48 protein-coding genes and 5 pseudogenes (1 of these 53 only partly in view) are annotated in these 57,671 nt (G+C 71.0%); 14 read left to right on the forward strand and 39 right to left on the reverse strand.

Annotated elements, in window-relative coordinates:
- A partial coding sequence (locus tag ACZ4SF_RS36655; protein ID WP_468393137.1) for an ice-binding family protein occupies positions 1–848 on the reverse strand: 848 nt, incomplete at its 3' end.
- A gap of 429 nt (positions 849–1,277) precedes the next feature.
- On the opposite strand from ACZ4SF_RS36655, the pseudogene ACZ4SF_RS36660 reads away from it, so the two are divergent.
- A pseudogene (locus tag ACZ4SF_RS36660) lies at positions 1,278–1,587 on the forward strand (transposase family protein); the annotation flags it as partial.
- A gap of 130 nt (positions 1,588–1,717) precedes the next feature.
- Positions 1,718–2,837, forward strand: a pseudogene (locus ACZ4SF_RS36665) (IS630 family transposase).
- A 4-nt stretch (positions 2,838–2,841) separates the two neighbouring features.
- Here ACZ4SF_RS36665 and ACZ4SF_RS36670 read toward each other — a convergent pair.
- The 7 genes and pseudogenes from ACZ4SF_RS36670 to ACZ4SF_RS36700 all read right to left on the reverse strand — a co-directional run bounded on the left by ACZ4SF_RS36670 (position 2,842) and on the right by ACZ4SF_RS36700 (position 11,127).
- Positions 2,842–3,309, reverse strand: a complete 468-nt coding sequence (locus tag ACZ4SF_RS36670) for a hypothetical protein (RefSeq protein WP_468393139.1) — start codon at positions 3,307–3,309, stop codon at positions 2,842–2,844.
- A gap of 84 nt (positions 3,310–3,393) precedes the next feature.
- Positions 3,394–4,498, reverse strand: a pseudogene (locus ACZ4SF_RS36675) (IS256 family transposase); the annotation flags it as partial.
- Between the two features lie 676 nt (positions 4,499–5,174).
- Positions 5,175–5,645, reverse strand: a complete 471-nt coding sequence (locus tag ACZ4SF_RS36680; protein ID WP_468393141.1) for a hypothetical protein — start codon at positions 5,643–5,645, stop codon at positions 5,175–5,177.
- Between the two features lie 109 nt (positions 5,646–5,754).
- Entirely contained in the window at positions 5,755–6,444 is a 690-nt protein-coding gene (locus ACZ4SF_RS36685) for a hypothetical protein (RefSeq protein ID WP_468393143.1), read from the reverse strand.
- Complete coding sequence (locus ACZ4SF_RS36690) at positions 6,441–8,093, reverse strand: polyprenyl synthetase family protein (RefSeq protein ID WP_468393251.1); 1,653 nt, start codon at positions 8,091–8,093, stop codon at positions 6,441–6,443. Before ACZ4SF_RS36690 ends, ACZ4SF_RS36685 begins: the two co-directional genes overlap by 4 nt.
- Complete coding sequence (locus ACZ4SF_RS36695; protein WP_468393145.1) at positions 8,086–9,171, reverse strand: hypothetical protein; 1,086 nt, start codon at positions 9,169–9,171, stop codon at positions 8,086–8,088. The genes ACZ4SF_RS36690 and ACZ4SF_RS36695 overlap by 8 nt, the downstream gene beginning before the upstream one ends.
- A 219-nt stretch (positions 9,172–9,390) precedes the next feature.
- Positions 9,391–11,127 carry an NHL domain-containing protein gene (locus ACZ4SF_RS36700; protein ID WP_468393146.1) on the reverse strand — a complete coding sequence of 579 codons (1,737 nt, stop codon included), beginning with the start codon at positions 11,125–11,127 and terminating at the stop codon, positions 9,391–9,393.
- 554 nt (positions 11,128–11,681) lie between these two features.
- Here ACZ4SF_RS36700 and ACZ4SF_RS36705 point away from each other — a divergent pair.
- Together ACZ4SF_RS36705 and ACZ4SF_RS36710 are read left to right on the forward strand one after the other, a co-directional pair.
- Positions 11,682–12,293 (forward strand): hypothetical protein, encoded by a 612-nt coding sequence (locus ACZ4SF_RS36705; protein ID WP_468393148.1) that lies wholly within the window; start codon positions 11,682–11,684, stop codon positions 12,291–12,293.
- A 19-nt stretch (positions 12,294–12,312) separates the two neighbouring features.
- On the forward strand, positions 12,313–13,179 hold the full coding sequence (locus tag ACZ4SF_RS36710) for a choice-of-anchor K domain-containing protein (RefSeq protein WP_468393149.1): 867 nt from the start codon (positions 12,313–12,315) through the stop codon (positions 13,177–13,179).
- A gap of 383 nt (positions 13,180–13,562) precedes the next feature.
- On the opposite strand, the pseudogene ACZ4SF_RS36715 reads toward ACZ4SF_RS36710, so the two are convergent.
- From ACZ4SF_RS36715 to kdpF, 6 genes and pseudogenes are all read right to left on the reverse strand, one after another.
- Positions 13,563–13,832, reverse strand: a pseudogene (locus ACZ4SF_RS36715) (diaminopimelate decarboxylase); the annotation flags it as partial.
- Between the two features lie 14 nt (positions 13,833–13,846).
- Positions 13,847–14,185: an SAV_915 family protein gene (locus ACZ4SF_RS36720; protein WP_468393151.1), complete on the reverse strand. Its 339-nt coding sequence runs from the start codon at positions 14,183–14,185 to the stop codon at positions 13,847–13,849.
- Positions 14,186–14,375: 190 nt separating this feature from the next.
- Positions 14,376–15,083: a potassium-transporting ATPase subunit C gene (locus ACZ4SF_RS36725; RefSeq protein WP_468393153.1), complete on the reverse strand. Its 708-nt coding sequence runs from the start codon at positions 15,081–15,083 to the stop codon at positions 14,376–14,378.
- Positions 15,084–15,088: 5 nt separating this feature from the next.
- Positions 15,089–17,218 (reverse strand): potassium-transporting ATPase subunit KdpB, encoded by a 2,130-nt coding sequence (gene kdpB / locus ACZ4SF_RS36730; protein ID WP_468393155.1) that lies wholly within the window; start codon positions 17,216–17,218, stop codon positions 15,089–15,091.
- The gene (gene kdpA, locus ACZ4SF_RS36735; protein ID WP_468393157.1) at positions 17,218–18,879 is read right to left on the reverse strand and encodes a potassium-transporting ATPase subunit KdpA; all 1,662 of its coding nucleotides are present in this window, start codon (positions 18,877–18,879) and stop codon (positions 17,218–17,220) included. Before kdpA ends, kdpB begins: the two co-directional genes overlap by 1 nt.
- Positions 18,880–18,887: 8 nt before the next feature.
- Positions 18,888–18,977 (reverse strand): K(+)-transporting ATPase subunit F, encoded by a 90-nt coding sequence (gene kdpF, locus ACZ4SF_RS36740; protein WP_016434100.1) that lies wholly within the window; start codon positions 18,975–18,977, stop codon positions 18,888–18,890.
- A gap of 344 nt (positions 18,978–19,321) precedes the next feature.
- Here kdpF and ACZ4SF_RS36745 point away from each other — a divergent pair, with 344 nt between their 5' ends.
- Positions 19,322–21,388 carry an NAD(+) synthase gene (locus ACZ4SF_RS36745; protein WP_468393159.1) on the forward strand — a complete coding sequence of 689 codons (2,067 nt, stop codon included), beginning with the start codon at positions 19,322–19,324 and terminating at the stop codon, positions 21,386–21,388.
- A gap of 135 nt (positions 21,389–21,523) precedes the next feature.
- Here the strand turns inward: ACZ4SF_RS36745 and ACZ4SF_RS36750 are convergent, their stop codons facing one another.
- Together ACZ4SF_RS36750 and ACZ4SF_RS36755 are read right to left on the reverse strand one after the other, a co-directional pair.
- Positions 21,524–22,237: a TIGR03943 family putative permease subunit gene (locus ACZ4SF_RS36750; RefSeq protein ID WP_468393161.1), complete on the reverse strand. Its 714-nt coding sequence runs from the start codon at positions 22,235–22,237 to the stop codon at positions 21,524–21,526.
- Positions 22,234–23,253: a permease gene (locus ACZ4SF_RS36755; RefSeq protein WP_468393163.1), complete on the reverse strand. Its 1,020-nt coding sequence runs from the start codon at positions 23,251–23,253 to the stop codon at positions 22,234–22,236. Before ACZ4SF_RS36755 ends, ACZ4SF_RS36750 begins: the two co-directional genes overlap by 4 nt.
- A gap of 159 nt (positions 23,254–23,412) precedes the next feature.
- On the opposite strand from ACZ4SF_RS36755, the gene ACZ4SF_RS36760 reads away from it, so the two are divergent.
- Positions 23,413–25,227, forward strand: a complete 1,815-nt coding sequence (locus ACZ4SF_RS36760) for an NAD-binding protein (protein ID WP_468393253.1) — start codon at positions 23,413–23,415, stop codon at positions 25,225–25,227.
- Positions 25,228–25,456: 229 nt separating this feature from the next.
- Here the strand turns inward: ACZ4SF_RS36760 and ACZ4SF_RS36765 are convergent, their stop codons facing one another.
- Positions 25,457–27,271, reverse strand: a complete 1,815-nt coding sequence (locus ACZ4SF_RS36765) for a S9 family peptidase (RefSeq protein WP_468393255.1) — start codon at positions 27,269–27,271, stop codon at positions 25,457–25,459.
- Between the two features lie 83 nt (positions 27,272–27,354).
- Here ACZ4SF_RS36765 and ACZ4SF_RS36770 point away from each other — a divergent pair, with 83 nt between their 5' ends.
- A complete protein-coding gene (locus ACZ4SF_RS36770) occupies positions 27,355–28,194 on the forward strand; it encodes a class I SAM-dependent methyltransferase (protein ID WP_468393165.1) in 840 nt (279 codons plus the stop codon).
- A 43-nt stretch (positions 28,195–28,237) separates the two neighbouring features.
- Positions 28,238–29,029, forward strand: coding sequence for an SURF1 family protein (locus ACZ4SF_RS36775; RefSeq protein ID WP_468393167.1), 792 nt, complete (start codon positions 28,238–28,240; stop codon positions 29,027–29,029).
- Positions 29,030–29,418: 389 nt separating this feature from the next.
- Here the strand turns inward: ACZ4SF_RS36775 and ACZ4SF_RS36780 are convergent, their stop codons facing one another.
- The 7 genes from ACZ4SF_RS36780 to ACZ4SF_RS36810 form a co-directional block, all read right to left on the reverse strand.
- Positions 29,419–30,516, reverse strand: a complete 1,098-nt coding sequence (locus tag ACZ4SF_RS36780; RefSeq protein WP_468393169.1) for a hypothetical protein — start codon at positions 30,514–30,516, stop codon at positions 29,419–29,421.
- Positions 30,517–30,659: 143 nt separating this feature from the next.
- Positions 30,660–31,340 (reverse strand): SigE family RNA polymerase sigma factor, encoded by a 681-nt coding sequence (locus ACZ4SF_RS36785; protein WP_468393170.1) that lies wholly within the window; start codon positions 31,338–31,340, stop codon positions 30,660–30,662.
- Positions 31,341–31,652: 312 nt separating this feature from the next.
- On the reverse strand, positions 31,653–32,729 hold the full coding sequence (locus tag ACZ4SF_RS36790; RefSeq protein WP_468393171.1) for an aspartate-semialdehyde dehydrogenase: 1,077 nt from the start codon (positions 32,727–32,729) through the stop codon (positions 31,653–31,655).
- On the reverse strand, positions 32,726–33,997 hold the full coding sequence (locus tag ACZ4SF_RS36795; protein WP_468393173.1) for an aspartate kinase: 1,272 nt from the start codon (positions 33,995–33,997) through the stop codon (positions 32,726–32,728). The genes ACZ4SF_RS36790 and ACZ4SF_RS36795 overlap by 4 nt, the downstream gene beginning before the upstream one ends.
- 165 nt (positions 33,998–34,162) lie before the next feature.
- Positions 34,163–34,825: a DUF5063 domain-containing protein gene (locus tag ACZ4SF_RS36800; RefSeq protein WP_468393175.1), complete on the reverse strand. Its 663-nt coding sequence runs from the start codon at positions 34,823–34,825 to the stop codon at positions 34,163–34,165.
- Positions 34,818–35,417, reverse strand: a complete 600-nt coding sequence (gene recR, locus ACZ4SF_RS36805) for a recombination mediator RecR (RefSeq protein WP_201841170.1) — start codon at positions 35,415–35,417, stop codon at positions 34,818–34,820. The genes ACZ4SF_RS36800 and recR overlap by 8 nt, the downstream gene beginning before the upstream one ends.
- A gap of 72 nt (positions 35,418–35,489) precedes the next feature.
- Positions 35,490–35,831 (reverse strand): YbaB/EbfC family nucleoid-associated protein, encoded by a 342-nt coding sequence (locus ACZ4SF_RS36810; protein WP_468393177.1) that lies wholly within the window; start codon positions 35,829–35,831, stop codon positions 35,490–35,492.
- 275 nt (positions 35,832–36,106) lie between these two features.
- Between ACZ4SF_RS36810 and ACZ4SF_RS36815 the strand changes: the two genes are divergently transcribed.
- Positions 36,107–36,856 carry an SLATT domain-containing protein gene (locus ACZ4SF_RS36815; RefSeq protein ID WP_468393179.1) on the forward strand — a complete coding sequence of 250 codons (750 nt, stop codon included), beginning with the start codon at positions 36,107–36,109 and terminating at the stop codon, positions 36,854–36,856.
- 336 nt (positions 36,857–37,192) lie between these two features.
- On the opposite strand, the pseudogene ACZ4SF_RS36820 reads toward ACZ4SF_RS36815, so the two are convergent.
- Together ACZ4SF_RS36820 and ACZ4SF_RS36825 are read right to left on the reverse strand one after the other, a co-directional pair.
- Positions 37,193–37,897 (reverse strand): annotated as a pseudogene (locus tag ACZ4SF_RS36820) (substrate-binding domain-containing protein); the annotation flags it as partial.
- 219 nt (positions 37,898–38,116) lie between these two features.
- Positions 38,117–40,327: a serine/threonine-protein kinase gene (locus ACZ4SF_RS36825; RefSeq protein WP_468393181.1), complete on the reverse strand. Its 2,211-nt coding sequence runs from the start codon at positions 40,325–40,327 to the stop codon at positions 38,117–38,119.
- Positions 40,328–40,558: 231 nt separating this feature from the next.
- On the opposite strand from ACZ4SF_RS36825, the gene ACZ4SF_RS36830 reads away from it, so the two are divergent.
- From ACZ4SF_RS36830 to ACZ4SF_RS36840, 3 genes are all read left to right on the forward strand, one after another.
- Positions 40,559–41,914, forward strand: a complete 1,356-nt coding sequence (locus tag ACZ4SF_RS36830) for an aminotransferase class III-fold pyridoxal phosphate-dependent enzyme (protein ID WP_468393183.1) — start codon at positions 40,559–40,561, stop codon at positions 41,912–41,914.
- A gap of 114 nt (positions 41,915–42,028) precedes the next feature.
- A complete protein-coding gene (locus tag ACZ4SF_RS36835) occupies positions 42,029–42,724 on the forward strand; it encodes a GntR family transcriptional regulator (protein ID WP_468393185.1) in 696 nt (231 codons plus the stop codon).
- 110 nt (positions 42,725–42,834) lie between these two features.
- On the forward strand, positions 42,835–43,485 hold the full coding sequence (locus ACZ4SF_RS36840) for a hypothetical protein (protein ID WP_468393187.1): 651 nt from the start codon (positions 42,835–42,837) through the stop codon (positions 43,483–43,485).
- Between the two features lie 61 nt (positions 43,486–43,546).
- On the opposite strand, the gene ACZ4SF_RS36845 is transcribed toward ACZ4SF_RS36840, so the two are convergent.
- The 6 genes from ACZ4SF_RS36845 to ACZ4SF_RS36870 all read right to left on the reverse strand — a co-directional run bounded on the left by ACZ4SF_RS36845 (position 43,547) and on the right by ACZ4SF_RS36870 (position 47,803).
- Complete coding sequence (locus ACZ4SF_RS36845; protein ID WP_468393189.1) at positions 43,547–44,308, reverse strand: hypothetical protein; 762 nt, start codon at positions 44,306–44,308, stop codon at positions 43,547–43,549.
- 11 nt (positions 44,309–44,319) lie between these two features.
- A complete protein-coding gene (locus tag ACZ4SF_RS36850) occupies positions 44,320–44,514 on the reverse strand; it encodes a hypothetical protein (RefSeq protein ID WP_468393190.1) in 195 nt (64 codons plus the stop codon).
- 562 nt (positions 44,515–45,076) lie between these two features.
- Positions 45,077–45,532 carry a hypothetical protein gene (locus ACZ4SF_RS36855; protein WP_468393192.1) on the reverse strand — a complete coding sequence of 152 codons (456 nt, stop codon included), beginning with the start codon at positions 45,530–45,532 and terminating at the stop codon, positions 45,077–45,079.
- Positions 45,533–45,636: 104 nt separating this feature from the next.
- Positions 45,637–46,068 carry an ester cyclase gene (locus ACZ4SF_RS36860; protein ID WP_468393193.1) on the reverse strand — a complete coding sequence of 144 codons (432 nt, stop codon included), beginning with the start codon at positions 46,066–46,068 and terminating at the stop codon, positions 45,637–45,639.
- A 126-nt stretch (positions 46,069–46,194) separates the two neighbouring features.
- Positions 46,195–46,422, reverse strand: a complete 228-nt coding sequence (locus ACZ4SF_RS36865; protein ID WP_468393195.1) for a hypothetical protein — start codon at positions 46,420–46,422, stop codon at positions 46,195–46,197.
- 97 nt (positions 46,423–46,519) lie between these two features.
- Positions 46,520–47,803 carry an adenylosuccinate synthase gene (locus tag ACZ4SF_RS36870; protein WP_468393196.1) on the reverse strand — a complete coding sequence of 428 codons (1,284 nt, stop codon included), beginning with the start codon at positions 47,801–47,803 and terminating at the stop codon, positions 46,520–46,522.
- A 197-nt stretch (positions 47,804–48,000) separates the two neighbouring features.
- Between ACZ4SF_RS36870 and ACZ4SF_RS36875 the strand changes: the two genes are divergently transcribed.
- Together ACZ4SF_RS36875 and ACZ4SF_RS36880 are read left to right on the forward strand one after the other, a co-directional pair.
- Positions 48,001–48,843 (forward strand): diacylglycerol kinase family protein, encoded by an 843-nt coding sequence (locus ACZ4SF_RS36875; protein WP_468393198.1) that lies wholly within the window; start codon positions 48,001–48,003, stop codon positions 48,841–48,843.
- A 237-nt stretch (positions 48,844–49,080) separates the two neighbouring features.
- On the forward strand, positions 49,081–50,592 hold the full coding sequence (locus tag ACZ4SF_RS36880; RefSeq protein ID WP_468393200.1) for an APC family permease: 1,512 nt from the start codon (positions 49,081–49,083) through the stop codon (positions 50,590–50,592).
- A gap of 152 nt (positions 50,593–50,744) precedes the next feature.
- Here ACZ4SF_RS36880 and ACZ4SF_RS36885 read toward each other — a convergent pair whose 3' ends face one another.
- The 7 genes from ACZ4SF_RS36885 to ACZ4SF_RS36915 all read right to left on the reverse strand — a co-directional run.
- Positions 50,745–51,965 carry a cytochrome P450 gene (locus tag ACZ4SF_RS36885; protein ID WP_468393202.1) on the reverse strand — a complete coding sequence of 407 codons (1,221 nt, stop codon included), beginning with the start codon at positions 51,963–51,965 and terminating at the stop codon, positions 50,745–50,747.
- Between the two features lie 72 nt (positions 51,966–52,037).
- On the reverse strand, positions 52,038–52,703 hold the full coding sequence (locus ACZ4SF_RS36890) for a response regulator (protein ID WP_468393204.1): 666 nt from the start codon (positions 52,701–52,703) through the stop codon (positions 52,038–52,040).
- The gene (locus ACZ4SF_RS36895) at positions 52,700–54,043 is read right to left on the reverse strand and encodes a sensor histidine kinase (RefSeq protein WP_468393206.1); all 1,344 of its coding nucleotides are present in this window, start codon (positions 54,041–54,043) and stop codon (positions 52,700–52,702) included. The genes ACZ4SF_RS36890 and ACZ4SF_RS36895 overlap by 4 nt, the downstream gene beginning before the upstream one ends.
- Before the next feature lie 101 nt (positions 54,044–54,144).
- Positions 54,145–54,819: a response regulator gene (locus ACZ4SF_RS36900; RefSeq protein WP_468393208.1), complete on the reverse strand. Its 675-nt coding sequence runs from the start codon at positions 54,817–54,819 to the stop codon at positions 54,145–54,147.
- Positions 54,816–56,153, reverse strand: a complete 1,338-nt coding sequence (locus ACZ4SF_RS36905; RefSeq protein WP_468393257.1) for a sensor histidine kinase — start codon at positions 56,151–56,153, stop codon at positions 54,816–54,818. Before ACZ4SF_RS36905 ends, ACZ4SF_RS36900 begins: the two co-directional genes overlap by 4 nt.
- A 40-nt stretch (positions 56,154–56,193) precedes the next feature.
- Positions 56,194–57,453, reverse strand: coding sequence for an acyltransferase family protein (locus ACZ4SF_RS36910; RefSeq protein ID WP_468393210.1), 1,260 nt, complete (start codon positions 57,451–57,453; stop codon positions 56,194–56,196).
- On the reverse strand, positions 57,446–57,671 hold the 3' portion of the coding sequence (locus ACZ4SF_RS36915; RefSeq protein WP_468393212.1) for an alpha/beta hydrolase. 905 nt of this gene lie beyond the right edge of the window; only the last 226 of its 1,131 coding nucleotides appear in the window; its start codon lies off the right edge, out of view; it ends in the stop codon at positions 57,446–57,448. Before ACZ4SF_RS36915 ends, ACZ4SF_RS36910 begins: the two co-directional genes overlap by 8 nt.

Consider the following 57,671-nt stretch of genomic DNA (forward strand, 5'->3'; position numbering starts at 1 on the left):
CGTTCGTCACCCGTCGTGGTCGCAGCGGCGTCGTCACCCGTCGTGGTCGCAGCGGCGTCGTCACCCGTCGTGGTCGCAGCGGCGTCGTCACCCGTCGTGGTAGTGCCGCCCTCACACAGCGGTCGGGTGATCACGTTGCTGTCCAGCGTCACGGCGCCGTTGCGGGCCAACGCACGGCCCTCGATGCTCGTCCCCGTAGTGACACTGATAGAGGTCAAGGCCATGATGGTGCCCACGAAGTCGGAGTTGGTTCCGAGGGTGGCCGAGCTTCCGATCTGCCAGAACACATTGCACGGCGAGGCGCCATTGATGAGGGAAACCTGGCTGGCGGATGCCGTCGTCAGCGTCGAACCGACCTGGAACACCCAGACGGCGTCGGGGTCGCCCTCAGCATCCAGGGTGAGCGTGCCAGTAATAGCGGCACTGACAGGGGCTTTGTATACGCCTGGAGTCAGCGTCCGCCCACCGAGTTCCACCGGAGGATCGTCGGGGAACGTTACATCCGGTGCTTGCCCGGCCGCATCGTTGTACGCAGTGGTCAGGTCACTCTGCGCTTGAGCAGCCACAGCATCCGTGACATGCGTAGCCCCGTTGACAATTCCGGGAGGGAATCCGGTGACGGCCGACCCGGGACTCACTCCGAGATCTCCATTGATCACCGTGGGGCCGGTGTTGGTGACTGCGGAGCCGCCGAGTACAGCAAAGCTTTCCGCCGTCCCCAGTTCCACCGCCGTTGCAACGGCAGCTGCCCGTGTAGGTGTGACGGCCATAACGGCCAACGCAACCAGCAGGGTTAGTACCCCCGTGATCCAGGCCGTCATTGTGTTCCGATGCGACGCATCGGACATACTCAGTCTCATCGAGTGGTCAACTCCCGTGGGGTGGTGACATCCGGCGTTCCTCGTCAACGGAATCGCCTCTTCTGTGGGCAGATCTTACGCAGGCGTCCACCGCAAGCGATGATTCATCGGGTGATGTTGCCGGAGTTGTTCAATGCGAGTTAAGGAAGGTATGCAAACATTGGGCCGAATGGGTGTCTTTGCAGCGAGCCATTCCGGATTCGATTTCGCCTCCCGTCACTCCGGCAGCTGGCACTTGCCCTCACAGGAAGCAGCAGTCTTCCTCGCCCGGGAGGTACTTTCCATGAAATTGAAACAGATGGCAGCGCAATTCCCCCGGATGGCGGCTCGCCCACGCATCCGCACACTCGGCTCCGAATTCCGGCACACGGATAGAGGTGTCCCGTTACCGGTGTGGCGGTGAGTGCGTGGGCTGGTATCTCAGCGGATGATCCAGAGTGGATCGAACTCTTCTCCTGGCTGACCGAGGTACAGTTCGCCAGGCTGGTGGCGGCGCCGCGGCGGCGACATCCAGCGGCCATCCCTGGCGACGACTCCTGGCCGACCGTGTGTTGTCGGTAGCGACGTACTGGCGAACCGGTATCACGTTGCGACAGGTGGCACCGCTGTCGGGATCTCGAAGTCCGCGGCCGACCGCATCCTCGATCATCTGGCACCGCTGGTGGCCATCTCGCCGACCCTCCGGACACGCAAGGGCGCCGTCTACATTGCCGTCGGCGTATCAATTCGCTGAGCCGGTCCTCTAACGGGCTCGCTCACCTCCAGGACACCGCCTTTTTGCTAGTGCTGTGACCGGGAACGTTTGCCGGGTTGCTCGTTGTGCTGGTTGGACGTGAATCTCCAACCAAAGGGCGGGAATGGCACCACCGGTCAGGGTCCGCAGGCTGACTGAGCAGGAGGGGCAGAGGCTTCAGCAGATCGTGCGGAGGGGCAGCACGAGGTCGGTGCGCTTCAGGCGGGCGATGATGCTGCCGGCCTCGGCTGGCGGCAGCACCGTCCCGGTCATCGCCCGCCTGGTGCAGGCAGACGAGGACACTGTGAGGGATGTGAACCACCGCTTCAACGATCGGCCTCGCATGCCTCAACCCTCAGTGGGCGGGAGGCCGTCCCCGCCTACTCAACCGTGACGACGAGGACTTCGTCATCCAGACGGCCATCACGCTCCCCACCGCCCTCGGCAAGCCCTTCACGCGCTGGTCGATCCGCAAACTAGTCGATCACCTGCGCCGGAACGTCTCCCGGCCGATCACGATCGGCCGGGAGGCCCTGCGCTGCTTATTGGCCCGCCACGGCATCTCCTTCCAACGCACGAAAACGTGGAAGGAATCCCCGGACCCGGACTTCGACGCCAAGCTATCCCGGATCGAGTACGCCATCAACAAGCGACCGGACCGTACCTTCGCCTTTGACGAGTTCGGCCCACTCGGCATACGGCCGACCGCCGGCTCCTGCTGGGCAGAACGAGGCAAGCCGGAGCGGCTGCCGGCGACCTATCGCCGCACCCACGGCATTACCTACTTCCACGGCTGCTACTCGGTCGGCGACGACAAACTGTGGGGGATCAACCGGCGCCGCAAGGGCATCGACCACACCCGGGCCGCCTTGCGGTCCATCCGCGCCGCCCGCCCGGACGGCGCTCCGATCTACGTGATCCTCGACAACCTTTCCGCCCACCGGAACTGGCGAATCCGCAGGTGGGCAGACCGGAACAAGGTCGAGCTGTGCTTCACCCCAACCTACGCGTCCTGGGCCAACCCCATCGAGGCCCACTTCGGACCGCTGCGACAGTTCACGCTGGCCAACTCCAACCATCCCAACCACATCGTCCAGACCCGGGCCCTGCACGCCTACCTGCGCTGGCGCAACCAGAACCGCCGCCACCCCGACGTCCTCGCGAACCAGCAACGTGAACGCGCCCGCATCCGAAGTGAGAGACACGTCCGATGGGGCGGTCCGCCTGCTACGACTGCTGCTTGAGCAATTACACCCGCTCCTGAAACACCCTGATCTCGGTCGGCGTGAGCATTCTGACCGTCGTCCAAGCTGAAAGCCCGGTCAGCTCCCGGGCCCATCCTTCGAGATCATCACCAGCACCGTGGAAGAACCACGAGTCGAAGCTTCCCAGGGCTTCCAGGGCAGGTCCGGATCCGTATCGGACCTCGCAGTGGACCTGCACGTAATGGCCGTGATCACCATCGGCGTCGGAGATCTCGAACTGCCGTGTCAGGTCGACCGTGAACGTCGGAGAACCGTCGAACGAGTAGGTTCCGTACTGGAAAAGAAGGCCGTCACCATCAGGCGCTTCCGAGACGTCGAACAGCCGTCGGCCGAAGCGGAGGAAAGCCTGCCAGACGTCTTCCGTGCCAAGGTCGGCGAGCGCGCGCTGCCCCGCCCTCAGCTCGCCTTCAAGTAGCCCCACGGCTTCATCGACCGACGGCCTCCGTGCCACCCCCGCCCCTCTCATCGCAGCGGCTCAGCCTACTCAACCCGGCAAACGTTCCCGGTCACAGCACTAGCTCCCGCCGAGCGACGGCGCGGCCGGGCTGCCGGCGCCGCGGGTGACCTTGATGCGGAGCTTGACGGTGGAGAACGTCGACTCGATGGGGTTGGTGGTCCGCAGGTGGATCCAGTGCCCGGCCGGGAAGTCGTAGAACGCCAGCAGCTCCTCCCGGTCGTCGGTTATCTTCGCGACGGCCTTGGGGAACTTGGCGCCGTAGGTCTTCGCGTACGCCTCGATCGCCTTCTCGGCGTGCGCGCGGTCCTCGGCGTTGTAGATCTCCTGCATCGCCTTCATCGCGCCCGGCTGTGCGGACTTCGGCAGGGAGTTCGTGACATTCCGGGCCTTGTGGGCCCAGCACCGCTGGTGCCGGGCCGCCGGGAACACCTCGGCGAGCGCCTTCCACAGGCCCATCGCGCCGTCGCCGACGACCAGCTCGGGATCGCGCATGCCCCGCCTGCGGCAGTCAGCAGCAGGTCAGCCCACGACTCGGTCGACTCACGCAGCCCCTCGGCCAGCGCGATCAGCTCCTTGGTGCCGTCCAGGCGCACACCCATCAGCACCAGGACGCAGGAGTGCGCCTGCCCGAGCCGGACCTTGGGGTGCACCCCGTCCGCCCACACGTACACATAGTCGCTGTCGGCGAGGTCGCGCTGCTGGAAGGCGGCGTGGTCGTCCTGCCACTGCTTCGTCAGCCGGGTCACGGTGGCCGGCGACAGCCCGGCCGCCGAGCCGAGGAACTGCTCCGGCGCGCGCACGAAGTCCCCCGAGGACAATCCGTGCAGGTAGAGCAGCGGCAGCATCTCGCTGACCTTGGGCGACTTGCGGCACCACGGCGGAAGGATCTTCGAGGAGAACCGCCTCCGTTCTCCGGTGGAGGCATCCACCCGCTTGTCGTTCACGAGCGGGGCCGTTACCTCGACGGCGCCTGCGGCGGTGGTCACAGTGTGTGGCCGGTGATGGCCGTTGCGGACCACCAGGCGGCGCTCGCCCTCGTCGGTCTCGGCGGCAACTCGGCCATGTACTGTTCGACTTCAGCCCCCAGCGCGGCTGCGAGCATCCGCCGGGCGCCCTCGCAGACGATCTCGTCGATCAGGGAGCCGGACTCGGTGGAGCCGTCGGAGTTCACTACGCTGAGCACGGCATTGCTCCCTCAGGGCCACCCTTGGGGAGTGAACGGGGAGCGGATCAAGAAAATGAAGCCGCGCCGCACCCACGCCAACCAACGCACACCAAGGCTCTGACCTGGCCATATGCTCAATAGTCCTGGTCAGCGATCTTTCCGTACATTATTCGGCACGAAGAGGTCGTGGGTTCAAATCCCGCCACCCCCGACGCTGATCAGAGGGCCAATCGCGTGATCGTGAATGGGCCTCTGACGTGCCCGGGGGACCACACAGGGGGCCAGACGAAGTGGATCAGGGTCCCCAGTGTCGGGACTGCGGGCTCGTCCACATAGGGTCCTCATCCACTGGCCGCCCGAGCGTTCGGACTGAATCGCGCAGGCGAGGACTCGTCTGGAGGCGGACAGCATGGACCAGCGCGGCGCGGGCCCGGGCTGTTCCTGTGCTGCGGCAGCGCTTTCCGGCAACGACGCTCCCAGGAGCGTCGCCGCGACAAGCACCCCCAGCCCCCACGCTCCTCGTTCTCCCCGCCGCATTCGCCGAATCCGCCGAATCCGCCGCACCATCATGGCAGCGTCCTTGCCGCGGCCCGCTGCTTCGTACACGTTCCAGCCTTTCCCTGCTGTCCATACCGTCGGTGGCTCCGGGTGGAGTCGGCGGAACCACCGACGGCCGGTTCGTTTCTGGGGGGGGTCAGTCCTCGTCAGGGTCGAGGACGCGACCCTTGAGCTTGATCGGGTTGGCGGCTCCCACCTTGAGCTGGCCGTCGGTGTAGCGGCCCGGCGTCGCGCCGTCGACGGCGGTGACCTGGGCGCCGTAGCCGAGGCACTCCTGGTTGGTGGACAGGTACGGGTTGTGGGTGAACGTCAGGGTGCGGCCCCCGTCGCTGAGGGTGCCCTGGGTGGTTTCCAGGTTGCCTTTCGCCTGCAGCGTGTTGACGTCGTGGTAGGCCCAGGAGAGCCAGCCGGTGAACACGAAACCGGTGGGTGCCTTCAGGGCGAAGGTGATGTCTCCGGGGTTCACCGGGGTGGGGACGGTGCTGAGGATGCCGAAGCTGAGGTGGGCCGGGACTCCGCCCGGCGCGTCCTCGACGATGCCCTGCTGAAGGATGTAGAGCTTGTTCTCGGAACCCTGCTGGACGGGGGCCTGCGTCTGCGTGGCCATGGGTATCCCTTCTGTGGATGGGTGCGTCCGCGTGAGCGGATCCGCCGGTGGCGGGCTTGGGGACCGGGCCCGCTCATGGACCGTCGAGGGCGGTGCCCGGCGTCATGAGCTAGGCGGATGTCACGGAGTCGGCCGGTGCGTGGTCGGCCAGGAGCGGGCCGAGGACGGCCAGGAAGCCCAAGGCGATGTCCTCGTACAGGTAGAAGCCGGCTTCCAGGGGAGGCAGTTCGGCATCGGTGCCCTCCGGGCCGGATTCCGCCTCGGTTTCGTGTCCGGTGTCGTCGTCGGTACCGGCCCGGTGGGTGGGTGTGCCGAGCAGGTCGGTGAGGTCCTGCGCGGCGCCCAGGAGGGTGGTGCGGGCGGTGGAGGCCAGCAGGCGGAGTGGGAGGTCGAGGGCGGCGGCTGTGCGCTGGCCGGGAACCAGCCTCGTCGCCTCCGGTGCCTCCTCGGTGGCCGCGGCGAGCAGCCGCACGGGAAGCGTGCAGGCGGAGACGATCCGCGCGGTGGGCATCACGGGCGGGGGGTCGCCGTCGACCATGAGGTCCTCCCACTCCATCAGGTCGAAGAGGAACTGGCCGCCCTTGTAGAGGGGCCAGGGCCGGACGGTGTCGAGCAGGAGGCGGGCGCGTTCGGGGGCGTGGCGGCGCAGTGCCACGCCGTGCCTGGCCAGGGTGCACAGGCACTGGCGCAGACTGCTGTTGACGTGGCCGAGGAAGGCGAAGGCCCGGTGGTCGGTGGGGGTCAGCGGGCCCGTGGCGGTGGGATCGGCCGGTGGCGGGGGCGGGGGCGTGGTGGTCACAGTGGCCTCGAGGTGACGTAGTGGGCGATCTGCCGCAGGACGGCTTTGCCTTCGTTCTCGGGGATGAACCGCAGGTCTTCTTCGAAGCGGGCGATGCCTTCGGCGGCGAGCCGGTCGGCGAGGTCGGTGGCGTACTCGATGGAGCCGTGCCGCCGCATGGCGGCGAGGAGTTCCTCGGCGTGCTGCTGGGTCTTGTCGGTACGGCGCCTGTGCAGGACGTCGAGGAGTCGGGGGCGCTCGTAGGCGTGGGCGGTGCGGAAGAGGTGGATCAGCATCACCGTGCGCTTGCCTTCGAGGAGGTCGCCGAGGGGCTCCTTGCCGTAGAGGGCCTCCTCGCCGACCAGGTTCAGGATGTCGTCCTGGATCTGGAAGGCGATGCCGATCAGGCGGAACGCCTCGTCGAACCGGCTCAGCACCGACGGATCGGTGACGCCGGCGCAGACGGCGCCGATACGGCACGGGCTCATGCACGTGTACCAGCCCGTCTTCTTGGTGCTCATCGTGAAGTAGGCGTCGTCGGTCCCGGGGACGACCTCGTGGCGGATCCAGCCCAGCTCCATGGCCTGGCCCTCGATGGACTCCCGGCACATGTGCACCGCCTCGTGGATGAGGCCGAGGGTGCGGACCAGGCCGAGCGTTTCGAGGTTGGACAGGACGGCATCGACGGCGAGCAGGTTCAGCCCGTCGCCGACGTTGACGGCCAGGCCCAGGCCGTGCTCCTCGTGCATGGTCGGCAGGCCACGCCGGTGCGTGGACTCGTCGGCGATGTCGTCGTGGACGAGGAAGCCGTTGTGGAACAGTTCCAGTGCGGCGGCGGCGCGTACGGCGTCGTCGGGGCGTCCGCCGAAGGCGGCGCAGGCCGCGATGGTCAGGGTGGGCCGCAGGCCCTTGCCCTGGCGGGCGGGGTAGGAGCGCATGAGGTCGTACAACTCGGCACGCGGCTCCCGGTCCGGCAGCAGCCGTTCGATCTCCTCGTTGGTGCGAGCCCGGCACCGGCGCATGGTCTCCATCAGGTCCGCGTCATGGACGGTGTCCTCCAGCGACCAGTCGGTGCTGGCGCGGCCGTCCCACAGCAGGCGCGGCGCTGTGACGGTGGTGTCGCCGATCAGCGCGGGCGGCGCGGGCGCGTCCTCAGGGGAGCGACGGGCGAGAAAGTCCAGCGCGGTCCAGTCGACCGGGTCGGCGGCCGGTTCCCGAGCGGCGGGTGTCGCGCTGCCCCACAGCTGAGGGGCCTGTTCGCGGTAGGCCCCCCACAGTTCCTGCATGCTGCGCAGGCCCGCGGCGCGCTGGGACAGCAGGGTGAAGGCCCGCCACACGGCGAGGGAGTCGTCGCGGGAGCCGCGGACGTCGAGGCTGTCGGGCAGGACCTGGTCGACGGGCGGGCGCTGGAGGTCGAACAGCAGGTTCATGGCCCGGTTGTCGAAGGCGACCTCGACGTCCGGATCCGGGCAGCGGTCCCGGTCCACCACGAGACGGCTGTGCCGCGCGGTGAGCGTGGCATGACTGCCGTCGTTGAAGTGCAGGCCCAGCCGGATGCCACGCATCTGATCGGCCGCAGCGGCAAGGATCGCCGGCGCCCGGTCGGACAGTGCGGCAACGGTCTCGTCCAGCAGCCGGGCACCGGTGAACGCGGGCGGGGCCTCAGTCATGGGCACCGCCGGCGAACTCCACGATGCCGCCGGTGCGGAACCCGATACGACGTCCGCCGACCCGGCCCTCCACCGTGCACGGGCCAAGGGTCTCGTGCACGCTGAACGGGTGCAGGCTGGTCTCGGACGGGTTGGTGATCCGGCCCGCCGTGTGCGAGCGGAAGTCGAGGACGAGACGGTCGTCGCCGAGCCGGGCGGTGATCAGCAGCCGGCCGGGCACCGCGGCCATCGGCGGGGTACCCAGCACGTCCGCCAGCGGCGGCACCATCACCACCCGGTCACGGTCCAGGCTGCCGCTCACCGCCACCCGGAGATTGCGCCGCGGGAAGTGACGGACCATGCGCCCGTCGCGCCACAGCATCACCGAGCCGTTGGCCGCGTCCGCCGGATACGCGGGCTGGATCAGGGTGAAGACGACCGCCGCGGGCGGGGCCTGGTCGACGGGGCCTGAGGGGTCGTTGACGAATCCGAACACCCAGCCGCCGAGCGTGGGCCAGGACCACCGGCCGCGTACCCGCTCGTGGTAGCCGAGCAGATCCGTCTCCGTCTCCGTGCCGTCGCCGTGCCGCAGGGTTCCGGTGCCCAGGACACCGGGCTCCGACTGCCACCGCAGATGCTCGTCCTCGCCGAACGGCGCACACTGCGACGTGCACGGCCTGCTGGTCCGGGTCAGCCGTACGTCCGCCGCCGGCGCCGCCGACCGGGCCGCCACCCGGAACGCGCCGGGGGCGCCGTGCGGATGCGGCAACCGGAACGCCGACCACGGCAGTTCGGGCTGTTCGGCGTTGAACTGCGTCGCGCTCCAGCCGTGCCCCTCCCCGTAAAGGAGCAGGATCGCCATGTGCTGCCCCTCGGCCGCCGTGCCGGTGCCGCTGCGGCGCCCGGTGGCGGGGGCGCCCGGATCCGCGAAGACCGAGCCGACGGAGGAACCCAGGACGGACAGGTTCGCGATGAGTGCCTGCCGGCCGCAGCGAGACAGGAACGCGTAGTGCAGCCACTTGCGGTCGAGCGGATGGGCAAGCGGAGCATGCGGGAAGGGGCCCGGCGGGCCGAGCCTCGGAGAGGCGGGCGTGGACACGTTTCAAAAGCTAACTCTAAGTTACCGATCACCTGCAACTTGTCACCACCGTGCGGGTGAGCTGGGAGCACAGAAACGATTACCTCCGTGCTCTGGGTTTGAGAATGCAAAGAGCCGCCCATGGCGAGTGGTCCGCCACGGACGGCTTCGGATCTGGTGCCTACCTTCGTCGGTCCTCGTCGGTCCCCGTCGGCGCTCGTCAGTCCTCGTCAGTCCTCGTCAGTCCTCGTCGTCTTCGAGGACGCTCGCCTTGAGGCGCACTTCCGGCTGGCCCGCGATCACCGCCCGCCCGTCGGTGAACCGGCCCGGCTCGGCGTCGCTCAGAGCGCCGACGCCGAGCGTGTAGACCAAGGCCGCCGCCGGATGGCCGGGGGTGTTCAGGCGGGGCTCGTCCGTGACGGTCAGCGACCTGCGAGCGTCCCCTACCGTGCCCGTCGGCGCTCCACCAGGGAGCACCGTGCGATCCGCGCGGTAGTACGCGCAGGTCACCCGGCCGTCGAAGACGAAACCCGTCGGAGCCGTGAAGTGGTGCTGCACCCGTCCCGGGGCCCAGGGGTCGGCAGAGGAGATCCGTACGTGCAGCAGCTCGCTGGCGCCGCGCGGGATTTCGACACCGACCTCCTGACGGACCAGCAGCCGGGCGGTCGGCGCGGACGCGGCACCGCCGTCACCACCCTGCGCGTTGTCGCCTCCGCGGTCAGGTTCCGGTTTCCGCTCCGGCTCCGGCTCCGGTTCTGGCTCCGGCTCCGGTTCTGGCTCCGGTTCCGGCTCCGGTTCTGGCTCCGGCTTCTCGTCCCGCACCGGCTCGGTGTCCTCGGAGGGAGCGGTGGTGAGGGGCAAGACCGCGATCCGGTGGTGGAAGTTGTCCGCCACGAGCAAGCGCCCGGCCGGATCCACGGCGAGACCACACGGGTATCGCAGTGGGGTGTGGACGACGGCATCGGCCGTGTCACCGGGCTCGGTGGCCTCGCAGGCCGCGGGATCCGGCTGCCCCGCGACGACCCGGGCCGCTCCGTCGGCCAACCGCCACACGCGGTGTCCGGTCAGGTCGGCGACGTAGAGCGCGCCCTCACCGTCGACTGCCACGGCGCACGGTGCGCTCCAGTCGACCACCGTGGCGCCGGCGTCCCCGTCCGGTCCCGCCAGTACCCGGAGCGCTCCGTCCGAGCCGAGCAGCAGTACCCGCCGGCCCTCCGGGTCGGCGATGTACAGCCGGCCGGCCGCGTCGACCGCCAGGCCGGCGGGCAGGAACGCCTCGCCCGCGTCGGCCGCACCCGGGTCCTCGGACCGTCCGGATGCCGCGACGACCGTGCTGATGACACCCTCACCGTCGACCCTGCGTACTCGGGGAGTGCCCGCCTCCCCGACGTACAGCGATCCGGCGTCGTCGACGGCCACGGCGCACGGGGCGTCCAGCCGGGCGCGGTCGGCCGGACCGCCGTCGCCGTCACCGTCGCCTTCACCGCGCGAACCGTCTCCCGCGACGGTGCCGATGACACCTGAGGGGTCGATCCGGCGGATCCGGTGATTCATCTCGTCGGCGACGAACACGCCTCCGTCCGGGGCGACCGCGAGCGCGGACGGGAAGCCGAGGCGGGCACGTACAGCGTCGGCGCCGTCCCCGGCGAAACCCCGCAGCCCGTCCCCGGCGATCGTCGTCAGGGTGCCGGTGCCGTCGATCCGGCGGACCCGGTGGTTCGCATGGTCGGCGACGAAGACCGCGCCGCCGCCCACGGCCACATCTGCCGGGAAGGCCAGCTGCCCGTCCGGCGCGGGCCCGCCGTCCCCGGAGAACCCGGCCGTGCCGTCGCCCGCCATGGTGTCCGGTGGGCCGCCCGCCTCCGGCGAATCCGGCCTGCGCCGCCGCGCCGTGGCCTCGGCCTCGGCCATCACGCCGCCACCGCCCGGCACGAGCGCGGCCGGGCCTCGCTGGCGCCCGGCACCTCCCACGTCCACGGCCTCGTCTCCCGCATCTGCGTCTCCTTCCGTACCGACGTTGGTGTTTCTCCTGCATACCGGCAGGACGGGCACCGCAGGAGCAGGCACCGAGCGCGCCACCCGCACGAGGGAGCCGGGAGAAACGGACGGCAACGGGATCCGTACGAGGGGAAGACGGCGGGCGCCGGCGGCTTCAGCGGGACGCGGACTGATGCGCTCCACTCCGCGCCTTTGCGCCGTTTCACGCCTCAACCGCACTCGAACAAGTGACGCAGAATCGATTCCGCATTCCAAACGGGGGAACGGCGGCATAGCACCGGTGGGTCCGGGCTAACGATGGACCCGGATGAAAGTCCGGTGCGTGCCGCGACATCCACGCGAAACGACCCGCTCGAAGCCGCAGGCGGCGTCCTGGGTTCCGTCTTCGGAGGGAGCCTTCATGACGTTCCGCTTTCGGTGAACCGCGCGGTGCGCGGCCGAGCCCTGGCCGCCCCTGCGGGCCCGGGCGACTCGTACCAGGACGCCTCTTTTTCCGTCGCACGCTTCGATCACAGCCCCAGGAGGACTCGTAGATGAGCACCGACGTGGAGACCAAGAAGGAAGCCTACAAGCGGGGGGAGGAACAGGGACGCGCCGATGCGCTGGCCGGAAAGCCCTACGCCGACCCGCCGCGCGACGGCACGCGCAGCGAGAAGGACCAGTACGCGAACGGCTACGACTGGGGTTACGAACAAGGCCGTGCCCAGAAACTCGATCTCGTGGTGTGGCAGGAGGGCGGAGTCGAGGACGCTCCCGGGGGCCTCGGCACCACCATCAACGTCTGTGTCCGCACGCCGAACTGGAGCGAGACGGTCGACGCCGGCGAACGCGAGCACGTCTTCACCGCCCCGACCGGATTCCGCTGGAACGGTGCGGTGGGCGCCCAGTACAAGCGCATGGACCAGACCACGGGCGGCAACCTGCCCCCCGTCAAGGCCAAGGTCAGCGACGACGGGCGCACCCTGACCTTCACCTACCACGTGCACCTGAACACGAGCGACCAGGACAAGGACTGCATCGTCTACACCTGCGGCCTCGAAGCCGTCGACGGAGCCAGGACCGGCCGCCACACCGATGGCTCCGCCCAGATCGGCACCGCGCCGCCGGCCAAGCTCAAGGCCGAGGTCATCGAGGACGAGGACTGAGAGAGCGGGAGCAGACACCATGACCACCGTCGTCACCTCCGGCGTCTTCACGTCCACCAATCCCGGCATCTCGCCGGTCAACGGCCTGGGCACCGACTACATCCAGTGGGGCAGCGCCGGCAGCCAGAGCGGGTACCAGTTCCGCGGTGAGGCCGCGGACGTCCAGCTCGACGGCACCGAGTTCGTCGTCGGCACCTTCGTGCACCGCAACAAGCCCACGACTGTCAGCCCGAGCCAGTTCGACGTCCAGCTGACCATCAACGTGATGTTCGAGGACGGCAGCACGACCGACCTCGCCTTCAACTTCCACCACAACGAGACGCCCAACAGCACCGGCACCAGCCCCGCGGACGACGACCTGGTCGATCTGGAGACCAGGTCCCAGCCGCAAACCGTCACGGTCGACGGCAAGCAGTACCGGGCGGTCCTGACCGGGTTCAAACGCAACGGCCAGATCGTCCAGCAGTTCCGCAGCCCGGAGGGCGGCATCAACTTCGCCGACGTCGTGTGCATCTTCACGCTCGAAGAGCCCGACGTGATCATCTCCGGCCTGCGCTATCAGGGCACGAGCACGGGTCAGGCGGACGAATACGTCGAGATCTTCAACAAGGGCGGCGGGCCGCAGGACCTGACCGGCTGGAAGGTGGAAGCCAAGCCCACCGGGCACTCCTTCCCCTTCCCGCCGGGGACGGTCATCCAGCCCGGCCAGCGCTACCGCGTCTACACCAACGAGAACCACCCGGAGTACGGCGGCTTCTCCTTCAGCTCCTCCGGCGAGGTGTGGCGGGACCGGGGCGGCATCGCCCGCCTGGTCGCGGACGATGGCTTCGTCGTCGACCAGTCCCCCTATCTGGACAAGGGTTTCAACAAGACCGGCACACCGTGAAAAGATCCGTCGGCCCTCCGGCGACAGAGGGGAGAGTGTGCCTCACCTGTCACCGTCGCTGCCCGTACGAGGGGGACGAGGCGCCCTAGGGGTGTGACAGACCGCTGAAGGGCGGCGCATGGCACCCGGGGTTGCCGTGGCGGACTTGCGCCCCGCTGCTCGCCCCGGAACCGAGTCCATGACACCCGTGGCGCGGACCTCCGGGTCACGCCCCTCGGCACGGCCGCCCCAAACGCTCAGAGGCCCAGCCGCGATCACGCGTATGGGCCTCTGACCTGTTTCTCCCACGGCCATCGTGTGCCTCGTCCGCACCGGTCGGTAGGCACCGGGGTACGGCCCCGGTCGCCGGTACGCCGTGCTCTCCGACGCGGTGTGCTCCAGGGCAGCCACGAAGCCATCGTGCCGACGCGTGCGCATTCCCCCGGGGTGAGGGCGTAGAGGACTTCGGCGTCGGGGAAGGCGGCCCGGTAGGTACGGCAGCGGTCGCGGACCTCGGCCTCGTCCAGGACGTAGGCGGGGGTGCCGAAGCGGTCGGCGATGCCGGCGAGCGGTACACCGCCCACGGCGAGGTCGCCCGGGCGGGACTCTGTGGCGGACGCGGGCCACACCGCCGACTCGGAGGCCGCGGTGGTGGGTTCGTGAACCGTGGTCATCGTGTCTGTCCCTCTCAGGCGGTCCGCAGTGCGGGGATCCCGGACGGGACCGAGGTGATCGGTGCGGGAGCCGGGGCCGTGAACTGCGGGTCCACGGTGACGGTGGTGACGCCGAGCAGTGCGGCCAGCGTGCGCAGCGCGGGCTCGGCGAGGCGGATCCAGTGCTGGCCGGGGCCGAGGGTGGTGGTCAGCCGGAGCTCGGTGGTGAAACCGACGGCGGTGCGTTCGCCGAGCGGGGTGCGGAAGAGCCGGGCCGCACATCCGAAGGTGCCCGGCCGGACCGGGACGTAAAGGGGGCCGGCCGGGAATCGTTCGGAGGGCTCGGGGTCTTCGCCGTAGCCGACTTCTGCCATGTGGGACCTCCCGGAAGGAAGGAGAGTGTCGTGTGAGGTGCCCCGGCGGCGGGGAGGCGGGCCGGGGCTCGGCATCGACGTTATGCCCGGCGTACCCCGGTGACGGACAGGCCCTGACGCGATGCTGACGGTCGTCCGGGCGACCTTGACGGGATGCTGACGTACCTGGTGGGCCGTTCGGGTGAGCCCGTCAGTTCTGGGCCGCGAGGTCCTTGAGCGCGATGTTGAGCTCCAGGACGTTCACCCGCGGCTCGCCGATGAAGCCCAGGGTGCGGCCCTCGGTGTGGTCCGTGACCAGCTTCTCCACCGCGGCGACGGGCAGGCCGTTCTGCACGGCGACCCGGTGGACCTGGAGTTCGGCGTACTGCGGGGAGATGGCCGGGTCCAGGCCGGAACCGGAGGAGGTGACGGCGTCGGCGGGGACCTGGGACGGCTTGACCGTGTAGCCGGGGACGGAGTTGTCCTTCACCACGGCGGCCTTGGCGGACAGCACCTGGGCGCAGAGCGTGCCGTCCTCGGGTTCGGCCGGGCACGTGCCGTTCACCGCGCCGCTGTCGGCGGCCAGGTTGGTGGCGCCGGAGAGGATCAGCTTGTACTGCGTGTTGATGCTGTTGCTGCCGAGCCCGTCGGCCGGGCGGCCCTGGAACCACTTGAGGTCGGGTTCCGGGGACTCCTGTCCCTTCTTCAGCGGCAGGTCGTAGGACTGACCGGTGAGGGAGGAGCCGACGACCTTGCCGTCCGACGTGATCTCGGAACCGTTCGCCTTGTGGGGGAACAGCCCCTGGGCGATGCCGGTGACGACCAGTGGATAGATGACGCCCGTGACCAGGGTCAGCACGAGCAGCGCTCGCAGGCCCGCCCCGAGCAACCGGGCGGTGTTCGTAACGGAGTTGTGCATGGCGATCAGCCGATCCCGGGGATGAGGGAGATGAGCAGGTCGATGAGCTTGATCCCGATGAACGGGGCGATCAGGCCGCCGATGCCGTAGATGCCGAGGTTGCGGCGGAGCATCCGGTCGGCGCTGACCGGCTTGTACTGCACGCCCTTCAAGGACAGCGGCACCAGGGCGATGATGATCAGCGCGTTGAAGACGACGGCGGAGAGGATCGCGGAGTCGGGCGAGGACAGCTGCATGATGTTCAGCTTGTCCAGGCCCGGGTGGACCACCGCGAACAGCGCCGGGATGATCGCGAAGTACTTCGCGACGTCGTTGGCGATGGAGAACGTCGTCAACGCGCCCCGGGTGATGAGGAGCTGCTTGCCGATCTCGACGATCTCGATCAGCTTGGTCGGGTTGGAGTCGAGGTCGACCATGTTGCCGGCCTCCTTGGCGGCCGACGTACCGGTGTTCATCGCCACGCCGACGTCCGCCTGTGCGAGGGCCGGGGCGTCGTTGGTGCCGTCGCCGGTCATCGCGACCAGCTTGCCGCCGGCCTGCTCCCGCTTGATGAGGGCCATCTTGTCCTCGGGGGTGGCCTCGGCGAGGAAGTCGTCGACGCCCGCCTCCTCGGCGATGGCCTTGGCGGTCAGCGGGTTGTCACCTGTGATCATGACGGTCCTGATGCCCATGCGGCGCAGTTCCCCGAACCGCTCCCGCATGCCGTCCTTGACGACGTCCTTCAGGTGGATGACGCCCAGGACGCGGGCGCCCTCGGCGTCCTCGGCCGCGACGAGCAACGGGGTGCCGCCGGCCTCGGCGATGCGGTCGGTCAGCTGCCGGGCGTCCGGTGCGACCTCACCGCCCTGTTCCTTCACCCAGGCGACGACCGAGGCCGCGGCGCCCTTGCGGATCTTGCGGCCGTCGACGTCGACGCCCGACATGCGGGTCTGGGCGGTGAAGGCGATCCACTCGGCGTGCGCCAGCTCGCCCCGGTGGCGTGCGCGCAGTCCGTACTTCTCCTTGGCGAGTACGACGACGGAGCGGCCCTCGGGCGTCTCGTCGGCCAGTGAGGAGAGCTGGGCGGCGTCGGCGACCTCGGCCTCGGTGGTGCCGTGCACCGGCACGAACTCGGCGGCCCGGCGGTTGCCGAGGGTGATGGTGCCGGTCTTGTCGAGCAGCAGCGTGGAGACGTCACCGGCGGCCTCGACCGCGCGGCCCGACATCGCCAGCACGTTGCGCTGGACCAGGCGGTCCATGCCCGCGATGCCGATCGCGGAGAGGAGGGCGCCGATGGTGGTCGGGATCAGGCAGACCAGCAGGGCGACCAGTACGACCATCGTCAGGTGCGTACCCGCGTAGCCGGCGAACGGCGGCAGCGTGGCACACGCCAGCAGGAAGACGATCGTCAGCGACGCCAGCAGGATGTTCAGCGCGATCTCGTTCGGCGTCTTCTGCCGGGCGGCGCCCTCGACCAGGTTGATCATCCGGTCGATGAAGGTCTCGCCGGGCTTCGTCGTGATCTTGACGACGATCCGGTCCGAGAGGACCTTCGTGCCGCCGGTCACCGCGGAGCGGTCACCGCCGGACTCGCGGATCACCGGAGCGGACTCGCCGGTGATCGCCGACTCGTCCACCGAGGCGACACCCTCGATGACGTCGCCGTCGCCGGGGATGATGTCACCGGCCTCGCAGACCACCAGGTCACCGATGGTCAGCGCGCTGCCCGGCACCTGTTCCTCGGAGCCGTCCTCCAGCAGCCGGCGCGCGATCGTGCCGGTCTTGGCCTTGCGCAGCGTGTCGGCCTGCGCCTTGCCGCGGCCCTCGGCGACCGCCTCGGCGAGGTTGGCGAAGATCACGGTCAGCCACAGCCAGGCGCTGATGGTCCAGCCGAACCAGTCGCCCGGGTCCTTGAAGGAGAAGGCGGTGGTCAGGACGGAGCCGATCCACACCACGAACATCACGGGGGACTTGACCATCACCCGCGGGTCGAGCTTGCGGAACGCTTCCGGCAGCGACTTGACCAGCGCCTTGGGATCGAACAGGCCGGCGCCGACACGGCTTTCGGCGGGCTTGTGTCCGGTCGGCGCGTCCTGGTGGGGCGCAAGGGTGGGAGTGGACATGGAGTCCTCGTGCTTCTTGATGTCGGTCGTCATCACGCGAGCCCCTCGGCGAGCGGACCCAGCGCCAGGGCCGGGAAGTAGGTGAGACCGGTGATGATCAGGATCGCGCCGACCAGCAGGCCGGTGAACAGCGGCTTCTCGGTGCGCAGGGTGCCCGCCGTGACCGGCACCGGCTTCTGCCCGGCGAGCGAGCCGGCCAGCGCCAGCACGAACACCATCGGCAGGAAGCGGCCGAGCAGCATGGCGAGCCCGGTCATGGTGTTGAACCAGTCGGTGTTCGCGTTCAGGCCGGCGAACGCCGAGCCGTTGTTGTTGGCCGCGGAGGTGAAGGCGTACAGCACCTCGGAGAATCCGTGCGCACCGGAGTTGAGCATCGAGTCCGGCGGGGTCGGCAGCGCCATGGAGGCCGCGGTGAAGACCAGCACCAGCGCCGGGGTGATCAGGAGGTAGCAGGCGGCGAGCTTCATCTCGCGGGCGCCGATCTTCCTGCCCAGGTACTCGGGCGTACGGCCCACCATCAGGCCGGCGATGAACACCGCGATGACCGCCATGATCAGGATGCCGTAGAGGCCGGAGCCGGTACCGCCGGGCGTGATCTCGCCCAGCATCATGCCGAGCATGGTGATGCCGCCGCCCAGGCCGGTGAAGGAGGAGTGGAAGGAGTCCACCGCGCCGGTCGAGGTGAGCGTGGTGGCCACGGCGAAGACCGACGAGCCGCCGACGCCGAAGCGGACCTCCTTGCCCTCCATCGCCCCGCCGGCGGCCTGGAGCGCCGGGCCGTGGTGGGCGAACTCGGTCCACATCATCAGCGCGGTGAAACCGAGCCAGATGGTGAACATCGTGGCGAGGATGGCGTAGCCCTGCTTGACGCTTCCGACCAGCACGCCGAAGGTGCGGGTCAGCGTGAACGGGATCACCAGGATCAGGAAGATCTCGAAGAGGTTGGTGAACGGGGTGGGGTTCTCGAAGGGGTGGGCGGAGTTGGCGTTGAAGTAGCCGCCGCCGTTGGTGCCCAGTTCCTTGATGGCCTCCTGGGAGGCGACCGCACCGCCGTTCCACTGCTGCGACCCGCCCATGAACTGCCCGACCTCATGGATGCCGGAGAAGTTCTGGATCGCGCCGCAGGCGACCAGGATCACCGCGGCGAGGACCGCGACCGGGACCAGGATCCGCAGGGTGCCGCGCACCAGGTCGGACCAGAAGTTGCCCAGCTCACCCGTGCGCGAGCGCGCGAAACCGCGCACCAGCGCCACGGCCACGGCCATGCCCACGGCCGCCGACACGAAGTTCTGCACGGCCAGACCGGCGGTCTGCACGACGTGCCCCATGGTCTGCTCGCCGTAGTACGACTGCCAGTTGGTGTTCGTCACGAACGACACGGCCGTGTTGAACGACTGCGCCGGATTCACCGACGACAAGCCCAGCGAGCCGGGCAGGACGCCCTGGAGGCGCTGCAGCAGGTAGAGGAAGAGGACGCCGGCCGCCGAGAAGGCGAGCACCGCGCGCAGATACGCGGGCCAGGTCATCTCGGCGTCGGGGTTGGCGCCGATGCTCTTGTAGATCCACTTCTCGACGCGGAGGTGACGCTTCGAGGAGTAGACCCGAGCCATGTGGTTGCCGAAGGGGATGTGGACGAGCGCCAGCGCGCCTATGAGGGCGAGCAGCTGGAGCACGCCTGCGGTTACGGGACCCATGACTGTTCTCAGAACCTCTCCGGGAAGATCAGGGCGAGGACGAGATAGCCCAGAAGGGCGACGGCCACGACGAGGCCGACGATGTTCTCGGCGGTCACAGCTTCGTCACCCCCTTGGCGACGAGTGCCACCAGCGCGAATCCCGCGAGCACGGTGACGACGAAGGCCAGATCGGCCATCGCGGACTCCTGGATGAGGGTCGGTTGAATCGGACGTTTCGAGGTAACCGCCTGTGTGGCCGGATCCGGTCACCCGTTGACAGGTCCCTTACGGCGGGGCTGACGGCTTTGACGGGACTCTTACGGCGGCTTACGTGAACGCACAGCGCTCGCGGTGCGATCCGGCGGCCGGGAGCCCGCGGCGACCGGTCAGGGGTGCCGGGCGGCTGGGATCTAGGCTTCTTCCTGGAGGAGATTCGCTTCGTCTGTGCGGTCTGTTGAATCATGAAGGAAGCCCCGTTGAACTTCTGGTCGATCTATCAGCACGGCTTCGCGCGCATCGCCGCGTGCACGGGCCACACCGTCATCGCCGATCCGCAGGCCAACGCCGAAGCGGTCCTGCGCCAGGCACGCCGGTGCGCGGACGAGGGCGTCGCCGTCGCCGTCTTCCCCGAGCTGGGCCTGTGCGGTTACTCCATCGAGGACCTGCTGCTGCAGGACGCGCTGCTCGACCGGGTCGAGGAGGCGGTCGCAACGGTCGTGGCCGGGTCCGCGGAGCTGCTGCCGGTGCTGGTCGTCGGCGCCCCGCTGCGTCACCGCCACCGGATCTACAACTGCGCGGTGATCGTGCACCGCGGACGCGTCCTCGGTGTCGTACCGAAGTCGTACCCGCCGACCTACCGGGAGTTCTACGAGCGCCGGCAGATCGCCGACGGCCACGACGAGCGGGGCGGCACCATCCGCGTCGCGGGCGCGGAGGTGCCGTTCGGGGTGGATCTGCTGTTCGCGGCCGAGGACGTGCCCGGGCTCGTGCTGCACACGGAGATCTGCGAGGACATGTGGGTGCCGGTGCCGCCGAGCGCCGAGGCCGCGCTCGCCGGGGCGACCGTGCTGGTCAACCTCTCCGGCAGCCCGATCACGGTCGGCCGGGCCGAGGACCGCAGGCTGCTGTGCCGGTCGGCGTCCTCCCGCTGCCTCGCCGCCTACGTCTACGCGGCGGCCGGTCTCGGCGAGTCGACCACCGACCTGTCCTGGGACGGCCAGACCATGATCTACGAGAACGGGGTGCTGCTGGCCGAGACCGACCGCTTCCCGCTCGGCGACCAGTACGCGGTCGCCGACGTGGATCTCGACCTGCTGCGGCAGGAGCGGCACCGGATGGGCACCTTCGACGACAACCGCCGGGCCCACGGAGCGCGCACCGGCGACTTCCGGACGGTCTCCTTCGAGCTGGACCCGCCGCTCACCGACCTCGGGCTGCGGCGGCGCGTGGAGCGGTTCCCGTTCGTGCCCGCCGACCCCGAACGGCTCGCCCTGGACTGCTACGAGGCCTACAACATCCAGGTCGCCGGGCTCCAGCAGCGGCTCGCGGCGATCGGCGGACCCAAGGTCGTCATCGGTGTGTCCGGCGGCCTCGACTCCACGCACGCGCTGATCGTCGCCGCCCGGGCGATGGACCGCGCGGGCCGGCCGCGCAGCGACATCCTGGCCTTCACCCTGCCCGGCTTCGCCACCAGCGACCACACCAAGGACAACGCCCACAAGCTGATGCGCGCGCTCGGCGTCACCGCGGCCGAGCTGGACATCACGCCGACCGCACGGCTCATGCTCAAGGAGATCGGCCACCCGTTCTCCTCCGGCGAGCCGGTGTACGACATCACCTTCGAGAACGTGCAGGCCGGCCTGCGCACCGACTACCTGTTCCGGCTGGCCAACCAGCGCGGCGGCATCGTCCTCGGCACCGGCGACCTCTCCGAGCTGGCGCTCGGCTGGTCCACGTACGGCGTCGGCGACCAGATGAGCCACTACAACGTCAACTCCGGCGTCCCCAAGACACTGATCCAGCACCTGATCCGCTGGGTCATCAGCAGCGAGCAGTTCGACGACGAGACCGGCAAGGTCCTCGCCGCGATCCTGGACACCGAGATCAGCCCGGAGCTGGTGCCCGGCGAGGAGATGCAGTCCACCGAGTCGAAGATCGGCCCGTACGCGCTGCACGACTTCACCCTCTTCCACGTGCTGCGCTACGGCTTCCGCCCCTCGAAGACCGCCTTCCTGGCCTGGCACGCCTGGCACGACCCGGAGGCCGGCGCCTGGCCGCCCGGCTTCCCCGAGGCCAAGCGGGTGGCCTACGACCTGGCCGAGATCCGGCACTGGCTGGAGGTGTTCTGCCGCCGCTTCTTCGCGTTCTCCCAGTTCAAGCGCTCGGCCATGCCCAACGGGCCCAAGGTCTCGGCCGGCGGTTCCCTCTCCCCGCGCGGCGACTGGCGCGCCCCGTCGGACGGCAACGCCGAGGCGTGGCTCAGGGATCTCGCCCGGTTCGACTTCGAGAGCGCCGGCTCCGGCCGGTAGCGGATTCCCTCACGGGTGCCGGTCACCCGGGGCACGCCGGTTCTCTCACGGGTACCGGTCACCCCGGGGCACGCCGGTTCTCTCACGGGTACCGGTCACCCCGGGGCACGCCGGTTCTTTCGCGGGTGCGCCTGCTCAGTTGTTCCAGGTCTCGTCGTACGGGTCGCGCGGCGCCGGCACCGGCCGCGCGGAGGTGACCGCCAGGTACGGGACAGGGCCGTCGTTGACCGGGTCGTGGGCCAGGCGGGGCGTGTATCTGCCCGTCACCTCCAGCCAGGCGTCCGGACGGAGGACCGGGGGCAGGGCGCCGGTCAGCGCGATCTTCACCGGCTGGGCGTCCGCCGCGCAGCAGTTGAGGGCCATCCGGACCAGGTACGGCCGGCCCGCGTGGTCCAGGGCGAGGAAGCCGGTGACGCGGACCGCACGGCCGTGCAGTGAGCGGCCGTGGCCGTAGGCCGCGCGGGAGGCGTAGTCCACGACCGAGAGCGGGGCCGGGTCGCCCGCGGGCAACGGGCCGTAGGCGTACGGCTTCTGCAGGGCCGTGCCGGAGCGCAGGGCGCTGTAGGAGCCGAGGGCCGGCGGGGCGATCAGGATCAGGGCGAGGAGAGGGAGCACCAGCAGCCAGGAGATCCGGGGTTCAGGATGGTGATGCCGCTCCGGGCCCCGCCGGGTGCGCCGGCGGTCGTAGCGGACCGTCGCCAGCGCGGCCACGACCAGGACCGCGCCCGAGGCCAGCAGCAGCGGACGCAGGTCCGCCTTGACGTACCGCAGATACAGGTCGGTGGTGCCCGCGTGCAGCAGGGCACCGCCGAGCAGGAACAGGACGGCCGCCTGGGCCTGACGGTTCACAGCAGCACCGCCCCGGTCAGGACGGCGCCCGCAACGGCCAGCGTGAAGGTGGCCGGGGCGAAGCGGAGCGCGAAGGCCCGGCCGAAGGTGCCGGCCTGCATCGCGAACAGCTTGAGGTCGATCATCGGGCCCACCACCAGGAACACCAGCTTGGCCGTCGGGGAGAACTGGGTGAGGGAGGCCGCGACGAACGCGTCCGCCTCCGAGCAGATGGACAGCAGCACGGCCAGTACGGCCAGGGCGAGCACAGAGAACACCGGGGTGCCGGCCGCCGCGCCCAGCCACTCCGCCGGCACCGCCGCCTTCAGCGTGGCCGCGGCCATCGCGCCGAGCACCAGGAAACCACCGGCGTGCACGGTGTCGTGACGCACCGCGTTCCAGAACGTCTCCCCCTTGGTCTCGCCTTCGTGCGCGCCGTGTTCCGGCGGGCGCAGCCAGTCCGTGCGGCCGAGGCGCTGCCACAGCCAGCCCATCGCGCAGGCCACCAGCAGGCTCGCCAGGAACCGGGCCAGGACCATCTCGGGGTGCCCGGGGAAGGCGACGGCGGTGGCGGTCAGCACGATGGGGTTGATCGCGGGTGCGGAGAGGAGGAAGGCGAGCGCCGCGGCGGGGGTCACGCCCCGGCGGACCAGGGCGCCGGCCACCGGCACCGACGCGCACTCGCAGCCCGGCAGCACCGCGCCCGCGACTCCCGCCACGGGCACGGCCAGGGCCGGGCGGCGGGGCAGGGCGCGCGCGAAGAAGGACGCCGGGACGAACACGGCGATCGCCGCCGACAGCAGCACGCCGAGGACGAGGAAGGGCAGCGCCTGGACGGTCACCGCCACGAACACCGTCATCCAGCTCTGCATCGGCGGGGTGCCGAGGAGTCCGCGGATCGGGGACTGGGCGAGCACTGCCAGGAGCAGCGTCAGCGTCAGCACCAGAGGGGAGCTGAGCCGGGATGCCTCCCGGCCGGGCGGGGGCGCGGGGTGCCCTGTGTCCTCGCCGGGCGGGGCGTCTTCGGTGATGGCCACGGGCGGTTACCTCCGGCTGCTGCTCTCCCTCCCCCTCACTACGCGAGCCGTCGCAGGGACGTTCAGGCCGTTGCTGGAACCACGCATCTCCTTGGGGCACTCTTTTCCCTTGTGGCGAGCGTTCCGAATCAAGGCGGCCCCGGGGCCCCACCGGCGCACATGGTGGTGTGCGGCGACGACGGGCTCGCGCACCGGCTGGCCGCCGAGTTGCGCGGGGTCCACGGCGAGCGGGTCACCCTCGTCGTGCCGCCGAACGGGCGCACCGCCCGGCCCCCGGTGGTCGGACGGACGCGGTCCGCGTCCGCGGCGCTGTTCGACAGGGTGGTCCATGCGGCGGTGGGCACCGTCGGCCGGACCGGCGGCGACGGCCGGCCCTCCGGCACCACGGGCGGCCAATGGGCGGACGGCGAAGAGGTACTGGAAGCCTTCGAGCTGACCGAGGAGGTGCTCGCCGCGGCCGGGGTGGCCCACGCCGCAGCGCTGGCGCTCGTGTACGACGACGACGAGACCAACATCCGCGCCGCCCTGACCGCCCGTCGGCTCAACCCGCGGTTGCGGCTCGTCCTCCGGCTCTACAACCGGCGGTTGGGCCAGCACATCGAGGAACTCCTCGACCAGGCAGCCACGCTGGCCGCCGGCAACGGTACGGGCGGGGCCGCGGAGGCCTCCACCACCGTGCTGTCCGACGCCGACACCGCCGCGCCCGCGCTGGCCGCCACCGCCCTCGCCGGCACCAGCAAGGTCGTCCAGACCGAGGGGCTGCTGCTGCGCGCCGTGGAACGGCCCTTGCCCGCGGACGGGCCGGACGCCGGCCCCGGGCTGTACACCCTCGCCCTGCTGTCGGGCGGCGACCCGGACGGGGGCGGGGAACAGCAGCCCCGGCTGCTGCCCGACGACGCCGAGGTACGGCAGGCCGCCGGGCGGCAGGCCGTGGTGCTGGAACACGTGTCCTCCGCGGGCGGCACCGAGTCCGCCGCGCCCACCCGCGCGGGGACCGTCGTACCGCCGCTCGCCTCGCTGTTCTCGCGCCGGCTGCGCTGGTCCGTGGCCGGCCTCGTGGGCTGTGTGGTCGCCCTTGCCGTCGCCCTGTGGCTGGTGACCGGGATCCATCCGCTGCGGGCGTTCTACGTCACCCTCCTCGACCTGTTCGCGATCGACGACCCGGCGCTCGGCGCGTCTCTCGGCCGCCAGCTGCTCCAACTCCTCTCCGCACTGGTCGGGTTGCTGCTGCTTCCGGTACTGCTGGCCGCCGGGCTCGAGGCGCTCGGCACCTTCCGCACGGCCTCCGCCCTGCGCAAGCCGCCCCGCGGTCTGAGCGGGCACGTCGTGCTGCTCGGACTCGGCAAGATCGGCACCCGGGTGCTGACCCGGCTGCGGGAACTGAACGTCCCCGTGGTGTGCGTCGAGTCCGACCCGGAGGCCCGCGGACTGGCCGCCGCCCGGCGGCTGCGGGTCCCGGTGGTGCTCGGCGACGTCACCCAGGAAGGCGTCCTGGAGGCCGCCAAGATCCACCGGGCGCGGACGCTGCTCGCGGTGACCAGCGCCGACACCACCAACCTCGAAGCGGTGCTGTACGCGCGGACCGTACGGCCCGATCTGCGCGTGGTGCTCCGGCTGTACGACGACGACTTCGCCACCGCCGTCTACCGCACCCTCCGGGCCGCCTACCCGCACGCCCTGACCCGGAGCCGGAGCGTCACCCACCTGGCCGCTCCCGCGTTCGCCGGGGCGATGCTCGGCCGGCAGGTGCTCGGGGCTGTCGCCGTGGAGCGCAGGGTGCTGTTGTTCGCCGCGGTCGATGTGGACGGGCATCCCCAGCTCGAGGGGCGGACCGTGCGGGAGGCGTTCCGGGCCGGGTCGTGGCGGGTGCTGGCGTTGCTGGGGCGGGTCGGTACGCCTTCCGGGCATGTGCTGGAGAAGGGGGACCGGGTGGTGGTTGCCGCCACTCGTCGGGGGCTCGCGGAGTTGAGGTGAGCCTCCAGGGGGCTCCGCCCCCTGGAGCCCCGTTCCTGCCCACCCGCCCACCCGACTCGGTCGGCTGACAAGGCGCCCTGAAAAGACACCCGCCGCAGTCGGCCGAGGAGACGACCCGAGCAGCCACCCGACTCGGTCGGCTGACAAGGTGCCCGGAAAAGACACCCGCCGCAGTCGGCCGAGAGGGTGGGGCGAGCAGCCGGCCGTCCCGGTCGGTGGTGGAGGTTTCCTACGCGGGCAGGTGTCGCTTCGCGAACTCCGTTTCCAGGCTGACCTGCTTGATCCGCTCGTCAACGACCAGTGATCCGTGCCCGGCGTCGTAGCGGTACACCTCGTGGAGCGCGCCCCGGCTCTCGAGTCTCTTGACGTAGTTGTCGATCTGGCGGATGGGACAGCGGGGGTCGTTGACGCCCGCCGAGATGTACACCGGGGCCTTGACCTGGTCGACGTAGGTCAGCGGGGAGGACGCCTCGAAGCGGTCGGGGACCTCCTCCGGGGTGCCTCCCAGCAGGGTGCGGTCCATGGCCTTCAGGGACTCCATCTCGTCGTGGTAGGCGGTGACGTAGTCCGCGACCGGTACCACCGCGATGCCCAATGACCAGGCTTCGGGCTGGGTGCCGAGCCCGAGCAGGGTGAGGTAGCCACCCCAGGAGGCGCCCGTGAGGATCAGCCGCGACGGGTCGGCGAGGCCGGAGGAGACCGCCCACTCGCGCACCGCGGCCACGTCCTCCAGCTCGATCAGACCCACCCGGTGCTTGAGGGCGTCGGTCCAGGCACGGCCGTAGCCGGTGGAGCCGCGGTAGTTGATGCGGATCACCGCGTACCCCTGGTCGACCCAGGCGGCCGGGCCCGCCGCGAAGGAGTCGCTGTCGTGCCAGGTCGGGCCGCCGTGCAGGTCGAAGACGGTGGGCACCGGTCCCGTGGCACCCGCCGGCCTCTGGATCAGGGCGTGGATACGGCCGCCGGGGCCCTCCACCCACGCGTCCTCCACCGGCACCGACGGCGGGCAGGCCATGCCCGGCGGGTCCAGGACCACACCGCCGGACGTGGAACGCACCGCCGGGGGTTCGGCGGCCGACGACCACAGGTACTCCACGCTGCCGTCGGGGCGGGCCGTCGCGCCGGAGACCGTGCCGGGCGGGGTGGGGATGCAGGTCAGCTCGCGGGCCGCCAGGTCGTACCGGAACAGCTCGCTGCGGGCCTCGAAGCCGTGGACGACGAGCAGGGCCGAGCCGTCCGGATACCACTCGGCGCTGACGTCACCGGGCAGGTCCAGGGCCAGGTCGGTCTCCTCGCCCGTGGCCACGTCCCACACCAGCGGCTCCCAGCGGCCCCGGCGCTGGTGACCGATGAGCAGCCGGGTGTCGCCGTCGACCGGGGCGAAGCCCAGCACCTCCAGGCCCAGCTCCTCGGTGCCGCCCTTGGTGTCGTCCAGCTCGGCGACCGTCGTGCCGTCCGGGCGGAGCACCCGCAGCGCCGCGTGCATGGCGTCGCCGTGCTCGGTGTGCTCGACGGCGATCAGGGTGCCGTCGTGGGAGAGGTCGCCGACGCCCGCGGACTCCCGGTGCCGGTAGATCTCGACCGGGTCCGCGCCCTCGGGGGCGAGGTGGATCGTCGTACCGTCCTCGTCCGTGGAGCGGCCGACGACCGCCGTGCGGCCGTCCCGGGACAGGGCCAGACCGGCGGGGTAGGAGGGGTCGAGGCCGGGCACCGCCGGATCGTCCGCGCCGCCCGTGAAGGGCTGGCGGCGCCAGATCCCGAACTCGTCACCGTCCTTGTCGTCGAACCACCAGATCCACGCGCCGTCCGGGGAGAGCACGCCGTCCGTCGTGCCGTTCGGCCGGAACGTCACCTGTCGCTGCTCGCCCGTCGCACGGTCCCAGGCGTACAGCTCGTACGTCCCCGTCGCGTTCGACACGAACAGGGAGCGGTGCGGCGCGTCCTCCGCCCAGTCGGGCAGCGACACCCGCGGCGCCCGGAAGCGCTTCTCCCAGTCCGGCATGTCCGGTGTGTGCTGCGTGTTCGGCGTACCGCTCTCACTCATGGCCCCAGTCATGGGCCCATACTGCCTGGCCGCGCCGACAATTGGGTGGCGGGTGTGCGCAGCCTGTGGATAACTTCGCGCGCATGAGCGCTTCCGTCACCTCCGCGTCCGTCCCCGAAGGGTGGCGCGAGGACAACCGGGCCATGTGGGACGACCGCGTTCCCATCCACGTGGCCGGGCCCTTCTACGACCTCGACGGCTTCCGCACCCGCCGGGACGACCTGCGCGACTTCGAGATCGCGGAGGTCGGCGACGTCACCGGGAAGTCGCTGCTGCACCTGCAGTGCCACATCGGCACCGACACCCTCTCCTGGGTGCACCACGGCGCCGGCCGCGTCGTCGGCCTGGACTTCTCCGCGCCCGCAGTCGAGGCGGCACGTGGCCTCGCGGCCAACCTCGGGTACGGCCCCGAACGGGCGGCCTTCGTCACCAGCGACGTGTACGAGGCGGCCGGGGCCGTGCCCGAGCCGTCGTACGACATCGTCTACACCGGGCTCGGCGCCCTGTGCTGGCTGCCGGACATCCGGCGCTGGGCGCAGACGGCCGCCTCCCTGATCGCCCCCGGCGGCTTCCTCTACCTCGCCGAGTTCCATCCGCTCACCGAGTCCCTGGACGACGAGACCGGGACCCGGATCGTGCGCGACTACTTCTCCCGGGACGCGCACGTGTGGAACGAGCCCGGCACCTACGCCGACCTGGACGCCGTCACCGTCCACAACCGCAGCGTGGAGTGGCAGCACACGCTCGGGGACGTGGTCTCCGCGCTCGCCGCGACGGGACTGCGCATCGAGTTCCTGCACGAACACGACGTGTCGCTCTTCCCGCGCTTCGAGAACTTCGAGGTCCGGGACGGCTACCACCGCTTCCCCGCGGGGCACCCGCGCATCCCCTTGATCTATTCACTGAAGGCGAGCAAGGGCTGACCCGCGGCCGGGCCGTGGGAGCGGGCGCCGTACCGTGGAGGGCGTGTACCGCTTTCTGCTGACACCCCGCTGGTGGGGCATCAACGTCTTCGTGCTGCTCGCCATCCCGTTCTGCATCTTCATGGGGTCGTGGCAGCTGAGCCGGTTCGAGGACCGGGTGCAGGATCATCGCACCGCGACCGAGCAGGCCGCGTCCGACGGGCACGGGGCCGCGCGCCCGCTGGAGTCGATGCTGCCCGTCGACAAGAGCACGTCGGGACGGCGGGTCAGCGCGAGCGGGCGGTACGGGAAGCAGCTGCTGGTGCCCGGACGGGAGCTGGACGGCAAGCGGGGCTTCTACGTCCTGACCCTGCTGCGCACGGACTCCGGCAAGGCGCTGCCGGTGGTGCGGGGGTGGCTGCCGGGTACGGCGGACGCCGCCAAGGCCCCCGCCGCGCCGTCCGGTGAGGTCACCGTCACCGGGGCGCTGCAGGCGTCCGAGAGCCCGGGGAGCAGCCGGGCGGGCGCGCAGGGCGGGCTTCCCGCGGGGCAGACCGGGGCGATCAGCGCGGCGTCGCTGGTGAATCTGGTGCCGGACGATCTGTACGACGCGTGGGTCACGCTGGACAAGGGCGACTCGGGGATGAAGGCCGTGCCCGCGAGTGCGCCGGACGGCACGGGGCTCGATCTCAAGGCGTTCCAGAACCTGGGTTACACCGGGGAGTGGTTCGTGTTCGCCGGTTTCGTCGTGTTCATGTGGTTCCGGTTGCTGCGGCGGGAGATCGAGTTCCAGCGGGACGCTGCGCTGGGCTTGGCTCCGGAGGAGCCGGAGCGCACACCGGTGCCCAGCAGCTGACCCGAGCCGGTGCGGGCCGGGGGTGGGACCGCTTACCGGCGCGCACAGGGTGCCGCCGCGCCCACCGGTGCCGCCCCAGCGGCACGACTGCCCGCGGCTGCGCAAGCGGTACAGCCGACGGCCCTGGACCCTCCCGGTGGCGCGGGGAACTGCGCGACCAGCCACGACGTGCCCACAGTCGCCGACACACCCGAGCCTCGACGGCGATCACGCCACCGCCCACTCACGGCTGAACGGCGACCCCGCAAGCGTCCACCGTCCACCACCCGCCCAAGGCTCAACAGCGACCCAGCAACCGTCCACCGCCCACCCGAAGCTCGACGGCGGTCACGCCACTGCGCACGCACCCGGGGCCGAAGCCACGGTGGCCGCTGCCGTGGAGGGGAGCGTCATGCCCCCGCCAGTACCCCGGTGTAGTACACCGTTCCCGCGCACTCGCCCGGTACGACCGCCGTCGTCGAGGGGGAGCCGGGGTCGGAGGTGTGGGTGACCGCGACACTGCCGTCGGCCGTGCCGTCCTCGGTGACCAGCTGGGTCGTGGTGCCCGACGAGGCGCCGGTGTCGGTCGTACCGCCGGTGACGCCCTCGCCCTGGGTCGGCGTCGGATCCGGCGTGGGACCGCCGGTGTCGGAGCCGCCCGGGTCGCCGCCGGTGGTGGGGCAGGTCTCCGACGGCACGAAGGCGAACTGCTCCTCGTATGCCGCACCGGGCTGCAGAACCAGCGCGGCGACCTCGCGCGACGGGTCGGGCAGCATCGTCGCCGCGTCCCCGGCCACATGCCGGACAGCGGCGATCTTGGTCGGGTCGGCGGCGCCCTGTGCGCTCGGCGTGATGGTGCCGGCACCGCCGACGGTGCAGGCCGTGCCGGAGACGTTGGTGACGCGGAACGTGCCGTAGACGACGCCCGCGGAGTCGGGGGCGTTCACGGAGCCGGTGGCGGAGCCCAGCTGGGCCGCGGTGCAGAGCGGGGTTCCCGGGGCCGCGGTGGCCGTGGCGTCGACGCCGCCGGTGGAGCCGCCGCTGTGGGTGCCCGGCTTGTCCTTCTCGCCGGTCTTGCCGTGCTCCTTGCCCGGCTTGACCGTCGCGCTGCCGGCGTTCTTGTCGCCGCCCTTCTCGGTGCCCTTGTCCTTGCTCTGGCCGCCGGTGCCGCCGTGGGCCTGGGAACTCTGGCCGACCATGCCGGTGTTGGTGTCGGTGCCGCCGGCGTGGGAGACGTGGACGAGGGCGGGGACGGCGGTGCCGAGGAACAGGGCCGCCGCGGCCATGCCCACCATCGCCTGGCGCTTGCGGGCGCGCCTCGTGGGGACTGCCCGGCGCAGGTGGTCCAGGGTGCCGGTGCGCGGTTCGATGTCGTCGACCGCCGAGTGCAGCAGCCGGCGCAGTGCCAGTTCGTCGGAGTCGAGTCCGTCGAATCCGTCGATTCCGTCGAGGCCGTCGAGACCCGGGCCGGGCCCCTTGGGGCCCTTGTCGTCGGGGCCGTGGTTCACAGTTCCGTTCCCAGCGTGCGATGGCGTGTGCTGTTGCCCGATGCGCCGTGTCGGCTCGTGCCAGGCGTAGGGCTCATGACGTTCATGGGAGTGGGTCTCGTGGGAGCGACCGTCATGGGAGTCGCCCCCTTCGGCGCGGTCGCTCATGCCGACGCCTCCATGGCCACCCGCAGCGCGGCGATGCCCCGCGACCCGTACGCCTTCACCGAGCCCAGGGAGATGCCGAGGGTCTCGGCGACCTGGGCCTCGGTCATGTCCGCGAAGTAGCGCAGGACCAGGACCTCACGCTGCCGGCGCTGCAGCCCCTTCATGGCCTTGATGAGGTCGCGGCGCTCCAGCTGGTCGTAGGCGCCCTCTTCCGCGCTGGCCATGTCGGGCATCGGCTTGGAGAGCAGCTTCAGGCCGAGGATGCGGCGGCGCAGCGTGGACCGGGAGAGGTTGACGACGGTCTGCCGCAGGTAGGCGAGGGTCTTCTCGGGGTCCCGGACGCGCTTGCGGGCCGAGTGGACGCGGATGAAGGCCTCCTGGACGACGTCCTCGCAGGAGGCGGTGTCGTCGAGGAGAAGCGCGGCGAGGCCGAGCAGTGAGCGGTAGTGCGCCCGGTACGTCTCGGTGAGGTGGTCGACGGTCGTGCCGACGGCCTCGGTCGTCACGGCGGCCGAGGTCTCCTCGGCGCCGTCACGCTGACTGGGTATGCGGGCGGGCCGCGCTGCGGGCATGGGCGCGATCACCGGCATGCCGCCGGGCGTGCGGGGCCGGAGCGCCGCGCGGGGCCGCAGGGCCGTACCGCCGCGGGCCACACTGAGTTCGAGTACCTCTGCCACGCCAGTTGGACACGTTTCCCCCCTCGGGGGTTGTACGTGCCGGACGTCACATGTGCGACAACCGACGGTGCCTCAAGTGCCGTCATGCGTCCCGCTCTTCCCTTATGTCCTATATGAACGGGCGTCCCCACGCCCCGATCACGGCGTCCCCACGCCAGGATCATCACGCCCTCAGGCCCCGCAAGGGTGACCGCAAAGACGCTCCCCGCCCTCCGTACGGTTGCGGAGAGCGGGGAGAAGAATCCTCTGCTGCCAAGAGGCACGGTTCAAGTGGTTTGGACCATGCTCCCGGCCACACTTCGTGCGTCGATCCTACAAAGCGGCCGGCTGGCCGCGGCCGGACGGCTCCGCCGCGATCAGCTCCGCGATCTGCGCGGTGTTCAGCGCCGCACCCTTGCGCAGGTTGTCCCCGCACACGAAGAGTTCGAGTGCGGTCGGATCGTCCAGGGCCCGGCGCACCCGGCCGACCCAGGTCGGGTCCGTGCCCACCACGTCGGCGGGGGTGGGAAATTCTCCGGCCGCCGGGTCGTCGCACAGCACGACACCCGGCGCGGTGGCGAGGATCTCGCGGGCGCCGTCGACACTGACCTCGCGCTGGAAGCGGGCGTGGACGGTCAGCGAGTGCGTGGTGACCACCGGCACCCGTACACAGGTCACGGCGACCGGCAGTTCCGGCAGTCCGAGGATCTTCCGGGACTCGTCGCGGACCTTCATCTCCTCCGACGACCAGCCGTCCTCGCGCAGCGAACCGGCCCACGGCACCACATTGAGCGCCACCGGTTCCGGGAACGGCCCGGTGTCGTCCCCGACGGCCCGCCGTACGTCCCCGGGCTTGGTGCCCAGCTCGGTGCCGGCCACCAGGGACAGCTGGGCCCGCAGCGTCTCCACGCCGGCCCGCCCGGCCCCGCTCACCGCCTGGTACGACGACACGACCAGCTCACGCAGCCCGAACTCGGCGTGCAGCGCGCCCAGGGCGACGATCATCGTCAGGGTCGTGCAGTTGGGGTTGGCGACGATCCCGCGCGGGCGGGACCGCACCGCGTGCGGATTCACCTCGGGCACGACCAGCGGCACGTCCGGGTCCATCCGGAAGGCGCCGGAGTTGTCGACGACGACCGCACCGCGCGCGGCGGCGATCGGCGCCCACTCGGCGGAGACCTCGTCGGGCACGTCGAACATGGCGATGTCGACCCCGGCGAAGGCGTCCTCCGTCAGGGCCGTCACCTCGACCTCCTCGCCGCGCACGGCCAGCTTGCGGCCGGCCGAGCGCGGGGAGGCGATCAGACGGATCTCGCCCCAGATGTCCGCCCGCTGGGAGAGGATCTGGAGCAAGACCGCACCGACGGCTCCGGTCGCTCCCACGACCGCGAGCGTCGGCTTTCCGGTCATCGTCCGGTGCCTCCGTAGACGACGGCCTCGTCGGAGTCCGAGTCGAGCCCGAAGGCGGTGTGCACGGCGCGGACGGCCTCCGGCACGTCGTCGGCGCGGGTGACGACCGAGATACGGATCTCGGAGGTCGAGATCAGCTCGATGTTCACACCTGCGTCGCTCAGCGCCTCGAAGAAGGAGGCGGTGACGCCCGGGTTGGTCTTCATGCCGGCGCCGACCAGCGAGATCTTGCCGATCTGGTCGTCGTAGCGCAGCGAGTCGAAGCCGATGCCGGAGCGGCTCTTCTCCAGCGCGTCGATGGCCTTGCGGCCCTCGGTCTTCGGCAGCGTGAAGGAGATGTCCGTCAGACCGGTGGAGGCGGCGGACACGTTCTGCACGACCATGTCGATGTTGATCTCGGCATCGGCGATGGCCCGGAAGATCGCGGCGGCCTCACCCGGCTTGTCCGGCACGCCGACGACCGTGATCTTGGCCTCGGAGGTGTCGTGCGCGACACCGGAGATGATGGCCTGCTCCACCTTCTGGTCCCCAATCGGCTCATTGCTGACCCACGTGCCCTGCAGTCCGCTGAAGGACGACCGGACGTGGATCGGGATGTTGTAGCGGCGGGCGTACTCCACACAGCGGTGGAGCAGCACCTTGGATCCGGAGGCGGCCAGCTCCAGCATGTCCTCGAAGGAGATCCAGTCGATCTTCCGGGCCTTCTTCACCACGCGCGGGTCGGCGGTGAACACGCCGTCGACGTCGGTGTAGATCTCGCAGACCTCGGCGTCGAGCGCGGCGGCGAGCGCCACGGCCGTCGTGTCGGACCCACCGCGGCCCAGCGTGGTGATGTCCTTCTTGTCCTGGCTGACGCCCTGGAAACCGGCGACGATCGCGATGTTGCCCCGGTCCAGCGACTCGCGGATCCGGCCCGGCGTGACGTCGATGATCCGGGCTTTGTTGTGGACCGAGTCGGTGATGACGCCGGCCTGGCTGCCGGTGAAGGACTGGGCCTCGTGGCCCAGGTTTTTGATCGCCATCGCCAGCAGGGCCATGGAGATCCGCTCTCCGGCGGTCAGCAGCATGTCGAATTCCCGCCCGGCAGGCATCGGAGAAACCTGCTCGGCGAGATCGATCAGCTCGTCCGTCGTGTCGCCCATCGCGGAAACGACGACGACAACCTGGTTGCCGTTCTTCTTCGCTTCCACGATCCGCTTGGCGACGCGCTTGATGCCCTCGGCATCGGCTACGGAGGAGCCTCCGTACTTCTGCACGACAAGGCCCACGTGCGCTCCTCGCTCGGTTCGTTTGTGTCGGCTCAGTCTAACGAGCGTCCGAATTCCACCATCCTGCTCCCGCATGGTGAGACATCGGACGCCCGCGTCGGGCACCTGCCCAGCCTGTGCCGCGCCACGCCGAAAGTGCCCCGGCTCACAGTGGCCGGTGCGGGGCTACTTCCCGGGCTGCATTCCCAGCGGTGCGCCGATCTCCTGGGCCATCACCCGGCCCGCCTCGATCTCCAGGGTCTCGTCGCCCATGATGGCCTGGTCGGTGTCGAGACCGTCCAGCTCCTCCAGCGGCTGTTCGAGGCGGACGTGGATGAGGACGGACTGCAGGGCGCGCAGCACCGCGGAGGCCGTCGGTCCCCAGTTGGAGAAGTACGAGAACTGCCACCACCACAGGGCCTCGGTGGTACGGCCGGCACGGTAGTGGACCATGCCGTGCCTCAGGTCGGTGATGATGTCGGCGAGGTCGTCGGAGATCCGGGCCGGCACCGGGGCCTTGCGGGGCTCGTACGGGTCGAAGACCTCGGAGTAGACGTCCACCGGGTCCAGCAGCCGGGCGAAGTTCTCGCGCAGCTCGTCCACGTCCGGCTCCGGGCCCGGGTCGGGCTCGTAGCGCTCGTCGGGGACGATGTCCTCGTGGGCACCCAGCCGGCCGCCGGCCAGCAGGAGCTGGGAGACCTCAAGGAGGAGGAAGGGGACCGTCGAGCCGGGCTCGTCGCCCCTCGCCACTTCCGTGACGGCCACCAGGAAGCTCTCGACCTGGTCCGCGACCTGGACCGCGAAGTCGTCCGGGTTCTGCGACGAGGCGTGCAGCGTGGCGTCAGACATCTAGGAGTCGTCTCCCCTCGAAGGCGCGGCCGAGGGTCACCTCGTCCGCGTATTCCAGGTCGCCACCCACCGGGAGGCCGCTGGCCAGGCGGGTGACCTTCAGGCCCATGGGCTTGATCATGCGGGCGAGGTACGTCGCCGTCGCCTCGCCTTCCAGATTCGGATCCGTGGCCAGGATCAGTTCCGTGACCGTCCCGTCGGCCAACCGCGCGAGAAGTTCTCGTATACGCAGGTCGTCGGGTCCCACGCCCTCGATCGGACTGATCGCGCCCCCGAGCACGTGGTACCGGCCCCGGAACTCCCGGGTGCGCTCGATCGCGACGACGTCCTTCGGTTCCTCCACCACACAGATGACGGAGGGGTCGCGGCGCGGGTCACGGCAGATCGCGCACAGCTCCTCCTGTGCGACGTTGCCGCACGTCGCGCAGAAACGGACCTTCGCCTTCACCTCCAGGAGCGCCTGCGCGAGCCGCTTCACGTCCGTCGGCTCGGCCTGCAGGATGTGGAAGGCGATCCGCTGCGCGCTCTTGGGACCGACGCCCGGGAGCCGCCCCAGCTCGTCGATGAGGTCCTGGACCACGCCTTCGTACAACGGAACGCCCTTCCTGGAGACCTTTCGGTACGTACGGTAGTTGGCTCACGCCCCCGCCCGGAAGGCGGTGGGTCAGAACGGCAGGCCCGGAATGCCGCTGCCGCCGCCCAGCCCCTGTGCCAGCGGGCCCAGTTTCTGCTGCTGGAGCGTCTGCGCGTTCTCGTTGGCCGCCTGGACGGCCGCCACGATCAGATCGGCGAGGGTGTCGGTGTCCTCCGGGTCCACCGCCTTCGGGTCGATCTTCAGCGCGCGCAGCTCACCGGCACCGGTCACGGTGGCCTTCACCAGACCGCCGCCCGCCTGCCCGTCCACCTCCGTGTTCGCCAGTTCCTCCTGCGCCCGCTGCAGGTCCTGCTGCATCTGCTGGGCCTGCTGGAGCAACTGCTGCATGTTGGGCTGGCCACCGGGGATCACGATCAGCTCCTCGCCGTCTGCTGCGACGTCCTGCTCCGACGTCTTCTCCGTCGTCTTTCTCCGTCGTGAACGAGCCTACGTGGTCCACGCGGCCATCGCCCCGCCACTCTTTCGAGTGAGAATGACGGTGGTCCTATACCTGATCAAGGCCCTCTTCTGGGCGGAAAAGCTGGGAAAGCTTCCTCTCCGCCACCCATTGGGCGGTAGGAAGGTGGCCGCACGTCGGCATGAAATGTCACGCAACGTGACTGGTCGTGATCAGTAGGGAGTGCCGGGTGGGTCAGCCGGAGATGCAGCCCGAGGGTCCGCCTCAGGACGGGCGGGGCGAGGGTGCGGCCGGGCTGCGGCCGGGCGATCTGACCGGGCGCGCCTTCCCGCACGGGGACTGGGGCGAGCCCGCCGAACGGCTGGACGAGCTGTACCGGTGGGTGGAGCGCCGGGCACTGGAGACGGCCGCCTGGTATCTGCGCGACCGGGTCTGGAAGCGGCGCGGGGCACAGGTGCTGCGGGTCGGCGCCGCGGCGGGAGCGGTGGCCGGGGCGGCGCTGCCGCTGCTGGACCTCACCGGAGTGGCCGGCGGGGTCGCGCCCTGGGGCTGTCTGGCACTGCTGCTCGCGGTCGCCTGCGTCGGCATCGACCGGTACTTCGGGGTCACGTCCGGCTGGATAAGGGACGTGGCCACCGCACAGGCCGTGCAGCGGCGGTTGCAGGCGTTCCAGTTCGACTGGGCGTCGGAGAGTGTGCGGGAGGTGCTGGGGCCGGCGGAGGGCACGGCGAGCGAGGCGGCCGAGCGGTGCCTGTCGGTACTGCGGCGCTTCTCGGAGGACATCACGGAGCTGGTGCGCACGGAGACCACCGACTGGATGGTGGAGTTCCGGACGGGGTCGGCACCGCTGGGCATCCAGACGGCGGTGGCGGCGGTGCCGCGGCAGGAGGCCGGGGGTGCGGGGGGCCGGTTCCCGCTGCCGCCGGCGAACGGAAGCCGGCCCAACATGCCCCGCCAGCGGCCCCCGGAGCCACGCTAGGCCCCCGGCGAGCCACAAATCTCCGCAGGCTTGCCTGACTGAAGCCCCCCGACAGGGCCGCGGGAAACCGCACGACCAGCCACAACCCACCCGCAGACCGCGACGCACCGTTGCCCCACGGCGCGGGGAACCGCACGACCAGCCACAACCCACCCGCGCCTGCAACCGCCCCACGGCCGCCCCGCGACCGCCCGCAGGCTTGCCCGGCTGAAGCGCCCCGACAGGGGCGCGGGGAACTGCGCGACCAGCCACAACGCACCCGCAGTCCGCGACGCACCGTTGCCCTACAGCGCTCCCCGGCACCCGGCACCCGGCACCCGCACCCCGCACCCCGCCCTACGCGCAGAGTTTCAGCCCCTCCGGTGTCCAGCACGGCACGTGCCCGTGTGTGCGGATGACGTCCTGGCCGTTTCCGCGGGACAGGTAGGTGAGGAAGCTCGAGGCCAGGGAGTCGGCGGGTGGGCTGCCGTAGGTGTAGGCGTATTCGATCTCCCGGTACGGATAGCCGCTGCGCCCGTGCTCGATCGCGTCCACGGAGGGCGCGCTGCCGTCCAGGGAGACGACCCGCAGCCCCTTGGCGCGTGCGGCCAGGTTCAGCTCGCTGTAACCGACCGCCCCGGGCAGCTCGGCCACCTTCGCCGGCACCTGGTCGGTCGAGTCCAGCTCACAGCGGGTGACCGGCGCCGACGGATCGTCCTTGTGGACGCAGTCGACGGACGAGTTGGCCATCTCGCCCCGCCCCGGCACCCGCCGCTGGAAGACCTGCCGGGTGCCGGAGTTGGCGTCCCGGCTGACCAGGTGCACCCGCAGTGCACGCCCGCCGAGCTGCGTCCAGTCGGTGATCTCGCCCTGGTACAGCCGGCGTACGTCCGCCGTGGACAGGTTCCGTACACCCGTCTCGCCGTTGACGACGAGCGCGAACGCGGACAACGCCACGCGGGTCTCGCGCAGTTCGGGCATGTCACCCGGCTTGGGGCCGTCGGACAGGGCGACGACCGCCGGGGATCCCTTCCCCTTCGCGGCGAGCCCGGCGGCGGACAGACCATGCTCGCGGACGCGACGATGCCCAGGACCGCCGTACCGACGGCGACGACGTTCTCCGTGCTCAGTCACTCCATGTGGGTGCCCCCGCCACTGCCCGGAGCCGGATGATGGTGGAGTCGCGGTACACGCCCGGACGGACCCGGACCGGACCCGTCCACGGAAGTTCGCCCACCGTTCAAAGCCCCCAGCGGACACGGCAGTTGGGCGCCCGCCCGGTCACCCCTTGCTGTACGTCAGGCTCTCTCCGCCACTCGCCTTCGCCCGCTTCAGCCGCCCGTCCGGCAGCAGGGTGACCTCGGTGGCCTCGCCCGGGGTGCAGGAGGAGGCGGGCTCACCGGTGGTGACGGTGGACGGGCCGATCTGCAACGGCCCGTTGCCACTGGGCTGTTGGGCAAGCTCGGCCGCGAAGACACAGTGGTACGAGCCACCGCCCTCGGTGGGGCCGTCCGCGACCAGGGTCAGCACGGTGTCCCCGACCTTTCCCTGCCGAATGGTGAGTTCCCGGGTGTTGGTCCCGTTGGCGTTGTCGATGGTGGTCTGCCAGGTGCCCAGGTAGGCGTCCGGGATCGCTCCGGCCGGGGAGGCGGACGCGGACGACGGCGGGCCGGTCGGTGTGGGCGCTCCCGAGGTGGCCGGCGGAACGGAGCCGTTCGTGGGCGCGGGGCTGACCGTGCCGGTGCCCTTGTCGTCCGTACCGCCGCCGTTCTTCATCAGCGCGTACACCGAGCCGCCCGCGCCCAGCGCGACGACCACCGCGATCACGACGAGCAGCGCGGTGGACCGGCCGTTGCGCCGCTCCGGCTCCTGCGGCATCCCCACGGTGGGCGGCCCGTACGGCGGGGTCGAGCCGAGCCCGCCGGCGTAGGGGTTGTACTGCGGCTGTGCCCCTCCCCAGCCGCCGGCACCGGGCTGCGGCGGATACGCGTAGGCGGCGTGCTGGGGGTGCTGCTGCGGATGCTGCTGGGGATGCGGAGCCCCGTACGCCCCCGGCAGGGCTGCGTACCCGGGCGGCGCCGGCGGCGGAGCCTGGGCCGAAATGGTGGGCAGATGATTGACGGCGCCCCCCGGCACGGCCCCGGGAGCCGCCACCCCGTCGGACACGGCAGCATGCTCGGGCGACCCTGCGCCGGCCCCCGCCCCGGTACCGGCGGCGGCACCCGCACCCGCACCCGCACCCGAGAACGGACCCGCACCCGCCGACGGCGACTGCCCCCCACCGGGAACACTCGCACCCGCCGACGATGGCCGGCCGTGTGGTGCGGGCGGGAAACCATCCCCCGGTGCACCCGCACCCGACGACGCACCGTTGCCACCGGAGGGCGCACTCACCCCCGCCGCACCCGGCGACGCACCGTTACCACCCGACGGCGCACTCACCCCCGCCGCACCCGGCGACGCACCGTTACCACCCGACGGCGCACTCACCCCCGCCGCACCCGGCGACGCACCGCCACCCCCCGACGGCGCACTCACCCCGGCCCCCGGAGAATCCGCACCGCCCTCGGGGTTCTCCACCTCCAGCAACTGCACGGCATGCCGTCCGAGCTGCGCGACCAGCGAACCGGGCAACCACGGATCCCGGGACCGCCCCCCGGCGACGGTGTCCCCCGCCCCGGTCCGCTCCAGAATCGCGTCCAGCGAAGGCCGGCTCCCCGGGTCCTTGCGCAAGCAGTCCCGCACGAGGTCGGCGATCCCCTCCGGCACCCCCGTGAGGTCCGGCTCCTCCTGGGCGATCCGGAACATCAGCGCGTGGACCCCGCTGTTGGCGGCACCGAACGGCAACGCTCCGGTGGCCGCGTACGCCAGCACGGACCCGAGGCAGAAGACGTCGCACGCCGATGTGATCCGGTCGCCGCGCACCTGCTCGGGCGCCATGAACCCGGGCGACCCGACGAGCGACCCGGTCCGGGTCAGTCCTTCGCCGCCGGCCGTGGTCGTCTCCAGCGCCCGCGCGATACCGAAGTCGATCACCCGCGGCCCGTCGATGGTCACCATCACGTTCGACGGCTTGAGGTCCCGGTGCACGATCCCCGCCGCGTGGATGTCCTTCAGCGCGTGCGCGAGCCCCGCCGCCAGGATCCGTACCGAGCGCTCGGGCAGAGCCCCGTGGTCGTGCCCGACCACCTGCTGCAGGCTCGGCCCGGCCACGTACCCCGTCGCCACCCACGGCACGGCCGCCTCGGTGTCCGCGTCCAGCACCGGCGCGGTCCAGTACCCGCCGACCCGCCGCGCGGCCTGCACCTCCTGCCGGAACCGCGCCCGGAACTCCTCCTGCTCGGCCAGTTCCTCGCGGACGAGCTTGACGGCGACGGTACGGCCCCGGTCCGAGCGGGCCAGATACACGTGCCCCATACCGCCCGCACCGAGCCGCGCCAGCAGCCGGTAGGCCCCGATGTGCTGCGGATCCCCCGGGCCCAGCTTCTCCATCCCCGCGCCGCCTTCCCCCCATAGGTATGCAACGAACGAGAATAGTGCGGTCGTAGGACAGCGCGCCCGGACTGCTGTCTACGGTTCCGTAACAGGCGTGCGCGGCCGTGCCCGCCAGGCCTGCCCGGGGCCTGCCGGGCCCCTGCGTCGACAACCTGTCGCGGTTTGGCCCTGCCCACGGAACAAGACGCCGATGTCGCTTCCGCATCGCGGACATTTACCCTCGGCCGCATGACCCCTCAGCCCAGCCCCGAAGCCGGCGCCGCAGTGAAGGCCGCGGACCGTGCGCACGTCTTCCACTCCTGGTCCGCCCAGGACCTCATCGACCCGCTCGCCGTCGCCGGCGCCGAGGGGTCGTACTTCTGGGACTACGACGGCGCCCGGTATTTGGACTTCACCAGCGGTCTCGTCTTCACCAACATCGGCTACCAGCACCCCAAGGTCGTCGCGGCCATACAGGAGCAGGCCGCGAAGATGACGACGTTCGCGCCCGCGTTCGCCGTCGAGGCGCGCTCGGAGGCGGCCCGGCTGATCGCCGAGCGGACCCCCGGCGACCTGGACAAGATCTTCTTCACCAACGGCGGCGCGGACGCCGTCGAGCACGCGGTGCGCATGGCCCGGCTGCACACGGGCCGCCCGAAGGTGCTCTCGGCCTACCGCTCGTACCACGGCGGCACCCAGCAGGCCATCAACATCACCGGCGACCCGCGCCGCTGGGCGTCCGACAGCGCCGGCGCCGGTGTCGTCCACTTCTGGGCGCCCTTCCTGTACCGCTCCCGCTTCTACGCCGAGACCGAGGAGCAGGAGTGCGCCCGGGCGCTGGAGCACCTGGAGACGACGATCGCCTTCGAGGGCCCGGGCACAATCGCCGCGATCATCCTGGAGACCGTCCCCGGCACGGCCGGGATCATGGTTCCGCCGCCCGGCTACCTGGCGGGGGTGCGCGAGCTGTGCGACAAGTACGGCATCGTCTTCGTCCTGGACGAGGTCATGGCCGGCTTCGGCCGCACCGGTGAGTGGTTCGCGGCCGACCTGTTCGGTGTCGTGCCCGACCTGATGACCTTCGCCAAGGGTGTGAACTCCGGTTACGTGCCGCTCGGCGGTGTGGCCATTTCACAGCAGATCGCCGAGACCTTCGCCAAGCGGCCCTACCCGGGCGGCCTCACCTACTCCGGGCACCCGCTGGCCTGTGCCGCGGCCGTCGCCACGATCAACGTGATGGCGGAGGAGGGCGTCGTCGAGAACGCCAAGCGGCTCGGCGAGAACGTCGTCGGCCCGGCCCTCGCCGAGCTGGCCGCGCGGCACCCGAGTGTCGGCGAGGTGCGCGGCGTCGGCATGTTCTGGGCGCTGGACCTGGTGAAGAACCGGGAGACCCGCGAGCCGCTGGTGCCGTACAACGCGGCCGGCGAGGCGAACGCCCCCATGGCCGCCTTCGCCGCTGCCGCCAAGCAGCACGGCCTGTGGCCCTTCGTGAACATGAACCGCACCCACGTGGTCCCGCCCTGCAACACGACCGAGGCCGAGCTGAAGGAGGGCCTGGCCGCGCTCGACGCCGCTCTGAGCGTCGCCGACGAGCACACCGTGTGACCGTACCGTGCCTGCCGCCGGGCCGATCCGAACGCGTAAGGTGACGTGCTCGTAGGACGTCGTAGGACAGTGACGTCGTACGACGGAGACGAGCACGGAGGAGAGGCCCGGACCATGCCCGGCAACGGCGCCGTGACGCGCAGCACCCTGCGCCAGCAGATCGCGGACGCGCTCCGTGACGAGGTGCTGGCCGGGCGGCTGCGCCCGGGCCGGGCGTTCACGGTCAAGGAGATCGCCGACCAGTACGGCGTCTCCGCCACCCCTGTCCGCGAGGCGCTGGTCGACCTGTCCGCCCAGGGCATCCTGGAGGCCGACCAGCACCGCGGTTTCCGCGTGCCCGAGTACTCGGTCGCCGACTACCGGAGCATGATCGAGGCGCGCATCCTGGTCACCGACGGCATGTTCCAGGCCCTCGCCGAAGGCCACCCCGCCTTCCGCACCCCGCCCGAGGACCCGCGCACGGCAGCGGCCCTGACCACTGTGCGCCGCCGCGGCGAGGAGGCCCAGCGGGCCGCGGCCGCCGGCGACCTCACGGTCCTGATCGGCTACGACCTGCGGTTCTGGCGCGAGCTGAGCGCCCTGTTCGGCAACCCCTACCTCGGCGACTTCCTGCACCGCCTGCGCGTCCAGTCCTGGGTCTGCGCGGTGCAGCACCTGCTCCGCCTGCCCGACCTGCGCGGCCGGCTCTGGGCCGGTCACACCGAGCTGGTCGACGCACTGGCCCGCCGCGAGGCCGAGACCGCCCGGGCGATCGTCGCCGCCTCCAACGCCCAGTCGCTGACACTGCTGGAAGACCTGACCAACGGGTAAGTGACCGGTACGGTCCGCACGGGGGAGCCGCTCCCGGGCCGTACGGACTACCCTGCCCTGACCACCTGCTGCCGTGCGTGATCGCGCCCGCCGATGCGAGGAGCCCTCTTTTGGCCTGTGACCTGTGGCTGGTACCGCTCGTGGACGTGTTGTGCCACACCCCGGACAACCCCTTCGCCGAGGAACTCGCGCAGTACAACAAGGCACTGGCCGACGCCGGCCTGCCGCCGGTGCCGGTGTACCAGTACATGCCGGGCCTGTCCGGTGACGTCGCCCCGGTCGCCGGTTTCGACTACGACGCCCTGCACTTCCTGCGCCGGGCCTACCTGCTCCAGGTCTGCGGCCTGCCGGTGACCCCGGTGGACGAACTGGGCGGTGACTACGAGCAGTTGCTGGAGATGTTCGAGTCCACAGCCCAGCAGTCCCACCTGGTCTGGCACTACGACCACGCGGGCGCCTACGTCCCGGTCGACTTCCCGCACCCCTTGTCGAACGAGGAACTCCTCGCGGGCGGCGGCCCCCTGGGCAGCGCCCAGACCCTGCTCCGGGAACTCCAGTACGTCGCCCCGACCATCGGCATCGACCCGGCGAACCCCCCGGCGGCCCCGGCCCCGCCGACGGCCCCGACCGAGCTCGAGGAACCGGCCGTCCCGGCCCCTTACGACCCCAGCCCCTTCGCGCGCGAACGCCACGTGTGGCTCGGCCTGCACGCGGCGGCGACGCGGTCCCTGGCCCAGGGCTCGATGATCGTGTTCAGCTGAGCGCCGGCCCCGCCCGCCGGTCACCCCCGTGCGGTGAAGTGACCGGCGGACGGCGGTGAGGTCAGGTGCAGGGGTCGGTCGGTTCCCCGGCCTGTTCCGCCGTGCCCGGTTGCGTCGCGTTCAGCCTCGTGGCGAGATCCCCGGCGTCACGGCCGACGAATTCGTCGCGGAGGGCGAAGTTCGGGTCGGCCGAGGGCAGGGCCGACTCCTCGGCGTCGGGCTCGGTCCGGGTCCGGCCCTCGAACTCGCCCTGTCCGAGCACGCCGTGGTCGTAGGGGATGGTGGACTCGTCACCGAGTCCCCGCCACGCGCCGGGGACGGGGTCGTCCCCGGGCGGGCACTGCGGGGCCTGCCACTGCAGCGCCATGACATAGCTGTGGCCGGGTTCCATACGCGGCTCCTGCGCCCCGGACATCTCGATCCGTTCGCCGTCCTCGTTCTGGTGCCACCCGAAGGCGTTCCAGTCGAACGTGGAGGGTGCCTCGTGGGCCGGCTTCTCCCTGGCCCAGAGGACCTTGTCGACTCGCAGCTTCACCTTGCGCATGACCGGGCCCGCGTCACCCTCGGGGTTGTCGGGGTCACTGGTGTCCGGCTCGATCGCCGAGTCGTCCAGAGCCGTGACGACCACCGCGTAGTCCGCGTACGTCACCCAGTCCTGGGCGGTCCTGGACGGGTAGCGGTCGTTGCCCTCCGCGAGGATGACCCCCTTGTCCTGCGCGTGGTCGTCATCGGCCGACCGGCCGTACGCCACGGTGGCCAGTGCGCATGCGCTCACGGCGAGTGCGGCGGTCGCGCCGATCGCCGCACGTGTCCTTCTGCTCATCCGGGCCCCCGTCAGTACACGCTGTTGATGTTGCGCCTGTTGTTGTCGCCGAGCCCTTCGGAGCCGACGTTCTTCTTCATGCAGCCCAGGCGGGAGTCCTGCATGCCCACGATGGGCATGGCGTGGTCACCGTGGACGAAGCCGACGGCATGCCCGGTCTCGTGGCAGACCAGGCCGGAGGACCAGTGGCCCGGCTCGATCTTCACGTACTGCTGGTCGCACTTGTAGATGCCCGAGGCGGCGTTCTCGCAGTAGGTGTAGCCGTTGTCGCTGCCGGAGACGGTGGCCCTCGCTGTAGTAGATGTCCGTCTCGGAATCCCCCGACCAGGACGGCGTCGAGTCGTAGCTGACCGAGAGATCGGTCGGGCCGTACTCACTGGAGAGCACGTACCGGACGGTGTTCTTGTCGTCGGCCTCCAGCGCGTTGCTGCCGCCGGAGTCCATGTAGTAGGTGAGCTGGGCGTTGTCGGTCTGGCAGAGGATGCCCTTGCGGCAGGGGACGTCGTAGTGACTGGTCGGGATGATGTTGTCGATGGTCCTCGCGGCTTCGGCGTCGGTGCCGTCGGTGGGGAGGTCGTCCGCGGGGCTGGAAGGGGCCGTGGCGAGCACGGCCCCGAGAGCGAGAGCGAGTGCGCCGGCTGCCCGGCCGGCATGGCGCAGGGAGGCACGCGTCAAAGTTTCCCCCGGTGTCTGGAAGTTGCCAGGTGCATGCCCATTGCGCCCCACACGAGCCACTTCCGCAACACACATTCACATCCGGAACAGGTATCAACTCTTCCACGGGGAAGGGCAGTTGACGTTTTCCGGCGCACGCAGTGCCTTCTTGACCCGGGCTCGTTCGAGCGTCAGCGCCTCACCCTGGAAGACACCCGGCTCCAGGCCGTCGCGCTCGGGGACGGCGATGAGCAGATGCTGCCCGGCCCGCACCTTCCGCCGGGCGTCCGTCCTGCCCGGGTCGACGACGTCGAGGGTGATCCGGCGCTGCCCCCGGGCGGGCTTGAGCCACTCCGTGACGTCGAGCGTCACCGCGATGCGCCCCTTCTGCCCGGAGGGGGCGGTCACCGACACCACATCGCCGATGACCATCGTCGTGGAGCAGGCGACCCACTCGGGGCCGGACTGCCCGCGGTCTCCTCGCGCCGGCCCCTCGCCGCCACAGGCGACGAGGGCCACGGCTGCTACGGCCATTCCTGCGGCGGCGGTACGGATACGGGTCACTGACACGCTCTCCTCCCTGGTCCTGCGGCACGGCGCACCGCACCGCTTCGACGCAGCAGGACGGCCGAACGTTCAGCGGTTCTCCGGTGATCGCCGGAAGGCAGCCGCGATCAGCCGGTCTGCGGCCAGGGCCAGCCCAGCTGGAGGAACAGTCCGAGCCGGTCGCTCACCGCCCGGATCTCGCTGATTTTCCCGGCCGCCAGTGTGAAGATCCAGATCGCCTCGACCTCGAAGGGCCGGCCGGTCGGCTCGGGCATCCGCGGGTGTGCCGCGCTGTGCACGCCCCGCTGCGTCACCCTGGCGACGACCCGGTCACCCTCGCCGATCAGCTCGTCCACCCGCACCGTCAGCGGAGCCAGTGCCTCCGCCTGCTGGCGCAGCCCGTCGAACGCCGCCCCCGGCTCGTCCGCCTCCCCGTGAATGATCTTGTTGTGGTCCACCACGTCGGCCGCCATGAACCGGGGCAGATCCCCCAGCCGGCCCTCGCTGACCGCGCCGAAGAACTCCAGGACGACCTTCTTGTGATCGTCTGCTCCGCTCATCTCTCCCCCTGCGCGCATGGCCGTACCGCCGCATCGCCGACCGGCCAATCGATCTTGTCCGGGGAACTGTAGGCGACCGGGCCATCGGTCGGACACCCGCGCGGTGAGGGGCCAGGGGACGGCTCGCTACGGCCGCAGGCCGGTCACCCGGCCGATGAGTCTGATCTCCGGGGGCCACAGCACCCCGCTCGCCAGCAGCAGTGCCGGGCCGAGGTGCACCGGGCACACCGGCAGCGCGGGTCTGCCGTAGCGGGCGACCTCGAAGACCGCCGGGTCGGAGCAGTCCGTGCCGCCGGCCCGGTCGCCCTCGCCGCCGTACGGTCCCCGGCACCGTGCATTCCGGTGGACGCTCACAGGTCCATTGTCCACCGGGCGCGACGAAAGACCGCCCGCCGGTCACGCCCCGGAAGGGCGGACCGGCGGGCGGCACCCGCGGTTGCGCGGCTACGGCCTACAGGAACGAGTTGATCTCGATGGTCTCGTCCCGGCCCGGGCCCACGCCGATCGCGGAGATCGGGGCGCCGGACATCTCCTCCAGCGCCTTGACGTAGTTCTGGGCGTTCTTGGGCAGGTCGGAGAAGGACTTGGCCTTCGTGATGTCCTCCGACCAGCCCGGCAGCGTCTCGTAGACCGGCTTCGCGTGGTGGAAGTCGGTCTGCGAGTAGGGAAGTTCCTCGACCCGCTTGCCGTCGATCTCGTACGCCACGCAGACCGGGATCTGCTCCCAGCCGGTCAGCACGTCCAGCTTGGTGAGGAAGAAGTCGGTCAGGCCGTTGACGCGGGTCGCGTAGCGGGCGATGACGGCGTCGAACCAGCCGCAGCGGCGGTCACGGCCGGTGGTCACGCCCCGCTCGCCGCCGATCCGGCGCAGCGCCTCGCCGTCCTCGTCGAACAGCTCGGTCGGGAACGGTCCGGCGCCGACACGGGTCGTGTACGCCTTGAGGATGCCGATGACGCGGCTGATCTTCGTCGGGCCCACGCCGGCGCCGGTGCAGGCACCGCCCGCGGTCGGGTTCGAGGAGGTGACGAAGGGGTACGTGCCGTGGTCGATGTCCAGGAGCGTGCCCTGGCCGCCCTCGAACAGGACGACCTTGTCGTCCTCCAGCGCCTGGTTGAGGATCAGGACGGTGTCGGCGACGTACGGCCGGATCTGCTCGGCGTAGCCCAGCAGTTCCTCGACCACCTGGTCGGCGGTGATGGCGCGCCGGTTGTACAGCTTGGTGAGGACCTGGTTCTTGACGTCGAGAGCGGCCTCCACCTTCTGCTGGAGGATCGACTCGTCGTAGAGGTCCTGCACCCGGATGCCCACGCGGTTGATCTTGTCCGCGTAGGTCGGGCCGATGCCGCGGCCGGTGGTGCCGATCTTGCGCTTGCCGAGGAAGCGTTCCGTCACCTTGTCGACGGTCACGTTGTACGGCGTGATGATGTGCGCGTTACCGCTGATCAGGAGCTTGGACGTGTCGACGCCACGCTCGTTCAGACCGCTCAGCTCGGAGAGCAGGACCGACGGGTCGACGACGACACCGTTACCGATGACCGGCGTACAGCCGGGCGAGAGGATTCCGGAAGGGAGCAGGTGCAGTGCGTACTTCTGGTCGCCGACGACGACCGTGTGGCCGGCGTTGTTGCCGCCCTGGTAACGCACCACATAGTCAACGGATCCACCGAGGAGATCCGTCGCCTTTCCCTTGCCTTCGTCACCCCACTGAGCACCGAGCAGCACAAGTGCGGGCACGCGCGTACACCCCTTCCGGGCGGGGCATGTCCAAGGTCGGGGGCGTGGGCGTAAGGTTCACCGCCGCGTACCACCGCGACCGCCGTTGGTCGCACAACCGTCGGACCGGATGCCCCGGAATAGACGAAGCCCCTGGCGCAATAGCGCAAGGGGCTCTTGCACAAAGATGCTACCCGAGGAAGCGAGGCAGGACCGAGGTGGCGACTTTCGCGACGTCCGATCAGCTGCTGGTGATCATCGACCCGGCGGCACGGCAGACGGACGGGGAGTCCGTACGCATCGTGAAAGACGTGCTCAGCGCGGGTGCGGCGGCCAAGGTGTGCCTGCCGGAGGGGCCGGAGGAATTCGCCCGGGCGCTGGGCCGAAGGGGATCGCGGCGGCCGGTCGTGGTCGGCGACGGGCGGGCTCTGGCGCGGGCCGTGGCCCTGTTGCACCGGCAGCGGGAGCTGGCCGGATGCGCGCTGTCGGTGGTGCCGGTGGGCGACACCGCGCTGGCCGAGTCGCTCGGCGTACCGTGCGGGACGGTGGCGGCGGCGCGGGCCGTGCTGGACGGGGCGGAGCGGCGCCTGGACCTGCTGGTCGACGACAGTGACGGGGTGGTGCTGGGGGCGCTGGGCATTCCGCCGGCGCCGGCGCGGGCCGCGGTCCCCCTGCCGGTACCGGCCTCCTCGGGCCGGCTCTGGTACCGCTCCCTGGTGCGCACCCTGGCCCCTCGCCCGACCCGGCTTCCCGCGGTGCCCTCCCCGGGCCCCACGCGGCTGCGGGTGGAGGTCGACGGGGCGCCGGTGGTGGACCTGGACCAGCCGGTCGAGACGGTGGCGGTGACGCCGGGGACGGGCGGGACGGCCGCGGTGGAGGTACGGCCCCTGTCGGTGGGCGCCGAGGCGACTCCCCTGCTGGCCTCCGGCCGGACGGTGACGGTCACGGGACCGGACTTCCGCTACCGGGCGGACGCGGCGGTCTCGGGGCCGGTGCGCAGACGGACGTGGCGGGTGATGGAGGGCGCATGGGGCCTGGTACTGCCGGCCCCGGCGGACTGACCCGGGCCTCGCCGTCCCGCGGTCCGAAACCGCGTGCGGAGCCTGTAGCCCGCGTACAAGCCGGTCGTCACTCGAAGCAGCCGAGCGGACACGCAGGCCGCACGGAGGGCCCCAAAATCACCACCCCAATGGTCTGGTGACAAATATTTAACAGCGCCGACCCCTTCCCGCGGCCCTGCCTGATCCACCATCCTGCTCCATCAGGACCCACGGACAGGACACGGAAGGGGCCACCCCATGGCTGTGGACGAGGGCGTCGCCCCGGCGACCAGGAGCGGTGACGACGGACCGGTTCACCGACTGAAACCCAATGCTGTCGGCCTGCTCGGTGTGGTGTTCATGGCGGTCGCCACCGCCGCGCCGATCACCGCGATGACCGGCAACGTGCCCTTCATGGTGTCGTCGGGCAACGGGATCGGGGCGCCCGCAAGCTATCTCGTGGCAATGGTCGTCCTGGCAATCTTTTCCGTGGGTTTCACGTCGATGGCGAAGCACATCACGTCCACCGGCGCCTTCTACGGCTTCATCTCCTACGGGCTCGGCCGCACCGTCGGCCTCGCCTCCGGACTGCTCGCGACCTTCGCGTACGTCGTCTTCGAGCCGGCCCTGATCGGCATCTTCTCGACCTTCGCGACGACCACGCTGAAGGACCAGACGGGACTGGACGTGCCCTGGTGGGCCTTCGCGGTACTGATGCTGGCGGTCAATGCCACCGGCACCTGGTTCGGGGTGAGCGTCGCCGAGAAACTGCTGGTGGTGCTGCTGGCGACCGAGGTCACCGTGCTGGCGGCCATGGCGGTGTCCGTGGCCTTCCACGGCGGCGGGCCGCACGGATTCACCTTCGCGCCGGTCAACCCCGTCAACGCGTTCAAGGGCACCTCCGCCGGCCTCGGGCTGTTCTTCGCCTTCTGGTCGTGGGTCGGCTTCGAGTCGACGGCGATGTACGGCGAGGAGTCCCGCGACCCGAAGAAGATCATCCCGAAGGCGACGATGATCAGCGTGCTCGGCGTCGGGGTGTTCTACGTCCTCGTCTCCTGGATGGCCATCACCGGCAACGGCGAGGCCGAGGCCGTACGGGCCGCTTCGTCCGCCAACCCGCTCGCGATGTTCTTCGGCCCCACCGAGCACTACGTCGGCCACTGGGCGGTCGACGTCATGCAGTGGCTGATGATCACCGGCTCGCTGGCCTGCGGCATGGCCTTTCACAACTGCGCCGCCCGCTACCTGTACGCCCTGGGGCGGGAGGGCGTCCTGCCGTCGCTGAAGAACACCATCGGGCGGACCCACGCCCGGCACGGTTCGCCGCACCTCGCCGGCCTGGTGCAGACGGTGGTGAGCGGGGTGCTGATCGGGGCCTTCTGGCTCGCGGGCAAGGACCCGTACACGGGCACCTACGTGCTGCTCGCGATCCTCGGCACCATGGCGATCCTCGTCGTGCAGGCCGTGTGCTCGTTCGCGGTGCTGGCGTACTTCCGCTCGCACCATCCCGAGAGCCGTCACTGGTTCCGCACCTTCACCGCGCCGCTGCTGGGCGGGGTCGCGATGCTCGCGGTCGTGGTGCTGCTGGTGTCCAACATGGGCGTGGCGGCGGGACCGGAGTCCGGATCGCTGGTCCTGAAGGCGACCCCGTGGCTGGTGGCCCTGGTCGCGGCGCTCGGCATCGGCTACGCGCAATACCTCAAGCACCGCTCCCCCGAGCGGTACGCGCTGCTGGGGCGGACGGTGCTGGAGGAGACCAAGGAACGGTGACGCTCCGCTCGACGGGAAGCGGCGGCGCACCGATCGCCGTCGGTCGCCTGCCGCACCGTCGTGGCCGGTCGCACGGACGGACGCCGTCGGTCGCCTGCCGCACCGTCGTGGCCGGTCGCGCAGTTCCCCGCGCCCCTCACGGGGCGCGCGGATCACCCCACCTCGACGCTCAGTTCCTGCAGACCCCGGATCACGAAGTTCGGCTTTCTCACCGGCTCCGCCGCCAGGCTCAGGGTCGGGGCCTGCTGAAGGAGGGCCGTCATGGACGCGGCCAGTTCGATGCGGGCCAGGGGTGCGCCGATGCAGTAGTGGATGCCCGCGCTGAAGGAGATGTGCGGGTTGTCGGCGCGGGCGAGGTCCAGCCGGCCGGGATCGGCGAAGACCGCCGGATCGTGGTTGGCGGAGCCGAAGAGCATGGCGATCTCCGCGCCCCTGGGGATCGTCGTGCCGTCGATCTCGATGTCGTCCAGGACCCAGCGTTCGAAGAGCTGGAGCGGGGTGTCGTAGCGCATCAGCTCCTCGATCGCGGACGGGACCAGGGAGTGGTCGGCGCGCAGGGCGGCGAGCGGGCCGGGGTTGCGGAACAGGGCGTACCAGCCGTTGACCGTGGCGTTGACGGTCGCCTCGTGGCCGGCATTGAGCAGCAGGACGGCCGTGGAGATCATCTCCTGCTCGGTGAGCCGGTCGCCCTCGTCGTGGGCCGCGATCAGCCCTGAGATCAGGTCCTCGCCCGGCTCCTTGCGGCGGGCGGCGATCAGCTCCCGCAGGTAGCCCGAGAACTCCACCGACGCCCGCACCGCACGCGCCGCCGTCTCCTCGGACGGGTTCAGTTCGTACATCCCGCAGATGTCCGCCGACCAGGGCCGCAGCGGGGCGCGGTCCGACTCCGGGATGCCGAGCATCTCGGCGATGACGGCCACGGGGAGCGGCTCGGCGACGTCCGTGAGCAGATCACCGCCCCCCGCCGCGACCAGCCGGGCCACCAGTTCTCCGGCGAGCTTCGCCACGTAGGGCTTCAGCCGCTCCACCGTGCGCGGTGTGAACGCCTTCGACACCAGGCGCCGGATCCGGGTGTGGTCCGGCGGCTCCAGGTCGAGCATGCCGTGGTCGCCCAGGGTGTGGAACGGCTCGTGCTCGGGTGGCGGCGCGGTACGGCCGAAGTCCTCGTGGGTGAACCGGTGCTGGTACGTCCGCCCGAGCCGCCGGTCCCGCAGCAGCGCCGAGACGTCCGCGTGGTGCGGGACCAGCCACTGGTCCGTCGGCTCGTACCGGATCACCCGGCCGCGTGCCCGCAGCTCGGCGTAGGCGGGGTACGGGTTCGCGAGGAACTCCGGGTCCCAGGGGTCGAAAGCGAGGTCGGGGGAGCCTGCCATGCAGGGACGCTAACGCGTGCGCCCGCCCCTGACCAGGGGCGCGGGGGACGTACGCGCGAAGGTGAGTCGACGTCAGCCCGGTGTCACCAGGCGGGCCTCGTACGCGAACACCGCCGCCTGGGTGCGGTCACGGAGGCCCAGTTTCACCAGGATGCGGCTCACGTGGGTCTTGATCGTCGACTCCGCCACCACCAGCCGCCCGGCGATCTCCGCGTTGGACAGGCCCTGCGCGATGAGGACCAGGACCTCCGTCTCCCGTTCCGTCAGTTCGCCGTACGCAGCCTGCGCCGACGGCATCAGCCGCGGCGTCTCGGACAGGCGTGAGAACTCCGTGATCAGGCGCTTGGTGACCGAGGGCGCGAGCAGGGCCTCGCCGGAGGCCACCACCCTGACGCCGTCGGCCAGTTGGCGGGCCGAGGCGTCCTTGAGCAGGAAGCCGGAGGCCCCGGCGCGCAGCGCCTGGTAGACGTATTCGTCCAGGTCGAACGTCGTGAGCACCAGCACCTTCGCCGCCGCGTCCGCCGCGACGATCTCCCGGGTCGCCTCGATCCCGTTCAGCTCCGGCATCCGGATGTCCATCAGCACGACGTCCGGGGCCAGTTCACGCACCCGCTCGACCGCCTCCCGGCCGTTGACGGCCTCGCCGACGACCTCGATGTCCGGCATCGCGTTCAACAGGACCGAGAAGCCTTCGCGAACCATCATCTGGTCGTCCGCGATCAGTACGCGGATCGTCATGCCTCATCCTCGCTCGCGGCCGGGACCGGCAGGAACACCGTCACCTCGTACCCGGCGTCGGCCGTCGGGCCCGCCGTCATCTCACCGTTCAGCATCGACACGCGTTCGCGCATCCCGGTGACGCCGTGCCCGGCACCGGGTGACGGTTTGATCAGGTGCGGGGCCGGCGGCGCACCGTTGAGGATGCGCAATCCCAGGCCACCGAGGACGTAGCCGATCTCGACCCGGGCGGTCGCGCCGGGCGCGTGCCGCAGCGTGTTGCTCAGCGCCTCCTGCACGATCCGGTACGCCGACAGCTCCACTCCCTGCGGCAGCTCCCGCACCGCGCCGGTCACCGCCTTCTCCACCTCCAGGCCTGCCTCGCGCACATTGGCGAGCAGGCCGTCCAGGTCGGCCAGGGTGGGCTGCGGGGCGTCCGGGGCCTCGTAGTTCTCCGCCCGTACCACCCCCAGGACCCGGCGCAGCTCGGTCAGAGCCGCCACCGCGTTCTCCCGGATGGTGGCGAACGCCTTCTCCAGCTCCGGCGGCGGGTTCTCCACACGGTAGGGCGCGGCCTCCGCCTGGATGGCGACCACCGACATGTGGTGGGCGACCACGTCGTGCAGCTCGCGGGCGATCGTCGTGCGCTCCTCCAGCAGGGTGCGCCGCGAACGCTCGTGCTCGGTCACCGTCTGCTGGGCGGTCACCTCCTTCTCCGCCTGCCGGCGTGTGTGCCGGACCGTGACGACCAGGAGGATCAACGCGGAGAGGATCAGCATCGGGGCGGTGTCGGTGTCGTAGTGCCCGGAGCCGAAGGCGGTCTCGGCCCAGAAGCCGTACAGCGCGGTCAGCAGCCACATCCAGGCCGCTGCGCGCGGCCGGGTGCGTATCGCCACGATCGTGAGCACCAGCAGGTGGGAGACGAGACTGCCCGGCAGCCAGGGCCAGCTGCCCCAGCTGCTGCCGATGACGGAGGCGGCCGTCGTCGCCGCGAGCGACAGCCAGAACGCGCCGACCGGACGCACCAGGGTCAGCAGTACCGGGACCAGGGCGAGCAGACCGCTCAGCAGGGCCGACGGGCCGGCGTCCGTGCCCGTCACGCCGGTGAGCATCGCCACGGCTGCGCCGGCCACCACGACGGCGTGCGGTGTCCAGGCGGCGTAGCCCCGCAGCCGGCCGGAGAGACGGCGGGTGAGGGGGCCGTCCACCGCCATGCGGGGCAGCGGGCGGTAGGCGAAAGCGTGGTGGAACAGGTCCTGTCGCAGCCCGCGCAGGGCGTCCGCGGCCAGCCGGAACTCGGGGCTGCGCGGCCGGCCGGCCCGGCCCGGCGGCGTGGTCTGCGTGTGCGTCGTCTCGGTCACGGGGGAAACGGTAGGCCGCCGGTGAGCCGCGGTCGTCACCTCTCAGAAGGGTCCTCGGGCGTCCCCCTCAAGTACTACCGGGCCGGCACGCCCGGCCGGGGTCAGTATCCGGACGGTCGTACCAGCCCCGACTCGTACGCGAAGACCGCCGCCTGGGTCCGGTCCCTGAGCCCCAGCTTCACCAGGATCCGGCCCACGTGCGTCTTCACGGTCTGCTCGGCCACGACCAGCCGGCCGGCTATCTCCGCGTTCGACAGGCCCTGCGCGATCAGCGCCAGCACCTCCGTCTCGCGTTCCGTCAGGTCCCCCACACGCTGCTTGAGCGGGGCGCGCGGAGCGCCGTCCAGGCGGGAGAACTCGGCGATGAGGCGGCGGGTGATGCCGGGAGCCAGCAGCGCGTCGCCGGCGGCGACGACCCGGACCGCCTCGGCGAGCTGGTCGGCCGAGGCGTCCTTGAGCAGGAAGCCGGAGGCTCCCGCGCGCAGCGCCTCGTACACGTACTCGTCCAGGTCGAAGGTGGTCAGCACCAGGACCCTGATGCCCGGGTGGTCGGCGGTGACGCGGCGGGTGGCCTCGATGCCGCCGAGTTCGGGCATCCGGATGTCCATCAGGACCACGTCCGGGGTCAGCTCGGCGGCCTTGGCGATCGCGTCGCGGCCGTCCACCGCCTGCCCGATCACCTCGATGTCCGGCTTGGTGTTGAGCAGCACGGTGAAGCCCTGCCGGACCATCTGCTGGTCGTCGGCGATGAGTACGCGGATGGTGCCGCTCGTCATGGGGTCGTTTCTCCTGTCGGGGGCGGGGCGGGCGGAAGCGCGGACGGGGTGCCGTCCCGGGGGAGGAAGGCCTCGACGGCGAAGCCGTCGTCCACGGTTTCCCGAGCGGTGAGGGTGCCGCCGAGCATCGCCGCGCGCTCCCGCATGCCGAGCAGGCCGTGCCCGGCGCCCGGGGAGGGCGGGACGGGCCGGCGCGGGCGGGAGTTGGTCACCGCCAGCCGCAGACCGTCCCTGAGGTGGGCGACCTCGACCCGCACCCGGGACCCCGGCGCGTGCCGCAGGGCGTTGCTCAGCGCCTCCTGCACGATCCGGTACGCCGACAGCTCCACGCCCGGGGCGTAGGCCCGCGCCCTGCCCTCGGTCTCGACGGTCACGTCCAGGCCCGCCGCCCGGGTGTTCTCGATCAGTGCGTCGAGCCGGCCGAGCGTGGGCTGGGGGGCGTCCGGGGCTGCTCCGGCGCCGAGGCCGCCCAGGCCGTACGGGTCCTCGGGGTTCTCGGAACGCAGCACGCCGAGGACTCGGCGCAGCTCGGTGAGCGCCTCCAGCGCGTTCTGCCGGATGCCCGCGAGGTTCTCGGTCAGCTCCTGCGACGGGTTCTCCACGAGGTGCGGGGCGACCTGGGCCTGGATGGAGATGACCGACATGTGGTGGGCGACCACGTCGTGCAGTTCCCGTGCGATGCGGCTGCGTTCCTCCAGCAGGGTGCGGCGACCGCGCTCCTCGGCGGTGAGGGTGGCCTGCTCGACGAGTTCGGCACGCGCCTCCCGACGGCCGCGCAGGGCGGTCCCGAGCAGGACGACCACCGCGGAGAGCACCACCGCGACGACACCGGTGGGGTCGTAGCGCAGCCCGCCCCACACGCCTTCCAGGAGCCAGGTGACCAGCGCGGTCAGGGCCAGCGCCTCGACCGACACCCGGGTGGGCACGCGCAGCGCGAGCAGCAGCAGGACGAGCAGGTGCGCGATGATCCCGGCCGCGCTCCAGGGCCAGGTGAACGTCTCCCCGGCCGCCGCGCTCATCTTTTCGTGGACCGCGACGGCTCCCACGACGGTCCCCGCCATGGACAGCCACCAGGCAGGGATGGGCCGCCACAGCGCGAGGACGACCGCGCCACCCTGCGCAAGGCCGATCAGAAAGGCCGGCGTGGAATCCACCTGCCCGTTGCTCGCGAGCTGCGCCACGGCGCCGAACGTGACCCCGAACGCGGCCAGACACAGCAGACCGTGCGGCAGCCACCGCAGCCACACGAAGGCGGGCAACGGATCCGGCGCGAAGGTCCACAGGTCGTCGCGCAGCACCCGCCACCAGCGCCGGGCCCGGCCCGCGAGCAGCATGAACACCCGGCGGCCCCCCGTTTGCGTCACGCGGACCACCCTAGACAACACGGCGGACCGCCCGCCGGGTCCCCGTCCCCGTCCCCGTCCCAGGGCCCGCGGCCCGGTGCACCCGGACCACCCGGGAGGCTCCCCCGCCGGCTCCCGGGGGACGGCGGTCCTGTTCGAAGGAGCGGAACGCGGCCCAGCACACCGTCAGGACCAGGCCGAACACCGGGAGCCAGAGAAGCCGGGCCGCCACCCAGCCGAGGCCGTCGGGGAGAGTGTGCAGCCCGGGGAGGCGGCCGGCCGTGAGGGCGACGGTCGTCGTGGCCATCAGGGCCGTCTGGTGCCACAGGAAGACCGTCATCGCGGAGAGGTTGACCAGAGCCACGGCGGCCCAGACGAACGGACGGGCCGTCGCACGGCGCAGCCGGTCGCACAGCAGGAGCGCCAGCCCGCACTGGGCCAGGCCGAAGGTGACGGCCGCCAGGGTGGGCGGGTTCAGGTTGGAGATCGTGCTGCCGGGGACGCCGACCATGGCCGCCGGGTAGCCCGCGCAGGTCACGAGGACCGCCGTGACCGCCGTACCGCCCAGCAGCAGGGCCCAGGCCGAGCGGCGGCTGCGCAGCCCGCCCCGCGCCCAGGCCGCGCCCAGCGTGTACGGGACCAGCCAGCCGGCGGCCAGGTTCACCCAGCCGAGCCAGGACGGGCCGAGGTGCAGGCCGAAGCGGAGCAGGTCCACGTGCAGGACGACGGCGAGCGGCCAGAGCGGGTTGATGCGGGCGACGAGCGGGGTGGCGGCGGTCAGCACGGCGAAGACCAGCAGGAACCACAGCGGGGACAGCGCCAGTTTCAACAGGGTGTGGAGGGTGGCCGGTGACGCGCCGGTGAGCAGCAGAGCCGTGGCGGCCGTCGCCCACAGGCCCAGGAGTGCGGCGACCGGACGGAGCAGGCGGGCCAGGCGAGCGCGCAGCCAGCGGCCGTAGGAGTCGCCTCGCGTGCGGGCCGTGGCCAGACCGTGGGTCGCCACACGGCCGCCGACCAGGAAGAACACGGCCAGGGTCTGGAAGAGCCAGGAGATCGGGGCCAGCCAGGGCATGTGCTGCAGCGGGCTGGCCGTGCGCAGACCGCCGTCCTGCGCGACCAGGGCGGTCACCAGCCAGTGGCCCAGGACGACCCCGAGGATCGCGAGGGCCCGCAGGGCGTCGACGGCGCGGTCCCGGGACGCGGGGGTCGCGGCGTCCACGCGGTGGACGCCCTGGCGGATCGCCCGCAGCGCGCCGCGCGCGGTACGGACGGGCGGGGCCGGCTCAGGCACGGGTTACCTCCGAGGGCTCGTCGAGGGTGATCCGGGCGAGGTTGGCGAGGGCGGCCGAGCCCGGGGTGAAGTAGCCGCTGTGGTCGGCGCCGGCCGCGTCGAAGACCCGGGCGCCGAAGGCCGGCGAGACCGGGTCGGTGCCGAAGCCGACGGTGGTGCCGAACAGATCGGCTCGGATGTGCGGTACGTGCTCCACCCAGTCGCCGCTGCCGCGGGCC

Source organism: Streptomyces sp. NPDC027663, from assembly GCF_055566415.1.

Excerpts from the sequence above, each read along its gene's own strand:
- ACZ4SF_RS36760 (WP_468393253.1), top strand. The coding sequence starts at position 23,413 with ATGGTGGTGTGCGGCGACGACGGGCTCGCGCACCGGCTGGCCGCCGAG.
- ACZ4SF_RS36770 (WP_468393165.1), top strand. The coding sequence starts at position 27,355 with ATGAGCGCTTCCGTCACCTCCGCGTCCGTCCCCGAAGGGTGGCGCGAG.
- ACZ4SF_RS36825 (WP_468393181.1), bottom strand. The coding sequence starts at position 40,327 with ATGGAGAAGCTGGGCCCGGGGGATCCGCAGCACATCGGGGCCTACCGG.
- ACZ4SF_RS36845 (WP_468393189.1), bottom strand. The coding sequence starts at position 44,308 with ATGAGCAGAAGGACACGTGCGGCGATCGGCGCGACCGCCGCACTCGCC.
- ACZ4SF_RS36725 (WP_468393153.1), bottom strand. The coding sequence starts at position 15,083 with ATGCACAACTCCGTTACGAACACCGCCCGGTTGCTCGGGGCGGGCCTG.
- ACZ4SF_RS36680 (WP_468393141.1), bottom strand. The coding sequence starts at position 5,645 with ATGGCCACGCAGACGCAGGCCCCCGTCCAGCAGGGTTCCGAGAACAAG.
- ACZ4SF_RS36720 (WP_468393151.1), bottom strand. The coding sequence starts at position 14,185 with ATGGCAGAAGTCGGCTACGGCGAAGACCCCGAGCCCTCCGAACGATTC.
- ACZ4SF_RS36745 (WP_468393159.1), top strand. The coding sequence starts at position 19,322 with ATGAAGGAAGCCCCGTTGAACTTCTGGTCGATCTATCAGCACGGCTTC.
- kdpA (WP_468393157.1), bottom strand. The coding sequence starts at position 18,879 with ATGGGTCCCGTAACCGCAGGCGTGCTCCAGCTGCTCGCCCTCATAGGC.
- ACZ4SF_RS36880 (WP_468393200.1), top strand. The coding sequence starts at position 49,081 with ATGGCTGTGGACGAGGGCGTCGCCCCGGCGACCAGGAGCGGTGACGAC.
- ACZ4SF_RS36705 (WP_468393148.1), top strand. The coding sequence starts at position 11,682 with ATGAGCACCGACGTGGAGACCAAGAAGGAAGCCTACAAGCGGGGGGAG.
- ACZ4SF_RS36860 (WP_468393193.1), bottom strand. The coding sequence starts at position 46,068 with ATGAGCGGAGCAGACGATCACAAGAAGGTCGTCCTGGAGTTCTTCGGC.
- ACZ4SF_RS36830 (WP_468393183.1), top strand. The coding sequence starts at position 40,559 with ATGACCCCTCAGCCCAGCCCCGAAGCCGGCGCCGCAGTGAAGGCCGCG.
- ACZ4SF_RS36765 (WP_468393255.1), bottom strand. The coding sequence starts at position 27,271 with ATGAGTGAGAGCGGTACGCCGAACACGCAGCACACACCGGACATGCCG.
- ACZ4SF_RS36885 (WP_468393202.1), bottom strand. The coding sequence starts at position 51,965 with ATGGCAGGCTCCCCCGACCTCGCTTTCGACCCCTGGGACCCGGAGTTC.
- ACZ4SF_RS36905 (WP_468393257.1), bottom strand. The coding sequence starts at position 56,153 with ATGCTGCTCGCGGGCCGGGCCCGGCGCTGGTGGCGGGTGCTGCGCGAC.
- ACZ4SF_RS36800 (WP_468393175.1), bottom strand. The coding sequence starts at position 34,825 with ATGTCTGACGCCACGCTGCACGCCTCGTCGCAGAACCCGGACGACTTC.
- ACZ4SF_RS36835 (WP_468393185.1), top strand. The coding sequence starts at position 42,029 with ATGCCCGGCAACGGCGCCGTGACGCGCAGCACCCTGCGCCAGCAGATC.
- kdpB (WP_468393155.1), bottom strand. The coding sequence starts at position 17,218 with ATGACGACCGACATCAAGAAGCACGAGGACTCCATGTCCACTCCCACC.
- ACZ4SF_RS36890 (WP_468393204.1), bottom strand. The coding sequence starts at position 52,703 with ATGACGATCCGCGTACTGATCGCGGACGACCAGATGATGGTTCGCGAA.
- ACZ4SF_RS36690 (WP_468393251.1), bottom strand. The coding sequence starts at position 8,093 with ATGACTGAGGCCCCGCCCGCGTTCACCGGTGCCCGGCTGCTGGACGAG.
- ACZ4SF_RS36900 (WP_468393208.1), bottom strand. The coding sequence starts at position 54,819 with ATGACGAGCGGCACCATCCGCGTACTCATCGCCGACGACCAGCAGATG.
- ACZ4SF_RS36710 (WP_468393149.1), top strand. The coding sequence starts at position 12,313 with ATGACCACCGTCGTCACCTCCGGCGTCTTCACGTCCACCAATCCCGGC.
- ACZ4SF_RS36790 (WP_468393171.1), bottom strand. The coding sequence starts at position 32,729 with ATGACCGGAAAGCCGACGCTCGCGGTCGTGGGAGCGACCGGAGCCGTC.